Source organism: Pontibacter beigongshangensis, assembly GCF_014332515.1.
In the GTDB taxonomy this organism is placed as follows: Bacteria; Bacteroidota; Bacteroidia; order Cytophagales; family Hymenobacteraceae; genus Pontibacter; species Pontibacter beigongshangensis.
Map to the genome: position 1 here is coordinate 57,672 of NZ_VFSD01000009.1, position 57,671 is coordinate 115,342.

The 57,671-nt window shown below is 50.3% G+C and carries 42 protein-coding genes (2 of these 42 cut by a window edge); 26 read left to right on the forward strand and 16 right to left on the reverse strand.

The genetic code is table 11. The annotated features are described in order from the left end of the window. On the forward strand, positions 1-356 hold the 3' portion of the coding sequence (locus FJM74_RS09290) for a hypothetical protein (protein WP_187262322.1). 34 nt of this gene lie to the left of the window's left edge; the window shows 356 of its 390 coding nt (coding positions 35-390); the start codon falls outside the window, past its left edge; the stop codon is at positions 354-356. A 51-nt stretch (positions 357-407) separates the two neighbouring features. On the opposite strand, the gene FJM74_RS09295 is transcribed toward FJM74_RS09290, so the two are convergent. Continuing rightward, positions 408-794: a hypothetical protein gene (locus FJM74_RS09295; protein ID WP_187262323.1), complete on the reverse strand. Its 387-nt coding sequence runs from the start codon at positions 792-794 to the stop codon at positions 408-410. A gap of 673 nt (positions 795-1,467) precedes the next feature. Here FJM74_RS09295 and FJM74_RS09300 point away from each other — a divergent pair. Continuing rightward, positions 1,468-2,202 (forward strand): murein L,D-transpeptidase catalytic domain family protein, encoded by a 735-nt coding sequence (locus tag FJM74_RS09300; protein ID WP_241739033.1) that lies wholly within the window; start codon positions 1,468-1,470, stop codon positions 2,200-2,202. A gap of 138 nt (positions 2,203-2,340) precedes the next feature. On the opposite strand, the gene FJM74_RS09305 is transcribed toward FJM74_RS09300, so the two are convergent. Beyond that, positions 2,341-2,538, reverse strand: coding sequence for a hypothetical protein (locus tag FJM74_RS09305; RefSeq protein WP_187262325.1), 198 nt, complete (start codon positions 2,536-2,538; stop codon positions 2,341-2,343). A 137-nt stretch (positions 2,539-2,675) separates the two neighbouring features. On the opposite strand from FJM74_RS09305, the gene FJM74_RS09310 reads away from it, so the two are divergent. Together FJM74_RS09310 and FJM74_RS09315 are read left to right on the forward strand one after the other, a co-directional pair. After that, complete coding sequence (locus FJM74_RS09310; RefSeq protein ID WP_187262326.1) at positions 2,676-3,062, forward strand: M48 family metalloprotease; 387 nt, start codon at positions 2,676-2,678, stop codon at positions 3,060-3,062. 573 nt (positions 3,063-3,635) lie between these two features. Then, on the forward strand, positions 3,636-4,541 hold the full coding sequence (locus tag FJM74_RS09315) for a diacylglycerol/lipid kinase family protein (RefSeq protein WP_187262327.1): 906 nt from the start codon (positions 3,636-3,638) through the stop codon (positions 4,539-4,541). 1 nt (position 4,542) lies between these two features. Here the strand turns inward: FJM74_RS09315 and FJM74_RS09320 are convergent, their stop codons facing one another. After that, complete coding sequence (locus FJM74_RS09320; RefSeq protein ID WP_187262328.1) at positions 4,543-5,769, reverse strand: metallophosphoesterase; 1,227 nt, start codon at positions 5,767-5,769, stop codon at positions 4,543-4,545. Positions 5,770-5,793: 24 nt separating this feature from the next. Further along, a complete protein-coding gene (locus FJM74_RS09325) occupies positions 5,794-6,429 on the reverse strand; it encodes an LON peptidase substrate-binding domain-containing protein (protein WP_187262329.1) in 636 nt (211 codons plus the stop codon). A 283-nt stretch (positions 6,430-6,712) separates the two neighbouring features. Between FJM74_RS09325 and mtgA the strand changes: the two genes are divergently transcribed. After that, complete coding sequence (mtgA, locus tag FJM74_RS09330) at positions 6,713-7,465, forward strand: monofunctional biosynthetic peptidoglycan transglycosylase (RefSeq protein WP_187262330.1); 753 nt, start codon at positions 6,713-6,715, stop codon at positions 7,463-7,465. 69 nt (positions 7,466-7,534) lie between these two features. On the opposite strand, the gene FJM74_RS09335 is transcribed toward mtgA, so the two are convergent. Both FJM74_RS09335 and pgi read right to left on the reverse strand, forming a co-directional pair. Further along, positions 7,535-9,130: a hypothetical protein gene (locus FJM74_RS09335; RefSeq protein WP_187262331.1), complete on the reverse strand. Its 1,596-nt coding sequence runs from the start codon at positions 9,128-9,130 to the stop codon at positions 7,535-7,537. Positions 9,131-9,238: 108 nt separating this feature from the next. Continuing rightward, positions 9,239-10,891: a glucose-6-phosphate isomerase gene (pgi, locus tag FJM74_RS09340; RefSeq protein ID WP_187262332.1), complete on the reverse strand. Its 1,653-nt coding sequence runs from the start codon at positions 10,889-10,891 to the stop codon at positions 9,239-9,241. Between the two features lie 706 nt (positions 10,892-11,597). On the opposite strand from pgi, the gene FJM74_RS09345 reads away from it, so the two are divergent. The 4 genes from FJM74_RS09345 (at position 11,598) to FJM74_RS09360 (ending at position 16,743) form a co-directional block, all read left to right on the forward strand. Next, positions 11,598-12,347, forward strand: coding sequence for a beta-phosphoglucomutase family hydrolase (locus FJM74_RS09345; RefSeq protein WP_187262333.1), 750 nt, complete (start codon positions 11,598-11,600; stop codon positions 12,345-12,347). A gap of 11 nt (positions 12,348-12,358) precedes the next feature. Further along, positions 12,359-13,180, forward strand: coding sequence for a trehalose-phosphatase (gene otsB, locus FJM74_RS09350; protein WP_187262334.1), 822 nt, complete (start codon positions 12,359-12,361; stop codon positions 13,178-13,180). Between the two features lie 9 nt (positions 13,181-13,189). Beyond that, a complete protein-coding gene (locus tag FJM74_RS09355) occupies positions 13,190-15,595 on the forward strand; it encodes a glycoside hydrolase family 65 protein (protein ID WP_187262335.1) in 2,406 nt (801 codons plus the stop codon). A gap of 212 nt (positions 15,596-15,807) precedes the next feature. Beyond that, on the forward strand, positions 15,808-16,743 hold the full coding sequence (locus FJM74_RS09360) for a 1-phosphofructokinase family hexose kinase (protein ID WP_187262336.1): 936 nt from the start codon (positions 15,808-15,810) through the stop codon (positions 16,741-16,743). A gap of 310 nt (positions 16,744-17,053) precedes the next feature. Here FJM74_RS09360 and fbaA read toward each other — a convergent pair whose 3' ends face one another. From fbaA to FJM74_RS09375, 3 genes are all read right to left on the reverse strand, one after another. Then, positions 17,054-18,133 carry a class II fructose-bisphosphate aldolase gene (gene fbaA / locus FJM74_RS09365; RefSeq protein WP_187262337.1) on the reverse strand — a complete coding sequence of 360 codons (1,080 nt, stop codon included), beginning with the start codon at positions 18,131-18,133 and terminating at the stop codon, positions 17,054-17,056. A 542-nt stretch (positions 18,134-18,675) separates the two neighbouring features. Next, on the reverse strand, positions 18,676-20,085 hold the full coding sequence (locus tag FJM74_RS09370; protein WP_187262338.1) for an exonuclease domain-containing protein: 1,410 nt from the start codon (positions 20,083-20,085) through the stop codon (positions 18,676-18,678). Between the two features lie 440 nt (positions 20,086-20,525). Continuing rightward, complete coding sequence (locus FJM74_RS09375; RefSeq protein ID WP_187262339.1) at positions 20,526-21,656, reverse strand: AI-2E family transporter; 1,131 nt, start codon at positions 21,654-21,656, stop codon at positions 20,526-20,528. Between the two features lie 354 nt (positions 21,657-22,010). On the opposite strand from FJM74_RS09375, the gene FJM74_RS09380 reads away from it, so the two are divergent. From FJM74_RS09380 to rplT, 8 genes are all read left to right on the forward strand, one after another. Next, the gene (locus FJM74_RS09380) at positions 22,011-23,873 is read left to right on the forward strand and encodes a DNA topoisomerase IV subunit B (protein WP_187262340.1); all 1,863 of its coding nucleotides are present in this window, start codon (positions 22,011-22,013) and stop codon (positions 23,871-23,873) included. Next, positions 23,866-26,616, forward strand: coding sequence for a DNA gyrase/topoisomerase IV subunit A (locus tag FJM74_RS09385; protein ID WP_187262341.1), 2,751 nt, complete (start codon positions 23,866-23,868; stop codon positions 26,614-26,616). The genes FJM74_RS09380 and FJM74_RS09385 overlap by 8 nt, the downstream gene beginning before the upstream one ends. Before the next feature lie 73 nt (positions 26,617-26,689). After that, positions 26,690-27,481: a tetratricopeptide repeat protein gene (locus FJM74_RS09390; RefSeq protein ID WP_241739034.1), complete on the forward strand. Its 792-nt coding sequence runs from the start codon at positions 26,690-26,692 to the stop codon at positions 27,479-27,481. Between the two features lie 287 nt (positions 27,482-27,768). Next, entirely contained in the window at positions 27,769-28,872 is a 1,104-nt protein-coding gene (locus FJM74_RS09395) for a tetratricopeptide repeat protein (RefSeq protein ID WP_187262342.1), read from the forward strand. 6 nt (positions 28,873-28,878) lie between these two features. After that, positions 28,879-30,816: a threonine--tRNA ligase gene (gene thrS, locus FJM74_RS09400; protein ID WP_187262343.1), complete on the forward strand. Its 1,938-nt coding sequence runs from the start codon at positions 28,879-28,881 to the stop codon at positions 30,814-30,816. A 113-nt stretch (positions 30,817-30,929) separates the two neighbouring features. Next, positions 30,930-31,466, forward strand: coding sequence for a translation initiation factor IF-3 (infC, locus tag FJM74_RS09405; RefSeq protein ID WP_187262407.1), 537 nt, complete (start codon positions 30,930-30,932; stop codon positions 31,464-31,466). A 24-nt stretch (positions 31,467-31,490) separates the two neighbouring features. Beyond that, a complete protein-coding gene (rpmI, locus tag FJM74_RS09410) occupies positions 31,491-31,685 on the forward strand; it encodes a 50S ribosomal protein L35 (protein WP_187262344.1) in 195 nt (64 codons plus the stop codon). A 95-nt stretch (positions 31,686-31,780) separates the two neighbouring features. Continuing rightward, positions 31,781-32,125, forward strand: coding sequence for a 50S ribosomal protein L20 (rplT, locus tag FJM74_RS09415; protein WP_187262345.1), 345 nt, complete (start codon positions 31,781-31,783; stop codon positions 32,123-32,125). A 647-nt stretch (positions 32,126-32,772) separates the two neighbouring features. Here the strand turns inward: rplT and FJM74_RS09420 are convergent. Together FJM74_RS09420 and FJM74_RS09425 are read right to left on the reverse strand one after the other, a co-directional pair. Then, positions 32,773-33,549, reverse strand: coding sequence for a GAF domain-containing protein (locus tag FJM74_RS09420; RefSeq protein ID WP_187262346.1), 777 nt, complete (start codon positions 33,547-33,549; stop codon positions 32,773-32,775). Positions 33,550-33,759: 210 nt separating this feature from the next. After that, a complete protein-coding gene (locus tag FJM74_RS09425; protein WP_187262347.1) occupies positions 33,760-33,975 on the reverse strand; it encodes a response regulator transcription factor in 216 nt (71 codons plus the stop codon). A 554-nt stretch (positions 33,976-34,529) separates the two neighbouring features. Between FJM74_RS09425 and FJM74_RS09430 the strand changes: the two genes are divergently transcribed. Then, positions 34,530-35,546 carry an alpha/beta fold hydrolase gene (locus FJM74_RS09430; protein ID WP_187262348.1) on the forward strand — a complete coding sequence of 339 codons (1,017 nt, stop codon included), beginning with the start codon at positions 34,530-34,532 and terminating at the stop codon, positions 35,544-35,546. A 272-nt stretch (positions 35,547-35,818) separates the two neighbouring features. Here FJM74_RS09430 and FJM74_RS09435 read toward each other — a convergent pair whose 3' ends face one another. Then, positions 35,819-36,049 (reverse strand): hypothetical protein, encoded by a 231-nt coding sequence (locus tag FJM74_RS09435; protein ID WP_187262349.1) that lies wholly within the window; start codon positions 36,047-36,049, stop codon positions 35,819-35,821. Positions 36,050-36,300: 251 nt separating this feature from the next. Here FJM74_RS09435 and FJM74_RS09440 point away from each other — a divergent pair, with 251 nt between their 5' ends. The 4 genes from FJM74_RS09440 to FJM74_RS09455 all read left to right on the forward strand — a co-directional run bounded on the left by FJM74_RS09440 (position 36,301) and on the right by FJM74_RS09455 (position 39,575). Then, a complete protein-coding gene (locus FJM74_RS09440) occupies positions 36,301-36,675 on the forward strand; it encodes a hypothetical protein (RefSeq protein ID WP_187262350.1) in 375 nt (124 codons plus the stop codon). A gap of 263 nt (positions 36,676-36,938) precedes the next feature. Next, complete coding sequence (locus tag FJM74_RS09445) at positions 36,939-37,514, forward strand: helix-turn-helix domain-containing protein (RefSeq protein ID WP_187262351.1); 576 nt, start codon at positions 36,939-36,941, stop codon at positions 37,512-37,514. A 235-nt stretch (positions 37,515-37,749) separates the two neighbouring features. Then, on the forward strand, positions 37,750-38,733 hold the full coding sequence (locus tag FJM74_RS09450; protein ID WP_187262352.1) for an NAD-dependent epimerase/dehydratase family protein: 984 nt from the start codon (positions 37,750-37,752) through the stop codon (positions 38,731-38,733). Beyond that, complete coding sequence (locus FJM74_RS09455) at positions 38,730-39,575, forward strand: SDR family NAD(P)-dependent oxidoreductase (protein WP_187262353.1); 846 nt, start codon at positions 38,730-38,732, stop codon at positions 39,573-39,575. Before FJM74_RS09450 ends, FJM74_RS09455 begins: the two co-directional genes overlap by 4 nt. A gap of 336 nt (positions 39,576-39,911) precedes the next feature. Here FJM74_RS09455 and FJM74_RS09460 read toward each other — a convergent pair whose 3' ends face one another. Together FJM74_RS09460 and FJM74_RS09465 are read right to left on the reverse strand one after the other, a co-directional pair. After that, entirely contained in the window at positions 39,912-40,322 is a 411-nt protein-coding gene (locus FJM74_RS09460; RefSeq protein ID WP_187262354.1) for a response regulator, read from the reverse strand. A 3-nt stretch (positions 40,323-40,325) separates the two neighbouring features. Beyond that, entirely contained in the window at positions 40,326-43,676 is a 3,351-nt protein-coding gene (locus FJM74_RS09465; protein ID WP_187262355.1) for a PAS domain S-box protein, read from the reverse strand. 459 nt (positions 43,677-44,135) lie between these two features. On the opposite strand from FJM74_RS09465, the gene FJM74_RS09470 reads away from it, so the two are divergent. Both FJM74_RS09470 and FJM74_RS09475 read left to right on the forward strand, forming a co-directional pair. Next, positions 44,136-46,391 (forward strand): heavy metal translocating P-type ATPase, encoded by a 2,256-nt coding sequence (locus FJM74_RS09470; protein ID WP_241739037.1) that lies wholly within the window; start codon positions 44,136-44,138, stop codon positions 46,389-46,391. Between the two features lie 247 nt (positions 46,392-46,638). Continuing rightward, positions 46,639-46,851: a heavy-metal-associated domain-containing protein gene (locus FJM74_RS09475; RefSeq protein WP_187262356.1), complete on the forward strand. Its 213-nt coding sequence runs from the start codon at positions 46,639-46,641 to the stop codon at positions 46,849-46,851. Positions 46,852-47,038: 187 nt separating this feature from the next. Here FJM74_RS09475 and FJM74_RS09480 read toward each other — a convergent pair whose 3' ends face one another. Next, positions 47,039-48,064, reverse strand: coding sequence for a PorP/SprF family type IX secretion system membrane protein (locus FJM74_RS09480; RefSeq protein WP_187262357.1), 1,026 nt, complete (start codon positions 48,062-48,064; stop codon positions 47,039-47,041). Between the two features lie 9 nt (positions 48,065-48,073). Continuing rightward, positions 48,074-54,280, reverse strand: coding sequence for an Ig-like domain-containing protein (locus tag FJM74_RS09485; protein WP_187262358.1), 6,207 nt, complete (start codon positions 54,278-54,280; stop codon positions 48,074-48,076). 1,930 nt (positions 54,281-56,210) lie between these two features. Between FJM74_RS09485 and FJM74_RS09490 the strand changes: the two genes are divergently transcribed. Together FJM74_RS09490 and FJM74_RS09495 are read left to right on the forward strand one after the other, a co-directional pair. Further along, positions 56,211-57,602, forward strand: coding sequence for an undecaprenyl-phosphate glucose phosphotransferase (locus FJM74_RS09490; RefSeq protein WP_241739038.1), 1,392 nt, complete (start codon positions 56,211-56,213; stop codon positions 57,600-57,602). Next, positions 57,592-57,671, forward strand: the start of a protein-coding gene (locus FJM74_RS09495) for a WecB/TagA/CpsF family glycosyltransferase (protein ID WP_187262359.1). 742 nt of this gene lie beyond the right edge of the window; the window shows 80 of its 822 coding nt (coding positions 1-80); the start codon lies at positions 57,592-57,594; its stop codon lies off the right edge, out of view. The genes FJM74_RS09490 and FJM74_RS09495 overlap by 11 nt, the downstream gene beginning before the upstream one ends.

Below are 57,671 nucleotides of genomic sequence, written 5' to 3' on the forward strand. Positions count from 1 at the left end.
TTATTACTATTTCAGGATTTGGACAGCAGTTAAAAGTTACAGACGACAGGCTGGACAAGGCCGTATTAAGCGTAAATCTGGAGGGGTATGAAATGGCTTCTATCGAGATGAAGCAGGAGCTGAACTTAACACAGGAGCAGTACGCCCAAGTGGAGCAACTGAACAAAGAGCGCTATCAGCAGCTGATACAGGCGCAGATGGTTGAACGCCCGGAGGAAGTGCAGAAAATTTATTACAGGATCAAGACCTCTACCGACAATGCCCTGGCAGGAATTCTGTCAGAAGACCAGCTGCAGAATTACCTGGAGCTGGAAGGGCAGCAGCAAAAATCTTACATGACCGATATGGTAGAGTAAATACCTGTCGTGCCCTCTCTAACTAAAAGAACCCGCCCGGAGCGGGTTCTTTTAGTTAGAGAGGGGCCGGAGGTAGGTTATTTCGCTGACTCTGTTCAGGGCATTAAACCTTACCTCGGCTCTGTTAGCCTCCGACAGGTTGTTCTTCTGCTCGCACTGGCTGCCGCTTTCCAGGTAGTAGTAAAAAATGCGCTGGCCTCTGGCCATCAGCTGCTCACCGTCCGGCTTTCCTAGTATGTCAATAATTTCGGGCTCTTCTTTGCCATAGAGCTTGCGCCTTACCTGCTCAAAATCTACCTGCATGCCCTGCCTTACACTGGCACAGCCAGCCTTGTCAGATTTCCAGCTATCGCTGTCGAAACCCTCCATGCGGGCTGGCTCAGAGCAGGAAGCCAGTAGCAGGCTGCCTACTAGCGGTACCAAAAATCTTATGCTCATAGGTTGCTTTATAATTTCACAAAGTTGCGCCTTACGGGCTTGCTTTACAAGTTAATGTTGAAAAAATCCGGACCTGTAGTGGGTTTAACTGGCTTCATACCTTTTAGCCAGGGGGACTTCCGATAATTCGTGAAATCTAAACCCTGGTGTGCAGTATATCTGGTCCTTTAAGTGTGAGGCCGCCGGCAGCAGATGCAAAAAACGGGAAGATTTGTATAAATATCATAAGCTGACCTTTAAAATTACTGCCTGCCGAATTATTGTTGGCAGCCAGAAGAAACTCAGGACAGAACCAGGCTAGAGCTAGGTGAGTGTAGTTTGGTGGCACTGCCTGGCAGGAAAGGAGCTGTCAGAAAAGCTTCGCTCTATTTCAGCTGAAAACACAATAATGGAATAGGAGCCACTCGTTTAACAGGTGATCTCGCCTCCTGCAAAAAACCATAATTGATTTGTGTGGACTGGTGTAGGATTTGGCAAATCATTGTGTAGCTTTAGGTGTCGGAAATTGAACTTTTCAGCACGAAAGGGAACAATAACACTTGCCAAACCTGTTGTTTTTCTAAATGCGTAAATCACTTAGCATACTCCTATGATAAAAACAGCCTTAACTTCCTTAGCCTTATGCCTGTTTTCTGTTAATACACCTGTTGCCAGTAGTAATATGGCCAGCCTGATGCCAACCTTAGAGGTTAATGCTCCCCTGGCTTCGGCTTCGGCCGCCATAAGCTTTACAGAAAAACAAATGCTGTTTGATGATTATGTGCTGGGCGTGTACGAAGATGCAAAGCTTAAGAAAGCAGGCTTGTCGTTAGAGGTTTTTAAAAAGGCAATCATCGGCTACCAGAACTTTAAGCAGCACAACATGCTGGCCCCTGCCAAGTCTATTATCACGGTAATAGATTTCACCAAAACCAGCCGCGACAAGCGCCTCTGGATCATCGACCTGAAATCAAAGAAGGTGCTGTTCAACACGTTGGTGGCTCATGGCAGAAACTCCGGCGAGGACAAAGCCGTGGAGTTCTCTAATGAGTTCAACTCCTACAAAAGCAGCATGGGCTTCTATATTACTAACAAAACGTATTTCGGCAAGCATGGCCTGTCGCTGAGACTTACGGGCATGGACGAGAACTATAATTCCAACGCCATGGAGCGTGCCATTGTGATGCACGGCGCCGACTATGTAAGCGACTCTTTTATTAAGCAGTATGGCCGCCTGGGCCGCAGCCTTGGCTGCCCTGCCCTGCCAACTGCCGTTACCAAAGAAGTGGTAGAACTCATCAAAGACAATACCTGCCTGTATATTCATACAGCAGACAAAACCTATGCCTCCAACTATCTGGACCCAACAGTGGCCGTGGAGATGTATGCATTGGAGATGCCCGTACTGGAAATGCACGCCAGCAATTAAATTTATGGCCCGCACACAGGCCGGCAATATAGCAGAAACGCCCCTTCACGAAGCAGTGAAGGGGCGTTTGTGTTTTAGAACCTGTTGTACCTCCGGATTCAGATCAGAACGGGCCAATAAGTTTTTTTGAAAAAATAATCAAGTCTGATCTTTGGTGGTCTTAACAAGGCCAATGCCCGAGAAGAAGAAAATCAGTCCCACTAAAAAAGGAACCAGGGCGGTGTACCGGCCAATAAATCCTCCATCTCCTCCCATTACAAAGGCATAGGCCCCCCAAATGATGCCAATAATCCCCAGGATTGTGAGAATGGCACCGAATGCTCGTTTCATATTCATGATATATCACCTAATGTTTAGTACAAATTTTAAATATAGTTTTTTTACGGAATCCAGGTAAATAAGTCTGGTATCCTGGCCTCTGATTTTGAAGTTAGAAGTTTAGTGGCTGCAGGTTTTTTGCCATCGGGGCCTGTATGATTATTCCCAACATCCGGTTGCCCGCCAATCTGCACGCCCCGTTGCCGCAACTACAAGTGCCTGCTGCACGTTTCCTTATTGCCGGAGGCTCATATGCAGCAGCCTTCTCTCTAAAAATAGCAGGCGCCATGATCAGAAAGCTCATAAACAGACGGCTTGGCCGGGAAGACGAACCGGAGGCAGACAGGCTGGCGCTGCACCTGACGACGCAGGCCAGCTATGACCCGCGTGCCTCCTTGGAAGTAATGCGCATGCTGGAAAAGGTAAGCGGTTGGGAGCCGAAATATACACAGACACTCCCCGGCCCTGATAATAGAATTGCTGAGATCGAAAGGGCCATACAGCAGGAAAACGCGAGCGGCTTGACTGACAAAAAGAGGTAGCAGCAGCAGCGTCTCTGGAGGTCCTTTTTGATTGGAATAATTTAATTTAATATGCTGATGGGTTAATGTGCTGATTATTCAAATTGGAAATTTGAAGATGAGAGGATTTGGAAATGAAGGACCTGCGCAGGCTATCAGAAAAATCACGGTCCCTGTACACGCAGGCAAATGGGCGCATCGGTAGACAGGGGGGCAGGTGTCTGTTTATCATATATTCCGATTTACCGGGAGCATAGGAGACTTTGCCACTTTGGCCAAAATCCCCTTAATCCAGGTCTTACTAACAAATTATTTGAATGAATTTGCCCCTCCAGAGGCTTTGCTGCCGCTGCCTTTATAGGATCTTTTTCATGCCAGATGCAGCCTGTAGCCTGATGTAAATCTGCCCGATGGATGTAGTGCAAGCTGGCAACTCGCCTGCCTTTTACCGGCTTGCCGGAAACTATCCGGTTCATAAAAAACTTTTTGATGACCGAGGCCTTCTTGCAGTGCTATAACTCGTAAAAAGCTATGCTATCTGTTGATTTAAGGATCGATTAAACAAATTTGTAAAGGGCCGTAAGGCTTGAAAAAATGGACAAAGCGAAAGAAGAACGTTTCTATATATTTGTGATTAACCCGATTGCCGGCGATATTGAAAAAGAAGACCTGGAGGAGGATATAGCCTCGATATGCCATGAGCATCTCATCACCTACCAGATCATAAAAACTACGGGGCAGGACGATCAGCAGCAGATACGGGAGCAGCTGGAGAAAAGGAAGCCAGATGCCATTTTTGCCGTGGGAGGAGATGGCACTGTGAACCTGGTGGCTTCCCTGATTATCGGCAAGCAGATCCCGATGGGCATCATTCCGCTGGGCTCCGGCAATGGATTGTCCAAAGACCTCCACATTCCGCAAGACACAGAAGCGGCCCTGCAGCTCATTCATACCCACCAGGCAGTAGCCATCGATACGCTGGACCTTAACGGCTACCCATCCATACACCTAAGCGACCTTGGCTTTAACGCATTGGTTGTAAAACGATTTTGCGAAGGCGAAACCCGTGGCCCGGGCTCCTACGCCTGGATTGCACTGCAGGAGTACATGTCGTACGAGCCAAAGCAGTACCGCATCGAAACAGATGTGGAGAACTTTGAGGGGCCCGCCTTTATGGTGACCATTGCCAACGCCAACGCTTTTGGCAGCAACGCCAGCATTAACCCTACCGGTATTCTGAACGATGGCCGCTTTGAGATTTGCCTGATAGAGCCGTTCCCCAAGGCAGCAGGAATCGGCATCCTGTACAAACTCTATACCGACAGCATCGACAGTTCCGTGTTTACCCGCCGCATTAGCTGTAGGCAGGCCACCATCTATAATCTGCACGGAGAAGTGGTGCACGTAGATGGCGAGCCGGTGGAGCTGGGGGAGAAGATACAGGTGAGCATGCACAAGGAAAGCCTGCTGGTGCTACTGCCGCTGCCGGAGGCAGAATAAGCTACTCCACCAGTTGCTGCGGTGCCGGCTGCAGGATGCTTTGCAGCTCCTTCCGGAACACGACAGGGTTGTTTTCCTGCGCTTCTCCATTCGTCACAACACGTACCTCCATCCATACTTCGCCGCTTCTGTAGTAATTTAAAACTACCAGGCCAAGCTCCTCCAGCGAAAATGTGGCTTTGCCTCCTTTTTTCACAAAGGCAGTTTTGCTGCCCGAGCCGCTTACAATATAATGGTTTTGCCTTACCTCGAAATGCTGCAGGTTATGGTCGTGGCCCGCTGCGTAAATTATGTTGCTGTACCGATGGAAGATGCGGAGCAGCCGCCTGCGCAGGCGCTTGTACCTGCCATGCGACATGTCTTCGTAGGCACCAAACATTTTGCGGTAAAAAGGGTAGAGCGATCCGAAGATAGGCAACGGGATGTAGAAACGTCTGTGGGCAGCGGTAAGCGGAAAGATATGTTGCTTTAGCGTGAATTTGCCGCCATGTAGTGCATTGCTGTAAAGTGGGTGATGGGCTGCTATCAGTATGCGCTGGTGGCGGTTCTCCCGCAGTATCTTTTTCAGCTGCTGAAAGAACTCCTCTATGTTTTCCAGGCCGCAGCCATGTTTGGCCCCGATTGGTTTTTCGCCCCGTTGTACCCACCATTGCGTGTTAATGATCAGGAGCAGGAGCCCCTCAGCCAGTTGCATGGTAACAGGGCCCGGACAGCCCTGCCGCGGCAGGTAAGCAGCCTCATCCTGCAGGTAGTTTACAACATAGTTCTCCTGTCGCAGCATCTGGTTGTAGCCGCCTTTGCGCCCTTTGTTCCAGTCGTGGTTGCCACTCAGGAAAATACTTTTGCCCCGAAAATCCTTGAACGTTTCCAGCAGCGTGTTCAGCCGCAGCAGGGAGGTAGTGTGCAGCACGCTTCCTTCGGGTGGCAGCCCTACCGGGTACACTATATCCCCGAGCAGCAGGGCAGTTCCCCGCTGCCCTGCCTCCTGCTTCCATTGCTCCACCAGGTGCAGCACAGGGTCCGACCCATCAGTGGCCACTGCCCCCGGATCGCCTAGCAGGGCAACAGAGTGCAGCAGTTCGTCGGGAGGGGGGAGTGTGGACTTGCGCCAGCCTATATCTGCCAGTTTATAATAAGGCTTGCGGCGGTATTTACGTTCCTGCCAGTAGCTGAACCCCAGGTAAACAAGCGCAATAGTAGGGATGATGATTAAAAAATAGGTTAGCATAGCTGTTCTGTCTCCTGGCAGGGCCTAAAATGCTGGTGGTGTCAGGTGTTTAAAATGGCCGTTCATTTTTACCTTTTCCTTAAGCCGCTCTGTTTCGTGCACAACAGGCACAATGGCCCTTAAATGCTGCAGAATCATTTCCTGCCGGTCTGTTTCGCTCTGGCATTGCAACAGCAGGTACTCCTGTTCCAGCGAAAGACCCAGGTGGTGAGCCACGTCAAAAGACTTGAAATCCTGGGGCAGCGACATGAGCAGGCTGTTCAGGTGCAGAGCCTCGTACAACTGCCGGAGCAGCTTCTCTATCTCCACCCTGAAGAGCACGTCCCCGGCCAGGTCCGTCTCCAGTTGCTCCACTTCTCCGCCCGGGTACAGCCTGCCGGGTGCCTGTTTATCGAGCCGGATTACTCTGAAAACTCCTACTGCCTGGGTCTTAATATCCATCTCTCCGTTGTCGTACTTCTTTTCTATGCGCAGCACTTTCAGTTCTGTGCCATATTCGCCGATGCCATTCTGGAGAAAAGACGGAATTCCAAAGGTAGATTTATTGGCCACACTCTCCTGGATGAGTTGTTTGTAGCGGGGCTCAAAAATATGCAGGTTCAGCTTCTCCCCCGGAAACACAACAATGCCTAAGGGGAAGAGCGGGAGGTACTTGGTCATTTTGTTCTCTTTTAAAGATGAATGAGTAGCAGGTATAAGGGCGGCAGTCAGGAAAAACGGCCGTCAGCAACCGGATCTTCCGGGAAGCCTTTCCTGGGCCGGCTGTTAGCTACACGCTGCTCCTTTTACCGTTATTCCTTTTTTGAAACAGGCAAAGGCCTGCGTTGTTTGTTGATTACGGGTTAAAGCGGCTTGTGTTTGGTTCTGCTTTTTTGATGGAGCATAGATGCCTTAAAATACAGCAAAAACTTTACCTTTGCGACCTCTGTTGCAAGCAAAATACATGAAGAAGAAGCGTTCTGGCAGTAAAAAAGGATTCACTTTAAAAGAGTTGAAATGGCTGGTGCCAAAGCTGGTGCTGAGCCTGTTTCTGCTCAGTGTGGTATGGGTGCTGCTCTACCGCTGGGTGGCTCCCCCCGTTACGCTGCACATGGTGCAGCGACGGGCAGAGGCGGGGGCAGCCGCTAAGGAGAACCCGCAGATCAGCTACCGCTTTGTAAGCCTGGAGGAAATGTCGCCACAGTTGCCGCTGGCGGTGGTGGCCTCAGAAGACCAGCGGTTCCTGATGCACGCCGGCTTCGACTACGAAGCCATTCAGGCCGCCTTTAAACGGAACCAGAGCGGCGGGAATATACGGGGCGGGAGCACCATTAGTCAGCAGGTGGCCAAAAACGTGTTTTTGTGGCACGGCAGGAGCTACCTGCGCAAAGGCGTAGAAGCCTATTTCACGGTGCTGATTGAGGCGCTGTGGGGGAAGAAGCGGATTATGGAAGTGTACCTTAACATTGCAGAGATGGGAGATGGCGTTTTTGGGGTAGAGGCTGCCTCTCAGAAATATTTTAAGCGCCCGGCAAAAGAGCTTACGCGCCAACAGGCTGCACTGCTCGCAGCGGTGCTTCCCAACCCGATCCGCTACTCAGCCCAGCGGCCTTCCGGCTTTGTGCTGAAGCGGCGCAGCCGGATTGCACGGGCCATGGGGCGCCTGGGAGGCATCAACTATGTAAAAGCTATACTGCCAGATGAGGAACAGAAATAGAAATTTCTGTCTGCTGATCTGGTTCAGGAAAGGAATGGAGCAGGTCGCTTAAAGGCTTGCTGTGTCCTATTAATTGCCTTCCCTGTCGTAGGCATGCACGCTTACATCGCGGGTGGTTCGGTCCTTGGTTTCTGTGCCCGGCACAATCTTATTGCCACGTTTTGTGTCGAACACGGCAGTCGTTTTTTTCCAGCCCCTTACACTGGATCTGTCCACAATATTGTCTTCTCCCAGCCCACCAACTATTTCAAGCGGAATGGCTTTGTCTACATAGCCTTCCACTACAAACTCATCGTTCCCGGCAAGACCGTGCAGCCGGATTAGCCGGGTTTCTTTCGGCTGAAAGATCCGCTCATAAAGCAGCTGCTCCTGCAAGGTCTCCGACATGCGACGATAAACACGGACGTGTGTTTTGCCTTCCGGCAGGCGGTTTACAATAAACTGCTCTGCTTCATCAGTGCCTGGAATAGTTACTTCCTTTGCCAGCAGGCTATACATTTTTTCAGCAGCTTCAGGCAGGTGGTCCCGCCTTTTTTTTAAGTTAGCTGTTACCTCGGGGCCTATGGTTTTCCGGATAGGGGATGGCAGTTGGCGTACAGCCTCCGCTATTACCTCATCTGAGATCGCCTGCTGCATCTGTCTGGCAATAGCGAGCCATTCTTCTTTTGGCAGCTCATGTAGCAGCCGCTCATCCACAAACTGAGCATTTATCAGGAGGGCCTTTACGTCGCCGTACTTGCCGCTGAAGGTGTAAAATTTACGGACCATAATTTTGCTGGTGGCCAGAAAGGGAATAACACCGTCCTTCATTTTAAGCAGGACCTGGTCACGGTCTTTCGGGATGGGGTTAAATATAGTTTTATTCCCATGTTGGGTAACGGCCCAGTCCCATTGCCCTTTGTGCCGGTCCCAGTCGCCTAGCAGCAGGTCCAGCAGCCGGGCTTTGGCAAACGCGCGCTGGTCGAAATGATACAGGTTGGAAGTGTAACGGAGCCTTAAGGCTTCGTCTGAGTCCAGAAAGCCCTTTACGCCACGGGTGTTCTCAGGAATATCGGCGGCGGTCTTGAATTTTTCTTCCAGCATAAAAAGCCTCCCCTGTACCTGCTCGGAAAATTCGCCAAAGGTGGTATCGTTCTGGCTAACATAGAACAGCCTGGGGTTGGAGTGAAGTATACCTGCTGCTCTGGCCAGCGGAGGCACCAGCAGCATACCAAACGGGTTAGCGGCCGATGTCTGGTCCCTTACAATATTGGCCACAAAGGTAGACTGCCAGAAGGGAGAGAGCACATGCACCGGGTCTTTATCGATAGAGCGGAAAGCATAGGCACGCCCGGCGCTATCCTGCATGTGGAAGCTGGTGGTCTGGAAGCCACCGCCTTCTTTGATAATACGCAAGCCAGCTGCTACCTCCTGTCTGTTAAACACAGGCACTTTTACGGGCATGGTCCAGAGGTGGCGGTTATGGTTACCCCAGAAAAAACGGTGCAGGGCGTTGCGGTCGTAATGCCGGCCAGCTATCACCCATACACTGTCTTTTTCAGGATTTATAGTATTAGCGTTCTCTGCTGCTGTTGCCAGCGCATCTTTCTGAAAATAATCATTGTCTGCACAGCCCTGTAAGAATTGGGCACACAAGAGTATACTGGCTGCACGCAAAAAAATCATCTGTAAGGGGAGGGGTTAAATTTTACAATACGCAGAAGCGGCGAAAGGTTTTTGCCACCCCTCGTTAAAATTCAACTTTAGCCTATGCAGCAGCCAGAAACACAGAATTTAACTCCTATTTTCGTTATAAAACCGGATAAGCCCGTCTGTGGAGCTGTCGTGCTGCCCTGTGGATTTGCCCGTAAGCTCATCTTCTATGGCACCCGCCAGCTGCTTGCCCAGTTCCACGCCCCACTGGTCGAAGCTGTACACATTCCAGAGCACGCCCTGCACAAATACCTTCTGCTCATACATGGCTATCAGGCTGCCGAGGGTGTAGGGGGTAAGCTTTTTGAACATGATGGAGGTAGTGGGCTTGTTGCCCTCAAACACCTTGTGGGGTACCAGCGCCTCTACTTCTTCCGGGGTTTTGTCGCCTTTCTTCTGCAGCTCTTCCCTGGCTTCGGCGGCTGTCTTCCCTCTCATCAAGGCTTCGGTCTGGGCAAAAAAGTTGGAGAGCAGCATCACATGGTGGTTTCCCACCTGGTTCAGGCTTTGGGCCGGTGCAATAAAGTCGGATGGGATGAGCACGGTGCCCTGGTGTATCAGCTGGAAAAAAGAGTGCTGGCTGTTAGTGCCGGCTGCTCCCCAGATAACCGGCTGCGTATCGTAGTCTACAAAGTTGCCCTCGCGGTCGGCGCTCTTGCCGTTGCTTTCCATCAGGCCTTGCTGCAGGTACTCTGGCAGCAGGCGCAGGTACTGGTCATACGGCAGCACCGCATGCGACTGGGCCCCGAAGAAGTTGGTGTACCACAGCCCCAGGAGGCCCATTAGCACCGGTATGTTCTGGCGGAGCGGCGCAGTGCGGAAGTGCTTGTCCATGGACTCAGCCCCGCGCAGCAACTCTTCGAACTTGTCGTAGCCCAGTGCGCAGGCAATAGAGAGGCCAATAGCTGACCAGAGCGAGAAGCGGCCGCCCACCCAATCCCAGAAACGGAAGGTGTTTTCCGGGGCGATACCAAACTCCTCCACCGCCTTTGTGTTGGTAGAGAGGGCTACGAAATGTTTTTTGATATGCTCTTTGTCGGAGGCATGTTTCAGGAACCAGTCGCGGGCGGTGTGGGCGTTGGCTATGGTTTCTTTGGTCGTAAAGGTTTTGGAGGCAATAATAAAAAGAGTCTGCTCCGGGTCCAGTTTTTTCAGCACCTCCGCCGCATCCGTGCCGTCTACGTTCGATACAAAATCGATCGACATGCCGGGCTGCTGGTAAAATTTAAGCGCCTCGCACACCATTTTAGGTCCCAGATCGGAACCGCCAATGCCAATATTCACGATGTGGTTGATGGGCTTGCCGCTGTAGCCCAGCCACTGGCCGCTGTGCAGCTTTTCGCAAAACGCCTTCATTTGCCGCTGCACATCCCGCACCTCTGCCAGAATGTTCTCGCCGTCCAGGAGCAGCTCCTTATCCGTAAAGTTTCGCAGGGCTGTGTGCAGCACCGCTCTGCCTTCTGTGGCATTAATCGTGTCGCCCCTGAACATGCTTTCGATGGCATCCTGCATGCCCATTTCCTCTGCCAGTTCTGTGAGCAGGTCGAGGGTTTCTTCGGTTATGCGGTTTTTAGAGAGATCGTACAAGGTATCCTCAACCGTAAAAGAGAGTTTGTCGAATCGCTGCGGGTCCTGCTCAAACAGCTCGCGGAGGTGTCTGGATTTAATGGCGTCAAAATGCGACTGGAGCTTTTGCCAGGCCCTGGTAGTGGTAGGATTGCTATTTTTCATCATACAGATTTGGTATTTGGAGTATGTTTTTACAAAGTGAAGGTTCAGAAACAAAGCGAAGACGATAACATAAATAAACTAAACGAATTGAAAACGCTACGGTTATATAGTATATTTAAAATATGAGGTCCTAAGGGGCATCATTTCAGCATTAGCTGCGTAACAGGAGTGCTGCAGATGGTTGCTAAAGTATAAAAAGGTGCTAATTAATCATAGTGCAGCTGCTCATGTTTATATTTACCTGAGTAGAGAAACACGAAGAACCTTTTCCTGGAACAAGTTCTGGTTAGCAGGAGGTGGAGTGGCCATGAGTGCCGGCAGACGGATCAAGACCTAGCGGCAGGTGGTGCCGCAGCAAAACAAGCCCGGCGCTTATTTTCACGCTTTTGCAAAACCCGACCTGAAAGTTAATGCCTTTTGATAAGGACTTTTTAAGATAAATACCTTAATATAGCTTTTGCAGCGTATAGGATGAAGTAAAAGGCTAAACAGGTACTAGCTCCTGCTGTCTGAGAGACCGCTGTAGTTTTAGGAGCAGTATCTATTAGGAGTGAGCAGGTACTAGGTTGTTGCCACAGCCTGGGAGCAGCAGTAAAACTTCCGGAGGGGCCTTTTTATTTAAATAATTTGGGGAAGATTAGGCTGGCATGCTCTATAAATTTCCTGATCAGACCAGACGATTAAACTTAACTATAATTAAGACTAGCATATGAGCAACCTGAATACTCTTGTTAAAGAGAAAAACATTAAAGCCCTTATTCTGGACATGGACGGTGTGATAACCAAAACGGCCGTAGTACATGCCGAGGCCTGGAAGAAAATGACAGATAACTTTCTGAAAAAGCGGGGCGCACAAGACAATAAAGTGTACAAACCCTTTGATGTGGAAGAAGATTACCGCATGCATGTAGATGGCATGCCGCGCTATGATGGTGTGCGTAATTTCCTGGCATCGCGGGGCATTACCATACCGGAAGGAAACCAGAACGATGACGACGGCAAAGAAACCATTGTAGGACTTGGAAACCTGAAGAACCTTTACTTCCAGGAGCTGCTGAAGCAGAATGGCGTGGTGGTTTTCGACGATACGATAGCCTGGGTAAAGGCCCTGAAGGAAAAAGGGTATAAGACGGCCGTTATCTCCTCCAGCAAAAACTGCTTCGACATCATCCGCAGAGCCGGGCTCGAACGCCTCTTCGAAGTACGGGTCGATGGACTTGTATCGGCAGAGCTCAAACTGAAAGGAAAGCCGGAGCCAGACATCTTTCTGGAAGCGGCCAGAAGGCTGGGGGTAAAACCCGAAGAAGCCGCCATTTTTGAAGATGCCTGGGCTGGTGTGGCCGCCGGTAAAGCCGGTAACTTTGCGCTGGTGGTAGGCGTGGACCGTGGCAATAACAAGCAGCTGCTGGAAGAAAACGGGGCAGACATCGTGATCAATAAATTTCCAAAGCCTGAATAAGCTCCCAACCTATGAAAGCATCAGAAGAGAAAAATATACGCAGAAGGGAAGCCTCCGAGCTTCCAGCTGCCTTTGCAAAAATGGATGAGCTCCGTTCGAAACTGAAAGGGAAAAAGCCTGCCGTGTTTCTGGACTACGACGGCTGCCTGAGCCCCATTGTTAAAGACCCGGACAAAGCCATCCTGACCGACGAAATGCGGGCGGTGCTGCAGCAGCTGGCGGGTAAATGCCAGGTGGCGGTGGTAAGCGGGCGCGACCGGCAAAACGTAAAGAACCTGGTGCAGCTGGACTCGCTGTATTATGCCGGTTCCCATGGTTTTGATATTACCGGCCCCAACGGCATGCAGGCCGAGCCAGGCGATGCACACCAGGCGCTCATCGCGCTGGATAAGGCAGAAGAAGAGCTGAAAGAGCGCCTCATAGACGTTGAGGGCTCCCTGGTAGAACGAAAACGCTATGCCATTGCTGTGCACTACCGCAACGTGGAGGAGCCGCTGGTAGACATTGTGAAGAAAGCCGTTGACGATATCGTGAATGCGCATGAGGGACTGAAAAAGGGCTTCGGCAAAAAAGTGCTGGAGCTTAAACCGAACATAGACTGGCATAAGGGGAAAGCCGTGTTGTGGCTGATGAATGAGCTGGGGCTAGACCTGGAAAGTACCGTGCCGATTTACATAGGTGATGATATAACCGACGAAGACGCTTTTGCCTCTCTGCAGGGCATTGGTATCAGTGTGCTGGTTGGCGAGCACGACGATAAAACCGCAGCAGAATATAAACTGGAGGACGTAGAGGAAGTAAAGCGATTCCTTTCGGAGCTTTCTAACCTATAAACAACAGGCATGGCTGAATGGAAGATCATATACGACTCCTGGAAACCCGGGGAGCAACCTCTTCGTGAAGCACTATGCACCCTCGGGAACGGGTATTTTGCCACCCGTGGCGCTGCCGAAGAGAGCAATGCCGACCTCAATATAACCTACCCCGGCACTTACCTGGCCGGAGGCTTTAACCGGCTGGTGTCAAAAGTGTCCGGAAAGGACATAGAGAACGAGGACCTGGTAAACTGGCCCAACTGGCTGCCACTCACGTTCCGGCACAAAGGAGAGGAGCAATGGTTTAACCTGGAGCATGTGGAGCTAATCCACTTCAGGCAGGAACTGGATATGCGCCGTGGGCTGCTCATCCGGCAACTGCACTTCCGCGATGCCATCAGCCGCGAAACTCATATTACCTGCAGGCGCTTTGTAAGCATGGCCAACCCCCATGTGGCTGCCCTGGAGTGGGAGTTTATGGCTCAGAACTGGTCTGGCGAAATTGAAGTTAAATCGGCGCTGGACGGGCACGTGACCAATAGTGGGGTAGCCCGGTACCGGGCTCTGGCGAGCCAGCATCTGGAGCCACTGGCAACAGGGCAGCACGACGAGGAAACCATCTTTCTGCACACACAGACAACCCAATCACGGATACGTATGGCACAGGCTGCTCGTACCCGTGTTTTCATAGAGCCTCCTTCCTCTGATTTTCAAAGAGAAACCAACACCGCCGACAATGCATATGCCGAGCAGCTGCTGCGGCTAACCTGCCAGCAGCAGCACCCGCTCCGGATAGAGAAAGTGGTGATGCTGTATACTTCCCGAGATTTTGCAGTGTCAGAAGAACTGCTGGATGCCTGCACCAACATAGGTCGACTGGGCAGCTTTGCGCAGCTGCTGCAGGAGCATTGCCAAACCTGGCAGCACATGTGGGCGCGGTGCGATCTGGAACTGGCCAGCAACCATAATGCCCAGCGTATTCTGCGGCTGCATATCTTCCACCTGCTACAGACGGTATCTGGCAACACCGTAGGCCTGGATGTAGGCGTGCCTGCGCGTGGCTTGCACGGAGAGGCCTACCGGGGCCATATTTTCTGGGACGAGCTCTTTATATTTCCCTTCCTAAACCTGCGGCTGCCCGAGCTTACGCGCGAGTTGCTGATGTACCGTTACCGGCGTTTGCCGGAGGCCCGGTACGCGGCCCATCAGGCGGGATACCGGGGCGCCATGTTTCCGTGGCAGAGTGGCAGCAATGGCCGTGAAGAGAGCCAGGTTATCCATCTGAACCCGGAGTCAGGCAACTGGCTGCCGGACAACACATTTCTGCAGCGGCATATCAGCGCGGCAGTGGCCTACAACGTGTGGCAATACTACCAGACCACTACTGACCTGGAGTTTCTTAGTTTTTACGGGGCAGAAATGATTTTAGACATCGCTCAGTTCTGGTCTTCTATCGCCACCTTTAACACCGGGCTGGACCGTTACGAAATTTTGCACGTGGTGGGGCCTGATGAGTACCACACCGAATACCCTGATCTGGATGAGCCTGGGCTGCGCAACAATGCCTATACCAACGTAATGGCCGCCTGGGTAATAAGATGCGCGCTGGGCATTGCGAAAGTGCTGGATAATAAACGGCTGGATGAGCTGTATGAGAAGCTGCACATCTCGGAAGATGACCGGCAGCGCTGGCTGGACATCACCCATACAATGCATGTGCCCTTTATTGGCAGCAGCCGGATAATTGCCCAGTTTGAGGGCTACGATGCCCTGAAGGAGTTTGACTGGCCAACCTACCAGAAAAAGCACGGCGAGTCAATGCGCCTGGACCGGATACTGGAGGGCGAAGGCGATAATGTGAACCGGTACAAGGCCAGTAAGCAGGCCGATGTGATAATGCTGTTTTATCTCTTCTCGGCTGAGGAACTGCTCGGACTTTTTAATAGCCTTGGCTATACACTTACCGAGAAAGATATCGCAGATAATATCGACTATTATGAGCACCGCACCTCTCACGGCTCCACCCTCAGTAAAATTGTGCACTCATGGGTGCTAGCCCGGTCTGACCGCAAACGCTCCTGGTCCAATTTTCTGGAAGCCCTGATGAGCGATGTGAAGGATGTGCAGGGGGGCACCACGCAGGAAGGAATTCACCTGGGGGCCATGGCCGGCACAGTAGACCTGCTGCAGCGGGGTTACATCGGCCTCGATATCCGTGACGATGTGCTATGGCTAAACCCGGCGCTGCCGGCAGAGTTAAGCTATCTTAAGCTGCAGCTTCTCTACCGCAGCCATTGGCTGACGCTGCGGCTGACGCACCAGAAACTCATGATCAATGTGGAGAAGGGCTTTGCAAGGGAGGTGCAGATAGGTGTAAATGGAAAGGTCTACACCATGGTTACCGGCGACAAGCACGAATTCGAAATCGGATAAAAATGCGTGCGCCTGCAAATCCGTTTCGTAGCAGGAGTAAAAAACTGTTGCAGGGTTACGCCTGCTTTTATGGATTCACAGCCAGTATTTTGTCGGGTGCCTTGATTGGATAGCCTTCACATTTGAGGAACAGGAAGACCTTCGGGTGATTCATATTTTTATTTTAAAAGAGTTTGGCAGGATAGGTTAACGCATCCTTAAACCCATTTTACATGCAAAAAATAGTAACCATAACATTGAACCCTGCGCTGGATAAAAGCACTGTTGCTGACCGCGTAGTACAGGAAAAGAAAATACGCTGTGGTGTGCCCACCTATGAGCCCGGAGGAGGCGGTATAAATGTCTCCAGAGCTATCAAGAAACTGGGAGGCGAGTCTTGCGCCTGGTTTTTGTCGGGGGGGCCAGCTGGCGAGCGCCTGGAAGAGCTCCTCCACGAAGAGGGGGTAAACTTCTGGGCTGCCAAGGCCAGGAACTGGACCCGTGAGAACCTGATGGTGTATGAGAAGGCCACGGGAGAGCAGTATCGTTTCGGGATGCCGGGGCCGGAGGTGAGCGAACCGGAGTGGCGGCAGTTCATCGACAGGCTGGAGCAGTTGGAGGAACTGCCGGAGTTTGTGGTGGCCAGCGGTAGTCTGCCACCTGGCGTACCTGACGATTTTTATTACCAGCTTGCCTTGGTAGCGCACAAACGCGGCTTTAAACTAATTGTTGATACCTCAGGCAAGGCCCTTATGAAAGCCGCAGGCGAGGGGCTGTACCTGATCAAACCGAACCTGGGAGAGCTTGCTGAACTGGCGGGTAGGGAGCAGATTACGGCCATGGAGCAGGAGGATATTGCTAAAAAAGTACTGGCCGATGGCAAATGCGAAGTGCTGGTGGTGTCGCTGGGGCCAAGAGGTGCCATGCTGGCAACCAAAGAAGGCATACATTATGTGGCATCGCCTACGGTAAAGCAACTCAGCGCCGTAGGGGCCGGCGACAGTATGGTGGGCGGCATGGTGTTAAGTTTGCTGAAAGGGTGTAGCATGCTCGATGTGGTGCGCTACGGAGTGGCTGCCGGCACGGCCTGCACCATGACCCCAGGCTCAGAACTATGCCGCAAAGAAGACACGGAGCAGATCTTTAAATGGCTTCAGGATCATAGCTGAGACACCATGGAGAGCGCTATGATCAGATAGCAGCAGGAAAACCTCCGGAGGGGCTTTTTGATTAGGATAATTCGCTGGCAGGTTATTTATAGTCGATTTGAAGATGAGGTAGCCAGGTGCATCGATTCAGAAAAAATGCCAGTAGCCCCTGCCTTAGGCTCTCGCCCACAAGAGCCTTGACAGGAGGACAGAATGGGAGAGGCATGATGAACATATGGAAGTGACTAAACGCGATTTGGTATAATTACGCTATCAACAAAAAAGGTGAAGCTATTTGCTTCACCTTTTTTGTTGATAGCGTGTAGGTTATTTACACATTTCTATTATTGGCATTCAGATCTGTAAACGCTTCTTTCAGGCGCGTAATAAAGGTTTTTTCGCCTTCACGCAGCCATACGCGCGGGTCGTAGAATTTCTTGTTCGGAACGTCTTCGCCCTCGGGGTTGCCAATCTGTCTTTGCAGGTAGTCTTTTTTAGAAGTCATGTAATTTCTGATGCCCTCTGTAAATGCCCACTGCATGTCGGTATCGATGTTCATTTTAATGGCGCCATACTCAATCGCCTCCGTGATCTGGCGTTTTTCAGAACCGGAGCCGCCATGAAATACAAAATGTACTGGGTTCTCGCCTGTTCCGAATTTCTTCTGAATAAAGTCCTGAGAGTTTTTCAGGATGTCGGGGCGCAGTTCTACGTTGCCCGGCTTATACACCCCATGCACATTTCCGAAGGCGGCGGCTATCGTGAAGCGGCTGCTGATCTTGTTGAGCTCCTCGTAGGCATACGCTACTTCTTCCGGTTGTGTATAAAGCCTGGCGCTGTCAACGCCCGTATTGTCCACGCCATCTTCTTCGCCACCTGTTACGCCCAGCTCAATCTCTACGGTCATGCCAAGTTTATCCATGCGCCGGAGGTAGCTGGCGCAGGTCTCGATGTTTTCATGGATCTCTTCTTCCGAAAGGTCCAGCATGTGGGAGCTGAACAGCGGCTTGCCATGCTGCTCAAAATACTTTTCGCCAGCATCCAGCAGCCCATCAATCCAGGGAAGCAGTTTTTTTGCGGCGTGGTCGGTGTGCAGAATAACAGGCACGCCGTAAGCCTCGGCCATGATGTGCACGTGATGCGCGCCAGCAATAGCGCCGGCAATGGCAGATTTCTGGGCATCGTTGGCCAGGCCTTTGCCTGCATAAAACTGGGCGCCGCTATGTGAAAACTGAATGATTACGGGAGAGTTGACGGCTTTCGCTGTTTCCAGCACCGCATTCACTGAATTGGTGCCGATCACGTTTACAGCCGGCAGAGCAAAGTTGTTTTCGTTAGCGTACTTGAAGAGTTCTGTTACTTCATCGCCAAACAGTACACCTGGTCGGAATTTAGTAGTGGTTTCGCTCACTGTCGTTATTTTAGGAGTTATAGATTTAGGTTCAATACTAGCTTGAAGATAGTAATAAATAAAATATCTTCTTAAAATATTTTAGATTGTTTTTCCTGTATTTTTTACATTTTATAAACTGAAGAATGGGTGCTTAATGGTTTAAGCAATAAATTCAGGATTTTGTGCTGATAATACGGTCGGCATGGGCACTGGTTGAGATGAGTTGGGTGAAGTGCCGGCAGGCAGTGGGGGGACTGGACTTGCGAGGGGGTGCCGCTCAGAAACAGCTGCAACTCCAGCGGGCAATTTTAAGAAAGAAGCCCCAGCCAAACTGCCAACCATGGGCATAAAAATAGGAGCCTGCAAATAGCTGGTTGCTACAGCCTGCCTGGAATAGACAAAAGCAACAAAACCAAATGAGAAATTAGGCAGGCCGTAGCACAGGAATTTCCACGAGTATATTATCCGGAACGAACGGGCTTACCGGCACATCTCGGATTACATGCGCACCAACCCAGCTAAGTGGACTTAGGATGTTTTCGACCAGAAAGAATAGATCATCAGTCAAATACGATTACCTTGTCTTTGTGTTTGCTCCGGATATGGCCGCGGATAATCTGCTGAATGTCTTTATTGTCTTTGTAGCGGGTTACGGCTCCTTTAAAGTCTTCGAGGTTCTGGGCAGAGAAGGTCTCGTCTACGAACCCGAATCCGAGGTACATGCCATTGTCCACTACCACCACCGTTTTCTCATTGTCGTGGCGGCCTTTGCCAACGATCACGAAGCTGTTGTGCTCATAGGTAAACGACTCGATGGCCTCGTCTACACGCGCGTTATAAGATTCGGGACTCTCCTGACCTATGCAGGCGCCCTGGCACTGGTGCACCTGGAAATCGAAGCAGGCGCCGTTGGTCTTGTACAGGTCGCAGAGCTTTTGGCACAGGTTAAATTTGGCAACTTTATGAAACAGGAAACCTTTGGCCTTAAACGGGTTTGAGAGCGCGATAATGGGTGTCAGGTTCACATTTTCGGCCTTGTTTACGCTGCCAAAGGTCAGGCGTTTGTACCCGTTGCTATCCTCGTACATAAAGATGCCGGTGTTGAAGACGCTCCGTCGCTGCTGCCGGTTGTAGAAAGGCTTCATGCGCTTGATCTCTGCCGACTCAAAGAGCAGCGCCACCAGCTCGTTGCCCATCAGCTCAAAACTAATGTCGGCTATGCTGTTTTTAAAGTCCAGTGACTTCCGGCTCTTGTAGTCGATGTTAAAGTGTTGCACGATCCGTTTCCGGATGTTAATGCTCTTGCCTACGTAAATGACCTCTCCCTGCTCGTTGTGGAAATAGTAAACGCCTGGTGCCGTAGGAAGGGCATCTACCTGCTCTTTTTTAATGTTGGGCGGCAGCAGCGATGTTTTGATTTCTTTGGCCAACTCCTGCGATGGCTCCGCCGCATGCAGGGCGCCGTCTACTACCGGGCGGTTAATTTTCAGCAACTTGTCGAACAATTTGGCGGTGGCTTCGGCATCGCCGATGGCCCGGTGGCGCTGCTGCAACTCTATGTCCACGCTTTTGCAGAGCTTGCCCAGGCTGTAAGAAGGAAGACCCGGAATTAAGGAGCGGCTCAGGCGAACGGTGCAAAGCGTTTTGCGCTGAAAGGTGTAGCCCAGGTCGGCAAATTCTTTTTTCAGGAAGGAGTAATCGAAACGGACGTTGTGGGCCACAAAAATCTTCCCCTCCGTGAACTGTACAATCTCTTTGGCGACTTCATAAAACTTGGGCGCCTCCTGTACCATTTCATCCGTGATGCCGGTCAGGTTGGTTATAAAGTAAGGGATTGGCCGCTGCGGGTTAATCAGTGTGGTGTATTTGTCCACTATCTGCTGACCATCATGGATAAAGATGGCAATCTCTGTGATCTTATCCTGAAAGGGCTGGCCCCCTGTGGTTTCGATATCTACTATGGCGTACAAGGCGGTTCTCTTTTAAACGTGTGGCAGCAACCTGCGGTACGGCTGCTATCCTGTAAACCAAAACTATTAGTAATACGTTTCAAAAAGAAGTGCCGCGCTCTTATTTGCAAATTAAATTAGCAATTTAACCGGCCAGCCCTATTTCCTAACCGGAGAGCTGCCAGGTAATTCGGTTTTGAAAAACAAATTATTCTAATGATTATGCCCCTCCAGAGGCTTAGCTGCTCCTGCTGAAAAGGACACAAGATTCTTCTAAAGTTATGAGTTAAATAGTGTTCTGCTGGTGATTTCCAAATCTTCCAATCAACCATTTAACATTGTAGCCATTCAACAATCAACAGCCAACTACGAGCAACGCAATTATTCCAATCAAAAAGCCCCTCCAGAGGTTCTGCCGCTCCTGCTGCACCTCACCTAGCAACTCATGATTCTTAACTAAATTAGGGGTTTCTTTTTCCTCTGCCTTCGCCGTTCCACCTTTCGCTGAACCAGTTGCCGACCCTGCTTTTTTTCCGGGGCTTGTTTTCGTCTATATCTGCTAGCAGAAATCCGAATGGCGACAGCGGGGGGTAGGCATCGAAGAGCACCTTAAGCGTGGCGATAACCGGAATAGAAAGAATCATGCCTGCTGCTCCCCAGATCTCCCCTCCGATAAGCAAGGCCACAATGGCAGCAAACGGGTTAATGCTGACTTTGGAGCCGACAACAAGCGGTGTAATAAAATTGCCTTCCAGAAACTGCACAAAGACAAACACCGCCACCACCAGTACCGCATCGATGAGGTGGCCTGTGGTGGCCAGCGTGAAGAGGGCAGGCAGCAAGGCGCCAATCAGAATGCCTATGTAAGGAATAACGGTCAGGATGGAGGCGAAGATGCCGAAGAAAATGGCATACTTCACATCGAGCAGCAACAGGCCCGCCGAGTTGAGCAGGGCCACAATCATAATCACGATCATCAGCCCGGAAATGTAGCTCTGGATAACATGCTGAATGTTGGTGATGGTGTTGTTGAGGTTGCTGCGGCTGTCTTTGGCCACAAACTTAAACATGAACTGCTCTAGGTGGTCGCGGTAATAGAGGAGGCAGAAAACAAAGATCGGTACAATGGTAAAAGCGGCCAGGGCACCTGTTGTTGTAGAAATGGTGCTGCCCAGAAAGGCGGTGGAGAACTCGCGCAGGTTTCCGATGGCCTCTTTGATAAAGTCGCTCTTGTTGGCCGGGGCAATGTCGAAGTTTCGGTACAGGTAGTCCTGCACCCGCATGAGCAGCTTGTCGAAGTTCTGGCCAATGGTATCTAGTTCCGAGGTAAGACTCACCACCTGCATCGACAGGAACCAGATAACCAGCCCCAGAATGATGATGACCAGAATGATGCTAACCAGGATAGCCAACGGCCTTGGCACCTTCAGCTTTTCCATGTCGCGTGTCATGGGCAGCAGCAGCAGCGCAAACAGCAGGGCAAAAGCCATGGGCATCAGTACAGATTTGAACATCTGCAGCAACCAGATCAGCAGGATGATGCCCAGCATAACGAGGATATACTTAAAGTACCTCGGTAGTTTTATTTCCATTGACGTTATTTTCTATTACCTTCATTCCTGTATAAGCAGGAAATTTTTCTTAAAATTACTAAATTGCCCACTTCCCAGTATTATAAGATAGCGATATTGTTGTGCTAAACAGATTAGTTTTTCCTCTCTTTAAAATGCTGTACTCATGAACTACAGCAGCTATTTTGCTGTTATGATGATGTGCCTTTTCAATTCAAGCCTGAAATGAGTATTTTTAAACTAAATAAATTAGTAAATTAACCTATTCATTTAATCGCAATTATTTTTCAGAAGTGTGGGCCATGCTTCCTGAGAATCTTATTTTCCTGAATTTCTGATCGATTTTTATTAACCACATACACTTACGCTTACAACATGGCAGAGTTAGAACATAATTACAACGAAGACAGCATACGCTCTCTGGAACCCCGCGAGCACATCAGGCTGCGCCCTGGTATGTATATCGGGAAGCTGGGAGACGGCTCGTCTGCAGACGATGGTATTTATATTTTGGTGAAAGAGGTGATCGACAACTCCATCGATGAGCATGTGATGGGCTTCGGCAAAACCATCGAGATCAAGATCTCTGACCATAAAGTGCAGGTGCGTGACTATGGCCGCGGTATTCCGCTGGGCAAAGTGATCGATTGCGTGAGCAAGATCAACACCGGCGGTAAATACGATTCCAAGGCCTTTCAGAAATCTGTCGGGCTGAACGGGGTTGGTACCAAGGCCGTGAATGCCCTCTCCAGCTATTTCAGAATACAATCGGTGCGCGACGGCAAAATGAAGGCGGCAGAGTTTGAGCGGGGCGTGCTGACGCAGGACCTGGAGATGCAGGAAACTAGCCAGCGAAACGGCACCCTCACCGTTTTTACCCCGGACGATACCATCTTCAAGAACTTCCAGTTCAACCCCGACTACCTCGAGAACCAGATCTGGAACTACGTGTACCTGAACGCAGGGCTAACCGTTAATTTCAATGGGAAGAAGTTTTACTCAGAGAACGGACTCCTGGACCTCCTCAGCAATAAGGCCGACAAAGAAAGCCTGCGCTATGACATTATTCACCTGAAGGCCCCGGACATAGAGATGGCGCTGACGCATGGCAACGAATACGGAGAGGAGTACTATTCCTTCGTTAACGGGCAGTATACCACCATGGGGGGGACGCACCTTACCGCTTTCCGCACGGCGGTGGTAAAGACCGTGCGCGACTTTTATAAAAAAGATTACGACGCCTCCGATATACGCTCTTCTATTATAGCGGCCATTTCGCTGCGCGTGCAGGAACCGGTGTTTGAGTCGCAAACCAAGACCAAGCTTGGCTCTATCGACATGGGGCCTGATGGGCCAACCGTAAACGCCTTTATCACCGACTTTATAAAAGAGCACCTCGATAATTACCTGCGGAAGAATCCGGCTACGGCAGAGGCCTTAAAGAAACGAATTGAGCAAAGCGAGCGGGAGCGCAAGGACATGGCCGGCGTAAAGAAACTTGCCAACCAGCGCGCCAAGAAAGCCAACCTGCACAACCGCAAACTCCGCGACTGCCGCCTGCACTTCAACGAGGACAAAGGCGAGAAACCGCTGCTTTCCACGCTGTTCATCACGGAGGGCGACTCTGCAAGTGGTTCCATTACCAAATCCCGTAACGTAGACACCGAGGCCGTTTTCAGTTTGCGCGGAAAGCCACTGAACTGCTTTGGCCTGAAGAAGAAGGTGGTGTATGAGAACGAAGAGTTTAACCTGCTGCAGCACGCCCTCAACATTGAAGAAGGGCTGGAGGGGCTGCGCTACAACCGTGTGGTGATCGCCACCGATGCCGACGTGGACGGGATGCACATTCGGTTGCTGCTACTGACCTTTTTCCTGCAGTTTTTCCCGGATCTGGTCCGCAACGGGCACGTGTTTATCCTGGAGACACCGCTTTTCAGGGTCCGCAACAAAAAAGACACGATCTATTGCTACAACGAAACCGAGAAGCAGGAGGCGATACAAAAGCTGGGCAAAAAACCGGAGATCACTCGCTTTAAAGGGCTGGGAGAGATTTCTCCGGACGAGTTTGGCAAGTTTATAGGAGACAACATTAAGCTAAAACCGGTGATTCTGCAGAAAGACAGCACCATTCAGAAAATTCTGAGTTACTACATGGGCAAAAACACCCCGGAGCGCCAGAATTTTATTATTGAACACCTGAGGGTAGAGAAAGACATAGTAGAAGAAGTTTATGCATAACGACGAGTTGAATAACGAAGAAATAGAAAGAGAAGAGGAATTACAGGTAGAGTTTACGGATGGAGAGGAAGAAACCATTCATAACGTAACGCCTGTTTCGGGGCTCTACGAAAACTGGTTTCTCGAGTACGCTTCGTATGTGATCCTGGAGCGTGCCGTGCCCGCCATCGAAGATGGTCTGAAGCCGGTGCAGCGCCGCATCCTGCACGCCATGAAGGAGATGGACGATGGCCGCTTTAACAAAGTAGCTAACGTTATCGGCCAGACCATGCAGTACCACCCGCACGGCGACGCCTCCATTGGCGATGCCATGGTGGGCCTCGGCCAGAAAGACCTGCTCATAGAAACGCAGGGTAACTGGGGCGATGTGCGCACCGGCGACAGCGCAGCTGCCTCCCGCTATATTGAGGCACGCCTGTCTAAGTTCGCCCTCGATGTGGTGTTCAATCCGCAGACCACTACCTGGCAGCTGTCGTACGACGGCCGCAAGAATGAGCCGGTCACACTGCCGGTTAAGTTCCCGCTGCTGCTGGCGCAGGGTGTGGAAGGTATTGCCGTAGGTTTATCTACCAAGGTGATGCCGCACAACTTCAAGGAGCTGATTAAAGGTTCGATTGATGTGCTCAAAGGTCGCAAAACCCAGCTGCTGCCCGACTTCCTCACAGGTGGCCAGGTAGATGTGACGAACTACAACGGTGGCGCCAGAGGCGGAAAAATACGGGTGCGCGCCACGATTGAGAAAGTAGACAAGACCCTGCTCATCATACGCGATGTGCCTTACGGCATTACGACTACTGGCCTGATGGAGTCGATCGTAAAAGCAAGCGAGAACAACAAGATCAAAATAAAAAAGGTGGTCGACAACACGGCCGCCGAAGTAGAGATTCACGTGCAGCTGCCACCCGGCGTGTCTCCGGACCTGACCATAGATGCGCTCTACGCCTTCACCGACTGCGAAGTATCTATTTCGCCGAATACCTGCGTGATTATAGACGATAAGCCACATTTCATGAATGTGGATGACCTCTTGCGCATATCTACCTTTAAAACAGTAGACCTGCTGAAGCGGGAGCTGGAGATCCGCAAGGCTGAACTGGAGGATAAGTGGCACCACTCGTCGCTGGAGAAGATCTTTATCGAGAACCGCATCTACCGCGACATAGAGGAGTGCGAAACCTGGGAGGCAGTGCTGGAGGCCATAGATAAAGGCCTGGATCCGTTTAAACCCCTGCTGCGCCGCGAAGTAAGCCAGGACGACATTATTCGCCTGACAGAGATCAAAATAAAGCGCATCTCTAAATATGATTCCTTTAAAGCAGACGAGTACATCCGCAGGCTGGAAGAGGAGATGGCTGAGGTGGACGACAACCTGGCGAACCTGATCCGGTATGCGATCGCCTACTTTGAAGGCTTGCTGAAGAAGTATGGGCAAGGCAAAGACCGCCGTACGGTGGTGAAAACCTTTGATGTGATCAATGCGCAGAACGTAGCCATTGCCAACCAGAAGCTCTACATGAATGCCAAAGATGGCTTTATCGGCACCAGCCTCCGCAAAGACGATTTTGTGTGCGACTGCTCCGATATGGACGACATCATTGTGTTTCGCAAAGATGGCAAGTTTACAGTAACCAAGGTGGCCGAGAAGGCCTTTGTAGGCAAGGACATTATTCTGGCCGGTGTTTACAATAAGAATGATGAGCACATGGTCTATAACATGATCTATGTGGATGGCAAGTCAGGTGTTTCTTATGCCAAGCGCTTCTCCGTGAAATCAATTACCCGCGACAAGGAATACGACCTGACGAAAGGTGAGAAGAACTCGAAAGTGCATTACCTTACTGCCAATCCGAACTCCGAATCAGAAGTCGTGACGCTGACCCTGGCACCATCGGTAACAGCCCGCAACAAAGTATTCGACTTCGATTTTGCCGAGCTCATGATCAAGGGCAAAGGCTCCAACGGCAACATCGTAACCAAATACCCGGTGAAGAAGGTGGTGCAAAAGAGCCTGGGCGATTCTACCCTGGGCGGACGGGAGATTTTCTATGATGAAGTGATCGGCCGCTTGAACACTGAGGGCAGAGGCCGTTACTTAGGCTCCTTCAACACCGATGACACGATTCTGGTTATATACGAGGATGGCGCTTACGAAATGACCTCTTTTGATCTTGCCAACCACTATGCGGTAGAGAAAATAAAGGTGCTGCAGAAATACGAGCCGGAACTGGTAGTGTCGGCGATTTACTACGAGGGCGAAAACAAAACTTACTATGTCAAGCGCTTTAAGGTAGAAACCTCTACCATCGGCAAGCGGTTCATCTTTATATCCGAGAGCAAAGGCTCTCGTTTAGAAGCTGTCTCTACGCATCCGCAGCCGCTGGCAGAGATCAAATTCAAACGCGACCGCAAGAGCGATAAAGAAGCTGAAAAACTGTTGCTCAGCGAATTTATAGACGTGAAGGGCTGGAAAGCAATGGGTAACAAATTGAATTATTATAAAATAATTGAGATAGACGTACCCAGGCAGGAATACCAGCAGCAGGAAGAGAAAGGGGGCTCCAGGAAGCCAGGGGCATCCAAGCGAGGTGCTGCAGAGGTACCTGCAGAGCTGAAGGAACTGGCTGAAGAAGCCGCCAAAGCAAGTGGAAACCAACCTGTTAGCCTGGAAACCGTACATAATGAGGTAAATGATAAAAGTACAAAAATGACCTTAAAAGAAAAGAAACAGCTCAATTTGTTCTAAATAAAATCACAATGTTGTTTTTGTCTTTTTCATTGCCTATATTAACGAACGGTAATTAGCGTATTATTGACACATGAAAAGATTACTTACAACTATACTGATCATTCTCACACTGGCATGGGCGCTTCCTGGACTTCAGGCAGGCGCCGGTGCGGGTTCTGCTGACCACGAGCAACTGATGCAGCGGGCCGAGTTTCTGCTTAACAACTACAAAGAAACAGAGGCTCTGCGCATTTACGAAGAAGTGCTGGCCATGTCTGCAGATAATTACGAAGCTCTCTGCAAGGCCAGTTTGCTGCACAACCGCATCGGCGACAGGTACAATACAAACGATACCAGGCAGATAGAGCACTTCAACAAAGCCAGAACCTTTGCAGCACGTGCCTACAAGGTCGACCCTGCAGATGCTGAGTCTAATTACCTGATGGCGCTTTCGTTGAGCAACCTGGCCACTGTGCTCGGCCCGAAGCAAAGGCTGGAAATGACAAACCAGGTAAAGGCTTACCTCGATGCCGCGCTGGCCTCTCATGCAGAACATGCAGGTGCCTGGCACCTGATGGGACGGTGGCAGTTTAAAATGGCGAACCTGAACTTTGCTGAAATTGCAGCCTCTAAAGTGTTTTTTGGGGGTGTGGCAGAAAAAGCCACCAATCTGGATGCCATTAAATCACTGCAGAAGGCGATCATGCTCAAACCTCAGAATATCCGCTACTATTACGACCTAGCCACTATTTATCAGGAACTGAAAGATAGGGAGGCCTGTGTATCAGTTTTAAAAGAGGCTCTTACGGTTAACATGGAAACAAAAGAGGAATACGAATTGAGCAGGAGGTGTAAGATTATGCTGGAGGAACAATTCCGGTAACCCTCGCTGCTAAAAACAGAAGGAGCCTGTTTCTATGGCAGAAACAGGCTCCTTCTGTTTTTAGCTTACCGCCGGCATAAGTTGTTTTTTGCAGTAGGTAGCGTCCTGATTACTTTCAAATCGAACTTAAATAACTTTCGCCCCTAAGCCCAACCTGACTTAGGCGAGGAAGGAATAGCTCTTTCTGCCATAGGGAATTTCAAAAAGTTGAGATGTGGTCTATATTTAAGGAAAATATCTATAATTTAGCACGGCAATAACTGTTGCCGCAAATTTTATTTAAGTAAATGAGGGTAGGAGCTATTAGTTGGGCAGTGGGGGCATGGCTGGTTTTTTGCGGCACTTCCTGCAACCAACACGAGAGCCGTAAGGAGCAGATGGTGAACCTGGAGGTCGTGACAGACAATCCGGAGGCGCAACTCACTAACTTGTCTGCCGCCATAGAGCTCTCCACGAATGATGGCAGCCTGTACGCCAGAAGGGCGATTGTGCTGCTCCGCAAAGGGGAGCTGGAAGAAGCGCTGTCTGATGCGGAGATGGCTGTAAAGCTCTCTAAGAATACCCCGGCCTCCTTGTTTGTTAAAGCACAGGTGCTATATGCCTTGGGCAAGCCAGAGGAGGCGCTGCCGCTGGCACTCAGGGCAGAGCGGAATTCTTACCAGAGCGCTTCGTTGTATGTATTGCTAAGCGAACTGTACCTGCAGCGCAGGGATTTAAGACAGGCGCGGGAATATGTAAGAAGGGCCATAGAGCTATCTCCTGCGGATGAGTACGCCTTGTATTATAGCGGCCGGGTGCAGGAAGCGGCAACTGACACAGCGCTGGCCATCAGCAGCTATACCGCAGCATTGGAGCAGGCGCCTGATTTTATGGAGCCGCAACGGGAACTGGCAGGCATTTACATAGCCCGCAAAGACTATGGTACTGCCAGGCAGTTTGTGGAAGCCGCCAGAAAGCTCGCTCCCCAGGATGCGCGGCTATGGTATTACCAGGGGCGCCTGTACCAGGAGCAGCAAAAGCCCGACAGTGCCTTTGCGTATTTTGAGAAGGCGCTTGAGTTGAACGATTCGTTGCCGGGGGCTCATTTCCATTATGGGCTGGAGCGGTATAAAAGAGGAGATAATGAGGGGGCCATTTTTCACCTGGAGCGTGCCTCAGGAGCATACCGGAAAGATCCAAGGCACTTAACTGCCCTTGCCAGTGCCTATGAGCGGGTGGGCCTGTACAGGAATGCACTGGAACAGTACCGGCTACTACTGGCCCTGGACTCCAGGTACTCCTATGCTAACCAGAGCATTAGTCGCCTGAAATTTAAAATAGAGAGAAGAAGAACACCCACAGATACAGCAACTGTAGAAAAGCTTCAGAGATTGGACTTTAATATCAAATAACGATACATGATTAATATTACACTGCCAGATGGATCTGTGCGCCAGTTTGAACAGGGTGTAACGAGCCTGGAGATTGCACAGAGTATCAGCGAAGGGCTAGCCCGAAACGTGCTGGCCGCTAAAGTCAACGACACCGTCTGGGACCTGAACCGCCCCATAACCGAAGATGCCCGCGTGCAGTTGCTTACCTGGAACGATGATCTGGGGAAAAACACCTTCTGGCATTCTTCTGCCCACTTATTGGCAGAGGCGCTGGAAGCACTTTATCCGGGAATTAAGTTCGGAATAGGCCCACCTGTGGAAAACGGATTCTACTACGATGTGGACCTGGGAGAGCAACACTTCTCCCAGGACGACTTTGCCAAAGTTGAGCAGAAAATGCTGGAACTGGCGCGTGGAAAGAGCGAATTTACCCGGCAGGAAGTAACGAAGGCAGAGGCCATCGCTTACTTTGAGCAAAAGGGCGACCAGTACAAACTAGATCTGCTACAAGACCTGGAAGACGGCACCATTACCTTTTATACACAAGGCAGCTTTGTGGACCTGTGCCGTGGACCCCACATCCCGAACACCGGATTCATAAAGGCCGCCAAGCTCATGAACGTGGCAGGCGCTTACTGGCGTGGCGACGAAAAAGGCAAACAACTGACGCGTATTTATGGTGTTACCTTTCCGAAGCAAAAGGAGCTGACAGAGTACCTGGAGCGCCTTGAAGAAGCCAAAAAACGTGACCACCGGAAGCTCGGCAAGGAACTGGAGTTATTTACTTTCTCCGAGAAGGTAGGCATGGGGCTGCCGCTGTGGCTGCCAAAAGGAACCTTGCTGCGGGAGCGCCTGGAGCAGTTCTTGCGTAAGGCCCAGCAGCGGGCAGGATATCAGCCTGTGGTAACGCCGCACATTGGCAGCAAGGAGCTGTATGTTACGTCAGGACACTACGAGAAATACGGAGCAGACTCTTTCCAGCCGATCAGGACACCGAACGAAGGGGAGGAGTTCTTCCTGAAGCCGATGAACTGTCCGCATCACTGCGAGATCTACAAAACACGTCCGCGCTCCTACAAAGAGCTGCCGGTGCGCCTGGCTGAATTCGGAACCGTTTACCGTTACGAGCAAAGCGGTGAGCTGCACGGCCTTACCCGGGTGCGCGGCTTCACCCAGGACGACGCACACATTTTCTGCCGCCCCGATCAGGTAAAGGAAGAGTTCCTGAAAGTAATAGACCTGGTGCTCTATGTGTTTCAGGCACTTGGTTTTGAGAATTTTACTGCCCAGATCTCGCTGCGCGACCCTGCCAACAAGCAAAAATACATTGGAGCCGACGAGGCTTGGGAGAAAGCTGAAAACGCTATCATAGAGGCGGCTGCTGAGAAAGGCCTTACTACTGTAACCGAATTAGGGGAAGCTGCGTTTTACGGACCAAAGCTCGACTTTATGGTGAAGGATGCCTTAGGCCGTAAATGGCAGCTGGGAACTATCCAGGTAGATTATAACTTACCAGAAAGGTTCCAGCTAGAATATATTGGCGCTGATAACCAGAAACATAGACCGGTCATGATTCATCGGGCACCTTTTGGTTCGCTGGAGCGGTTTGTGGCCCTGCTGATCGAGCATTGCGGCGGTAATTTCCCGCTCTGGCTCAGCCCGGAGCAATATGCCATCCTGCCAATATCTGAGAAGTACCAGGAGTTTGCCCAGCAGGTGCAGGAGGCGCTGGAGCAGGAAGACATAAGGGGGTACGTCGATAACCGCGACGAGAAGATAGGCCGGAAAATACGTGATGCGGAAGTGCGCAAAGTGCCGTTTATGCTTATTGTGGGCGAGAAGGAACAGGAAAACCAAGCTGTTTCGGTTCGCAAACATGGCGAAGGCGACCTGGGCAGCATGACGATCGGAGAATTTATTGGAATGTTTAAGGCTAAAATAGCTGAGGCACTGAACAAATAGGGTAAATATTTTTTTTCCTGATATAATATTTACGATATTTGCAGCCTGATTACAAAAACTAAATCATTAAAGGAGGTAATACTATAGCTACTACTAGCAACAATAGGCGCTACATCCCACGCGGAAAGGTAGAAGAGCCGTACAAAGTCAATGATAAAATTACTGCCAGAGAGGTAAGGCTTGTTGGAGACAATGTAGAGCAGGGCGTTTACCCACTGCGTGTGGCCCAGCAAATGGCTAATGAGCAGAATCTGGATTTGGTGGAAATATCGCCAACGGCCACCCCACCGGTATGCCGTATAATCGACTACTCGAAATTTAAGTACGAGCAGAAGAAGAAAACGCGCGAGATGAAAGCAAAAGCGCAAAAAGTGGTGATCAAGGAGATTCGGTTTGGCCCGAACACGGATGAGCACGACTTTGAGTTTAAGCTGAAGCACGCCAAAGCCTTTCTCGAGAGTGGTTATAAGATAAAGTCGTATGTCCACTTTGTGGGCAGAACGATCGTGTTCAAGGAAAGAGGAGAAATTCTGCTTCTTAAGTTTGCTCAGGCCCTCGAAGACCTTGCAAAGGTTGAGCAGTTGCCAAAGCTCGAAGGAAAGCGTATGTTCCTCATCCTAGCTCCGAAAGTGGCGGCCCCCAAAAAATAATTCATTTCAATTAATTATATACACATGCCAAAAGTTAAAACAAAATCTGGTGCAAAGAAGCGTTTCTCTTTGACAGGTACTGGCAAAATTAAGCGTAAGCACGCTTACAAGAGCCACATCCTGACCAAGAAAACGACTAAGCAGAAGCGTAATTTAACTCATACCGGCCTTGTTAGCAGCGCTGACATGGACAGAGTTAAACTAATGCTTAAAATCTAATTCCCAGAATTAGGAGGTTAATTAAACAGTACGAACCCAGTGCCTGGTTTTTTGAAGATTACACCATAATCACCAGTCGCTAAAACTTTACAGAAATGCCAAGATCGGTAAATGTCGTTGCCGCACGACACAGAAGAAAAAAAATGATGAAACTGGCCAAAGGTTACTTTGGCCGTCGTAAAAACGTTTGGACAGTTGCGAAAAACGCAATTGAAAAAGGTTTAATTTACGCTTACCGCGACAGAAAAGCGAAGAAGAGAGACTTCAGAGCCCTTTGGATCCAGCGTATCAACGCAGGTGCACGGGAGCACGGTTTATCTTACTCAGCCCTGATGGGCGCCCTGAAAAAGGCAAATATAGACCTGAACCGCAAAGTACTTGCTGACCTGGCCATGAACCATCCGGAGGCTTTCAAGAGCATCGTTGAGAAAGTTAAGTAGTTTACGGACTTTACATAAACACAAAAAGCCTGGCGCAAGCCAGGCTTTTTGTGTTTATAGGGCGTTGCCATGTTGCATCGCGCACATGTTCTTAGCTTCAGCCCAGGTTCTATAGCCTAGCGACAATAGTGCCCAATTCAGGGTTGCCTGCCAGGTACCGGACCAGATTATTCAAATCAAAATGCCCCTCCGGAGCTCATTCCTGCTGTTGCCGCTAATGCCGACACAGAACCCTGTCAGGTCTGGGCAGTAGTTGCCGGCAAGTTTTAACTCTGCCCGGCATAGTTACCTGCAGGAAAAAAGCTTTGATAGTCTGTAGCCTGATAAAATTCTGAAGGGGATTCGTTTAAATGCCTGCGACAAAAGATCAGGAGGTGAAACTGCCGTGGAAGAGCGGTATCTGAGCTAGGCTTAAGTAATGCCATGCCGGCGTAGTTCGGATCCGCCGGAGCACAAAAAGCTTCCGGAGGCCTGCTTTTATTTAAATAATTCTAAAACCGCACCTTCCCTCACCCTTCATCATCCGTATCACGAAAATCCGATAGCCTGAAAATACGGTAGGAAGCTTCGGATATTAGAGGCTGGATCTTGCTAAAAAGCCAGCTACGTTTTCTGCCTGATTAATATTAGCTTCAAGGCATTGGTTATTATTCCTGTGACGGGGTTTTGGTCAGCATGAAAGGCTGTAATCCTGCCTCCAGTTCCTGCAAATGTGTCTTCAGCAGATGGATACTGTCTGAAATAGTTGAAATGTCTTTGGAGAGGATGGCTTTTTCTATCTGATCTGTCATTGACTTTACGCCACTGACAGATGTTTTCAGATCAGAAGCAAGGTCAAACGGACGCAAATGGCTAAGCGCACAGATGGCCTTCTGAAGCGCTGACTTTTCCTGCTCCAACTGATCTTTTCTTAATCTGAGTTCCAGGTGGGCAGTAACCTGCTCCGAGAGGGAAGCTAAGGCAAAACGCTGCTTTTCAGAGAGTTCACGCGGTTGTGTGTCTATTACACACAATGTCCCCAGCTTATGCCCATCTTTGTTTACCAGAGGAGAACCGGCATAAAACCTGATTTTAGGCTCGCCTACCACATATGGGTTCTGGAAGAAGCGGATATCAGACAGCGCATCCGGCACCTCCAGAACATCGTCCTGTTCAATGGCATACTGGCAGAAAGACACCGACTGGGGAGTTTCCTTAACATCCAGCCCTATTCCTGCTTTAAACCATTGGCGGTCAGTTGTTAGCAGGCTAATGAGAGATATAGGCGTTTCGCAGATGGTAGAGGCGAGGGCTACCAATATATTAAATTCCTGTTCAGCGGCTGTGTAGTATTTGTCATACGTATGAAGCGCCTGAAGCCGGTGCTCTTCATATACTTCTATTAGCGATGAAGAAGAGGGAATACTCGGGTTCAGGCTTATCATGTTCTTACAATTACATAGGATTATGGGTAATATAATAAAAAAAATCGGTTTCGGATAAAATCAAAAAAGAATAATTCCCTAAAATTGGTGAATGGCCGGTAAAGGAATGTTTAAGGATAATCTCAAATTCAGAGCCTCAGCCAAAGGCAAATGGTAATGCCAGGGCGCACTAGAACGGACAAGCATTATCGTTGGACAAAGCGGGCCAAGTTATTTAGATGCGAGCACGCCAGCCCGGAAGGCCCAGCTAATCAGCTCCATGGAGTTATTCATATTCATTTTGCGGAGCATATTGCGGCGATGTGTCTGGACGGTTAATTGCGTAATCTGCAACTCTTCGCTCATCATTTTACTGCTGTACCCTTTCGCAATGAGTCGCAGTATTTCCTGCTCGCGCTTGCTCAGCATTAGGTTTACTTTTTGCATAGTTAGTTAATAATGGTGCGGTATATAATCATTTGCATATTATTTTGTAAATATCTGATTATTCGATCTGAATAACAATACCTGAATATAGGTATTTGCAAAGAAAAATTAAGTTTTTTTCAAGTAATCGGAGGTGTTTACTGCGCTAATTAATTTAAATACTGGTGATTAACCTGATGCAGAAAGCCGGAAATTGACAAGGGGGTTAGGTTATGGCGAGGTGCAGAAAGAAAAAAAGGAGAGATTCCTTTTTCAAGGGAACTTCTCCTTAATTCTGAAAATATAATTTTCAACTTTTAGCCATTTGTATTTACGGGAGAGTTGATTTGAAGGTTGTTATTTTATCTAAAATATTAAAAAAAATTAAAAGCAGCCTCCTCTAGTCTGCAATTTTGGAACAGTGTGCTGCCTTAAAGTATCCCGGCACCATTATCTGGATGTACAGGCTCCAGGCACAAACTGGCAAAAACTACTAAGATGGCCTCCACCTAAGCAATAACTATGATGTGAGCTGGGAGCAGAAACAAAAAGACAAGTGCTGAGTAAAACGGTGTATGAATAAAAACTTAATCTGCAGACACTTTACTCTTTGCCTCCTGTTGGTTTTATGTGCTTCGGTTGCTATACAGGCGCAGCAGGGTACGGCCAGCTATAACGCAACCTTGGAGGGCTATGCGTACCCTTTTCCGGTTAAGAGGTTTGGGCTGGAACTGGAAGGTGGGCATTACAGCATGGCCTATATGGATGTAGCCCCAGCCAAAGCGGACTCCTCAGCTCATACGGTAGTGCTCTTTCATGGTAAAAACTTTATGGGGGCCTACTGGGAGCGAACAATCCGGTTCCTGTCGCAAAATGGTTACCGGGTGGTGGTGCCTGACCAGGTAGGATTCGGGAAATCAGACAAGCCATCTATACAGTACACCTTTCACCAGCTGGCGCAGAACACCAGGCAATTGCTCCAGGCAATCGGTGTGCATAAGGCTGTGGTGGTGGGGCACTCCATGGGAGGGATGCTAGCGGCCCGGTTTGCGCTCATGTACCCGGATTTTACGGCCAGGCTGGTACTCGAAAACCCGATCGGGCTGGAAGATTACAGGCCGTTTGTGCCGTTTAGAACGATGCAGGCGTTGTACCAGGAAGAGTTGCAACGCAGTGCCGAATCGATCAGGAAGTACCATGGCACCTACTACACATCCTGGCAGCCGGCTTACGAGGAGTGGGTGCGAATACCCGCAGCCCAGTTGGGCGGTGCCGATTACCCGAAAGTAGCCAAAGCGGCGGCCCTCACTTATAGTATGATTTATCAGCAGCCGGTTATTTACGAATTTGCTCAGATAAAAGTGCCCACCCTGCTGGTAATAGGGCAGGAAGACAGAACAATTGTAGGAAAAGGCTATATACAGGACCAGCAGACACTTAAGGCCCACGGACAGTACCCCGCCTTAGGAAAACAGGCGGCAGCCGCCATCCCTGGTGCTGAATTGGTGGAGTTTAAAAATGTGGGCCACATTCCTCACCTCGAAGCGCCCCAAAAATTTCATAAAGCGCTGTTGGAGTTCCTGGGCAGGTAACTAACAGGATGCAACCTATCTTTCCGGAAAACGAATCAGCATAGGCACTGCGAAGCAGAGAAGCAGCAGCAAGTCTGGAGGGCACGATTTGTTAGCATAATTCAGCCTGGCGGGTTTGCCCAACCCACCGGGACTGGCTATAGCTGCCCAAAAGACTATAAATTGCAGATGCAGGAACAAGTAACATAAGCGGGAAACAACAACAGGTCAGGCAGGCTTTAAGAAGAGGGTTGCTGCTGCCGGCCCACAATACATTGCAGAGGTGCAGTAGCTTAATGGTGATGATGGTGGTGGCCGTGCTCATTGGGTTTGCTCCGGTAGTTGGCAACGGTGCCAGCACTGAAAAACACAAACCAGCAAATGTATAGATACCCGAAACTCTCCACCTGCTTGTTGATTATGGCTAAGATCAGATGTGCCACGATAGTCATGACCAGACCGGTGGCAGCCACAAACTGGTAAGAGTTCATCTCTCTGGGATCGTAAATTTTTGAAAAATTCATGCAGGAATATTTTTATGTATATATGTATACCGGTAACAGAAAATAAGTACAAGTGGTGCCAATGGCAGGCAAATATAACGGTTTAGATCAGGGCTGCGTGCTGCGGACAGCCATTTTAAGTTTCCGGCTCAAGGCAGCAGGCTTCAGCAAAAAGGCAGATGGAGGCGGTCTGTGCCAGGCAGATGCGCAGGCGTGCAGGAACATGTGGTACAAGCGATCGTATACACTACCGTAACAAAAGCAATCTACCTATGGCAATAAGAGACGAAGATAAAAAAAGTACGCCCGGAAAACCAAAGAACGTGCACGATGACTTTAACGAGCGCGTCACCGTCGGCAATAGACCAGACCCCTCTGCCAAGCGAAATGTAGGCCGGGGAGGCGACCTGGAGCGGGCCGACCAGAAAGACAAACTCGAGAACATGCATATTGGCGGGAGTGAGGCCACCGGTTATGGTGCCAATGACCCTGACAGCAAAGAGTCGTATGTGCAGGGGCCTGGCTTCGAGTATGAAGGCAGCGACACCGCCATGGACGACAGCGTGAACGGAATAAGAAGCTCCGATCAGCCCCTTGACAGCAAAAAGCAGGAAAAGGACCAGGAGGGGGATGCCAGCAGAATTTAATTCTTTCCAGCCGATACTACAACACAGGCGGCGCTTCGATTTCCGGAGCGCCGCCTGTGCTGTTTCATCAAAATAAGGAAGATTTCCTGCACAAGGAGCAGCAGCAGCAGCAGAGCTCTCCGAAGGGCTAAATTCATTAGAATAATCTGCATGCTCTTTTACTAAGCCACCCTCCTCAACTGCCCCAAAGCTGGTAATGCTGGTCCCTCTTCTGAAATACCGCTGCATTGCGTAACTTTGTGCTACTTGCTAAACAGATTGACATGCCAGACTATAGCCTTTACATCCGAAATATGGTGTGCCCCCGGTGCATCAAAGTAATAACCGAAGAACTGCAACAGCTGGGCCAGCCGGTGCTGGAAGTGAGGTTAGGAGAAGCTAAGCTGGCAGCCGCCCCTACAGAAGAAGCGATGCAAAACATTCGACAGGCATTTCTGGACAATGGTTTTGAACTCCTGGAAGACAAGAAAGCAGAAACGGTGGAGGCTATAAAACTGGCCATTATAGACCTGGTGCAATCTGGCCGTATCGAGGAACTTAATACCAACATCTCGCAGTATCTGGAGGAGGAGGTAGGAAGAGACTATAACTACCTAAGCAGCCTGTTCTCAGCGGAAGAGCAGATTACGATTGCCCGATACGTGGTGCTCCAGAAGGTGGAGCGGGCAAAGGAGTTGCTGGCCTATAACGAGTTAAGCCTTAGCCAGATAGCCTTTCAGCTGGGGTATAGCAGCGTGGCCCATCTTTCTAACCAGTTTAAGCAGGTAACGGGTCTAACTCCCACCGATTTTAAGAAGAATTCCTCCCCTTCGCGCAAGCCACTGGACCAGGTCAAGTAAAGCCCTCCGGAGCCGGCACCCCAAAACCGACGGCATCGTAAGCACGCTAATAGGAATTTCTAGGCTGTGGGCTGATAAACGAGCGGCCCACCAGGTTGCCAACATTGTTCCTCTGAGGTGCGGGGCATGGCTGCAAATAACCCCAATGGTCTCTGGAGGTCCTTTTGCATTCCAATAATTTTTAATTGCCGCAAAGAACTTTTCTTTTTCGGGCAGGTTTTTTTTCCTTTTGCTTATGAGAGTTTTTGTAACGGGGGCTACCGGGTATGTGGGCGAACAGTTGGCGCTGGCGCTCGTGCATCGCGGATATGAGGTGGTGGCACTGGTCAGGTCGCCGGAAAAGGCTGCGGCCTTATCTGCGGCAGGCGTTACCCTCGTACTGGGCGACCTGGAAAACGTAGAAGCCATAGAAAAAGGAATGCAGCACTGCCAGGCCGTGTTTCACCTGGCGGCCTATGCCCGGCTCTGGCCCGAAGAAGAAACCATCTTCAGGAAAATAAATGTGGAGGGCACCCGTACTATAGCAGAGGCAGCGATAAAGACCAAGGTGCGTAAGCTCGTGTTTACGTCAACAGCCAGTGTGTATGGCCCGTCGCCAGCTGAGGGTGTGCCTGTTACTGAGGCCATGGGCAGAATCGTGCGCTACACCAATGCCTACGAAGCAACCAAAGCGGAGGCAGAAGCCCTGGTAAAAGCCTATGCCGGAAACGGCCTTGAGGTGGTGGTACTAAACCCTACGAGGGTGTTTGGCCCGGGCAGGGAAAGTGAAAGCAATGCGGTAAACAGGCTAATAAGTTTGTATCTGCAGGGGAAATGGCGATTTTTGCCAGGCGATGGCAGGAGCCTTGGCAACTACTGTTTTATGCAGGACATAGTGGAGGCCCACATAAATGCCCTTACGCTAGGCCGGAATGGCGAAAGCTATTTGCTTGGAGGGGAGGATGTATCCTACATAACTTTCTTCGAGACACTGGCCCGGGTCAGCCAACGATCTTATAGGCTCTATAAGATACCGGCAGGCTTGCTGCAGCTGCTGAGCCAGCTGCTGGTAGTCGGGGCCAGGATTACCCATTCAAAGCCTTTGCTCACTCCAAAGTGGCTGAAGAAGTATTTGTACAACTGGAGCGTATCAAGTCGGAAAGCCATTCAGGATCTAAACTACACCATTACCCCGCTGCCTGAGGGACTAAAAAAGACCATTGAATTTATTTCGGAATGATCGACGAAAAGAGATACACGTTAATAACTGGAGCCAGTGCAGGAATAGGGAAAGCGATAGCCCGGGAATGTGCCAAAAGAGGTCATAATCTTATACTCGTATCGCTTCCGGCCACCGGGCAGCAGGAGGTTGGAGCGCAGCTAAATCGGCAGTATAACATAGATGTGAAGACGGTGGAGCTAAACCTTGTACTTCCGCATGCGGTGCACGAGCTGTTTGACTGGTGCTGCCGGCAAAACCTTAAAATCGATGTGCTGATCAATAACGCGGGCATAGGCAATTACAGCGCCTTCGCCACTACAGATGCAGCCGATTACCTGAACATTATCCGTTTAAACTCCGAGGTGGTGGTTCTTGTCACAAACCTTTTCCTGCCGAAGCTCCGGGAGCACGCGGAGTCCTACATCATGAATGTGGGCAGCTTTGTTTCGTTTTTGCCTATACCCTACAAAAGCGTATATTCTGCCACCAAAAGCTTCGTCCTAACATTTTCAAAGGCGCTTCACAGTGAGCTGGACCAGTATGGGGTGCACGTAAGTTGCCTGTGCCCTGGCCCCACCAGTACCGAAACGGTCAAAAAGCGCAACCGCCTGTTGCTGCGCCAGAATTCTGATATGCTGACCCTGTCGCCGGAAGAGGTTGCCAAAACAGCCATCGACGGACTGTTTAACCGAAAAAGAGTGATCATCCCGGGCTGGAAAAACAAATTCATTCTTGCCATCGTCCCGCTTATTCCTTTCCGCCTGAGAAGTCATATTCTAAAGGCGATTTTTAAGAATGGCTTCGAAAAAGAAGAAGAAGCGCCGGCCAACACCAGAGCAGAAGAGAGAGCCTCGCCCTAAAGGTTACGAAGTACATCCAAGTAACTGTTGCAGGATCAGTTTGAGAAGAGACAGAAGTCTGTTTGTCGGAATTATTCTAATCAAAACAGCCCTCCGGAGACATTTCGGCCCCTGATACTGCTGATCCGGCCCGCATACGACAGATTTTACTTGCATGTACTTAGCGCTGCATAAGCAATTTTTATCGGGTTGCAGAGCAATTATTCCAATGAAAATGCCCCTCCGGAGCTTTTGCGCATTAACAACCCACGGTAAATGCTTTGTTTAGCACCAGGGTAAAACCAAAAAAGCCCTGCACCAGGAATGGTACAGGGCTTTTTAAATGATCAGGTGACATTAAGCCGTAATGAATTCTTCTTTTATAAAACCCAGAATTTCGGGAGAGAGCGGCTTCGAGAAAAAGTCTTTTACTTCTCTATAGCTTTTGGCAGAGATGATATCTTTCCTGTCGACGGCAGAAGACAGCATAAACAGGTTGCACTGGCGCGTTGCCTCCACCGGCAGTTTGCGGTACTCCTCTATAAACGACCAGCCATCCATGCCAGGCATGTTAATGTCCAGGAAAATAAGCTCCGGAAAGTTAGCGGGATCGGTTGCTGTTATCTTCTTTAAGAAATTCAAGGCGTCCTCAGCCCATTCAAAGCTGATTACCTCATCCGCAAAATTCTCATTCCGGATGATGCTCTCACACACAAAATTATTAACCTGATCATCATCTACCAAAACCACTTTTTTCAAAGTTCCCATTAATTATATATAGTTTTTTAAAAACACAATGAATGTTGTTCCTATGCCCGACCGGCTTTCTACCTCTACTCCGCCGCCAAGTAACTCTGCCTGCGTTTTTACAAGATGAAGCCCAATGCCTTTGCCTTCGGTATGAGGATGGAAACGTTTATACAAACCAAAAATCTTGTCTTTGTTCTTCTTTAAGTCGATTCCAAGTCCATTGTCTGTTATACTTAGGCAAATATAATTAGGAACTTTATAAGAACGTAGTTGTAACAGGAGTTTTCTGTCCGGAGCTTTGTACTTCATGGCATTCGTGATCAGGTTCAGCATAATGCTATGGATAAAGCTCCTGATGGTATAAACCTCCGGTGCCTCCCCAAAGTCTGCCTCCAGATCCATTTCTGCTGTAATCGCCTCTTCTGATAAAATGGCCAGCACCTGCTCCAACAGGCTGTCGAAGGCGATTTTTTCCTGCACCTTATTAATCTCGCTCCTGATGGTGAGGATATCGTTGAGGTCCCGGATCACGCTGTCCAGCGATTTGGCTGATTTAACCAGGTTGTCGATTACCACCAGGTTTCTGGCTGAGGCTGGGTCCTTTCTGTCATAAACCGAGGTCAGGCCCAGGATATTGGCGATTGGGGCACGCAGGTTATGAGATACAATGTAGGCGAACTGCTGCAGGTTCTGGTTCTGTTTAAGCAACTGCTCCGTCAGTTCGTTTCTTCTGGCTTCGGCAGTCTTATACTGCGTCATGTCTGAGGCGGACCCGTCGATACGGATCAGGTTGCCCTCTTCGTCCTGCAAGGGCGACAGGCGGAGCAGCATCCATTTCAGTTCCATGCTTCTGCTCGTTATGCGCACCTCGCAATGCTGCCGCAGCCCGGCTTTCAGGTTAGGCAGCACCTGGTCCTGAATGATTTCCTGGTCCTCCTGATGCACGAGGTTGAGCCATTTCTGATTATGCTTCAGCAGCTCGTTTTCGGTAAAGCCTGTCAATTCGAGGCATTGCGGGCTCACATAGGTCATTTGCAGGCCGGCGTTGGTCGAGAAAATCACTTCCGGAATGTTCTCCAGTGTAGACTGCAGCAGGTTCCTGGCCTCCGTTGCTTTGCGCTCTATTTCCTTTCGTTCGGTAATGTCCTGTATGGAGCCGGAGATCTTCACGGGCTCGTCCTGCTCGTTGTACACGAGCTCAGCTATTTCTACCACATGCCGCTCAGTGCCATCGTGCCGGATAATCCGGTGCTCCCCTGTCAGTATCGACTTTTGCCGGATGGCCTGGTTTAATTCATTTCGCATCCAGTCAATATCATCGGGATGTATCAGGTTGGCAAAATTCTGCAGCGACGGACTGAACAAAACTCTGTTGAGCCCGAAAATCGCATAAACGCCGTCGGAGCAGGAGAGGATACCCTTTTTTAGGTCGTATTCCCAATTGCCCAGATGCGCGAGCTGCTGCGCCCGTGCCAGTTGCTGCTCGCTTCGTTTTATGGTTTCAATAACCTGTTTCTGCTCCGAGATGTCCAGTATGCTGAAGGCGACTGCCAGGGTGCTGTTATCGGGTCCAACTATGGGCCTGAAGGCAATTTCGTGCCAGAAATCTCCTTGGCCGATCTCGTACGTAATGGTGTCGCCCTGCATGGCCCGCTGATGGTTCTCGATAATGCTTTCTTTGATCCCTTCATCCATCAGATCGATAATATTCTGCCCCGCTCTCAGCTCCATTAGCAAGTGCAGCTTCACCTGTTTGGCCGCCACCGTGTTAAAGGAAAGCACATGCCGGTCGGCGTCGAGCAGGTAAATGGCCTGCGGCGAGCTATTGAGCAGGGCACGCAGGTTTGCCTCGCTGTTAATGAGCTGTTCCTGTGCATCTCTTTGCTTTGTAATGTCAATCAGGGTGCCATTCCAGGTAATGATATCGTAAGTTTTCTGGCTCGGGAGTCCGTGCCCCCTGATCCATCTCCATTTCTTTTTCTCCGGAACCCAGATCCGGTACTCCACTTCCCAGGGAGTAAGGTGCTGGAACGAACTGAGCGTGACACGCCGCAGCCTATACCGGTCGTCGGGGTGCACCGCCTGAAAGAGCTTGCCGGCGTCTGCTATCATCTCGGCAGGGGCTAGACCATACAAATGCTGGATTCCCTCACTCAGAAAGGGAATGCTAAGTTGGTAGGCGGCATCCATCTGAAACTGAAACACAGCGCCTGGTATGCTGGAGCTTACCTCACGCATCTGCTGCTCACTTTTTTCGAGCTGCGATATGGCCTGCTGCCGGTCTTCCACATTAATGGCTACCACCAGCCTGGGGTGCAGCCCCTCCACTCTGGGCAAGGCATGCGACCTGGTTTCGGCAGTGAACAAAGAGCCGTCTTTGCGTCTATGGTAACCGCTCCCCAGGGTGGTGCCCCATCTGTCGGCTACCTGCAGTTCATCTTGTAAGGCTCCTGCTTCCTCTTCGGGCCTGATATCAAAAATGGTCCTGGTCAGAAACTCTTCTCTTGAATACCCATATTCTCTGATCGCAGCTTCATTCACCTCCATAAACCGGTGAGATTCCTGGTCGAACACCCACAAAGGTACTGGGTTGTAGTCGAACAGGTTTTTGTACTGACGCTTGTGTTCGGTAAGCGCCAGCTCCAGCTGTTGCCGCTCCTGTATCTCGTTGTTCAGTACCAGGTTGTCGCGCCGGAGGCGGTTAATCGTGACCATGATCATAGACCCGGCCCCGATGGCAGTGAACATGGCAAACAACAGCAGCAGGTTAAAGCTGCTGATCGTGTCGGTTATGCTGGCGACAGCCTTCTCAGAGTTTTCTCTGGTTGTTTCGCGGATACTGTGGTTTAGCTGGTGCAGCAGGCGCTGGTGTGTGCGCGATACCGGAGCCTGCGTATGCGCGCTGATCAACTCCGATTTGGTGTGCCTGCCCTGCTTGCTCATCTGCAGAATCTTGTCCAGGTGTGCGTTATAGGCGTTGCGCTCTTTTACAAACTCTTCCAGAATTATGAGTCGTCCATCGTTCTGCAGAAGTTTGCGCAGGTGCTCTATGGTGGTGGCGTTCCTTGCGTTACGCTCTCTGATGCGCTCTTCATACAGCGATTTAAGCTGCTGGTCAGGAGTAGCTATATAGCCCAGCGCAGAGGTGAAAACCGCATCCTCGTTTTCGTGCAGGTTGTTGATCAGTTCCAGCTTCAGCATGGCCTGCGACACGATCCTGTTATAGTTCACCTTTACCTGCCGCGCACCGAAAAACGACAACGCACTTACCGTAAGCAGCACGGCCAGCAGCAGAGAAAAGGCTATGGCTACATATTTTACCGTGCGGCTACTATGGTGCAGTATGTTGAACCTGTTTTTATTGAACTTCATAAAGAGAAAGACTCTGCATCTCCTTTAAGGTTAAAGTCGGGGCACGCTTAATTTATATATAAATTTAAGACCTTTTTTTAAGTTAGTGCTTTATCAAGAATGAATTTATTGCATTTTACATACCTGATATTTCAGGCACAGCCGGCAAGCAACTTCCCGGAACTTATCCATTCTTGAACTATTATCTGAAAATAACTGCTGAAAACTGCCCTAAACTGGGCTCTCCGGCAATCGGCCAATGCTTTCTGCTGATGGCTTACACCCAAGTTCTTTTTAACCCGACAGAAATGCTATTCAGGAAACCTGAACAACCTTCCGGGCAATTCATTTTATGAAGTTTGTTTTGGGGCAAGGAGAAATGGCGGCTGCTGCCTGGCTACACCTCGCTACTGAAAATCTGCAAATCATACCAGTAAAACTGTAACGAACTGTTGCCTCATGTATTTTAATTTTGTAACGATGATAATTAAAGACGAGATGGAAACCATAACAGATACAATATTTGAGAAAAAAACTTTCCCGGTAGAGGGGATGACCTGCGCCTCCTGCGCCTCGAGCATCGAGAGCATGTTGCGTGCTACCGAAGGGGTGCAGGAGGCTAACGTTAACTTTGCCGGCAAAACCGTGCAGGTGGCTTATGCCCCGGACCAGGTGAAGCCGGAGCAACTGAAGCAGACTGTAAATGAAATAGGCTTTGAGCTGCTGATAGAGCAGCAAATCGACGATGAACTGGAGCAGCGGCAGGAGGAGGCGCTGGCACGCCTGAAGCAAAAGACAATAGTGGCGGGTGTACTGGCCTTGCCGGTATTTGTGCTGGGCATGTTCTTCCATAATACCTTTAGCTGGGGCAACTGGGCCATGCTCCTGTTCACGACGCCGATAGTGCTCTGGTCGGGCAGGCAGTTTTATACGGGCGCCTGGAAGCAGGCAAAGCACCTGCGGGCCAATATGGACACGCTGGTAGCCCTGAGCACCGGCATTGCGTTTGCCTTCAGCTTATTTAACACCTTGTATCCGGCCTTTTTTACGGAGCGGGGACTTATGCCGCATGTATACTACGAGGCAGTGGCGGTGATCATAGCCTTTATCCTGATGGGCAAGTACCTGGAGGAGCGGGCCAAAGGAAGGAGTGCCGCCGCCATCAAAAAGCTGATGGGGCTGCAGCCAAAGGTAGTACGCATTATCAGAAATGAGGTAGAGCAGGAGGTGCCCATAGAACAGGTACAGACAGGCGACAGAGTGCTGCTGCTCCCCGGCGACCGGGTGCCGGTAGACGGCGAAGTGGTGGCAGGATCTTCGTATGTAGAAGAAAGCATGCTGAGCGGAGAGCCGCTGCCGGTGCAGAAGCAGCCAGGCGACAGCGTGTTTGCCGGCACCATCAACCAGAAGGGCAGCCTGCAGTTAGTGGCCCGCAAAACAGGCGGCGAAACCATGCTGGCGCACATTATCAGGATGGTGCAGGAAGCGCAGGGAAGCAAGGCCCCGGTACAGAAACTCGTGGATAAGATTGCCGGTATCTTTGTGCCGGTGGTCCTGGTAATAGCGCTGCTGACGCTGGTGGCGTGGCTGGTGCTGGGAGGGCAGGCTTATCTATCGGAGGCCTTGGTGTCGATGATCTCGGTGCTGGTAATCGCCTGCCCTTGCGCACTTGGCCTGGCTACGCCCACGGCCATTATGGTAGGAGTGGGGCGTGGGGCCGAAAACGGCATCCTGATTAAAGATGCCGAAAGCCTGGAGCGGGCACAGCACGTAAATGCAGTGCTCCTCGACAAGACCGGCACTATCACAGCCGGCAAACCTGCCGTTACGGATGTGGTCTGGTCGGGGCATGTTACAGAGCAGGCACGGCTGGAGCAGCTTTTCTTCTCGATGGAGGCACAGTCGGAGCATCCGGTTGCCCAGGCCATTTATGTGCACTACAAAGAACTTGGCCTGAAGGCGCAGCAGCCGGATAGTTTCAGCAGCCTTACCGGCCTGGGTGTGGAAGCAAGTTTTGACGGGCAGCAGTACCTGGCCGGCAACGAGAAACTGTTCCGACAAGAGGGAGTGGCGCTATCCGAAGAACTATTAAAAGCTGCTACTGCCCTGCAGCAGCAGGCGAGAACGGCTATCTACTTTGGTGACCGGCAGCAGGCCTTGGCCGTGTTTGCCGTCAGCGACCCGGTAAAAACATCGGCAGCAGCAGGAATAGCCGCATTAAAGAACGCTGGCGTAGAGGTGTTTATGCTCACCGGCGACAACCGGCAAACAGCCGAAGCAGTGGCAAAACAGGTGGGTATAGAACACTACCGGGCGGAGATGCTGCCAACTGATAAGGCAGACTTTGTGAAGGCGCTGCAGCAACAGGGCAAAACAGTGGCCATGGTCGGCGACGGCATAAACGATGCCCAGGCCCTGGCACTGGCTGATGTAAGTGTAGCCATGGGGCAGGGCACAGACGTAGCCATGGATGTGGCTGGCATTACGCTGATGCGCTCAGACCTGAACCAGGTGGCGGCCGCCATCAAACTGTCGCGGGCAACGGTCCGGACAATCAGACAGAACCTGTTCTGGGCCTTCTTCTATAATGTGATCTGTATACCGGTAGCGGCAGGTTTGCTGTTCCCTTTCACAGGTTTCCTGCTCAACCCCATGATCGCCGGTGCCGCCATGGCTTTAAGTTCGGTATCGGTAGTAGCCAACAGCCTCCGCCTGAAATCGGCAAAGGTGTTTTAGAAAACATGTGGAGCAGCAGCAGAACACTCCGGAGGGGCATTTTCATTAGAATAATTTAGTGTAATGTGCTAATGAGTAATGTGCTAAATGGTCACATCTCCAATTTGAAGATGTGGACAGGAATAGGAGCGGCAGCTTCCTTCGGCTCCGGAGGGCCATTTTGATTAGAATAATCGGTGCCGGAACTAAGAACGACGGCAACGCGGCTCATAAATTTCATTAAACCTTAAAACCAATTTTTTTTCGTATGACAACCTATAAATTCAAAACAACAATAAACTGCGGAAGCTGCGTGAAGGCAGTTACACCACATCTTCAGAAGCTGGAAGGAGTTGAAGAATGGAAAGTAGACACCGACAACCCGGATAAGGTACTGGAAGTGAAAACAAATTCACTTGATGCCGAAACCATTCAGAATACTGTGCAGAAGGCAGGGTTTAAAGCCGAGCAGCTTTCCTGATTCAATTAAGGCTTCTTACCGGGGAGCCTTAACTGCAGCAGCAGTTAGGGCTCCGGAGGGCCTTATTCAATAGAATAATTTGCTGTCAGCAGCAGAAAACTAAAAAGGCAGGCTTCTATAGCCTGCCTTTTTTTGATCAGGTCCCAAAAAATCATTGCCCGATCTCCTCCTTTATCCTTACTTCAACTTACCAGGCCCAGTTCGGGCAAAGCACTTTGGCGGTGTTGCGCAGTTTCAGGCCGAGCACTACCTCGTGGCTGCCAGCGTTAGTGCCTCTTAGCGGGGAGGTGCTGGCATCGTAGGAGTAAGCCAGATCCATCAGCGGACTGATGTTAATGCCTGCCATAGCGGCCACTGCCTCGTTGTGGCGGTAAGACACCCCCGCCCATAGCCGGTCGGCATACATGACCCTCATGTTGGCATCTACAGAGGCAGGGCTGGGCGTGGCCATCTTGACCATTACCGACGGAATAAGGGCAATGCCCGGGGCCACGTTCAGGCGGTAGCCAGCCGTGGTGTAATAGTGCTGCTGCAAGGCCCCCGACTGATCGGCACTGCTGTTGCTGGTAATGATGTACTCGCGCTGGCTGGGCAGCAGCTGCGCGCCGGAAACACCTATATAAAAGTTCTGGGAATAAAGCCAGAAGCCGATGTTGAGGTCGAACTTGGTTTCGTTGGCCCGCCCGTCGTTCAGAGCCGGGTCGTTCATGTTCACGGCCCTGATGCGGCTCGGGTCCAGGCTGTACTGTATAATGCCAGGCGCTATGCCCGCCGAAAAGCGGATGGTTCGGGTTATGGGCTGGTGATAGGCGTAGCTTGCGCTCAGGCTGCTGCGTTTCAGCACGCCGGTTTTGGTGGTCATGGCAGTGGCTCCTATCCCGTGGTGCGCCTTAACTCTCCGGTACACATTGGACCGCTTGGTAGTAGCTTCTTTGGGAGTATTCTTAAATTTCCGGCTGCCGTAGTTGGCGGTCAGGTCCTTGTTCAGCGGCATGTGCACGGTGGTATAATAGGTAACGGGGGCTCCTTCTAGCCCGCTCCACTGGTGCCTTGTCCCGAATTTCACATCGGTATAATCCTCAATGCCAGATATGGCCGGGTTAGCCAGGTAATTGTTCAGGTTGTATTGCGAGAACTGAGGCTTTTGCTGGGCCAGCACCTGACCTGCCGCCACTGTCAGCACAACTGCTAATGGAAATAAAAGTTTGTTCATGTAGGTAGGTTATTTTACTATGGTGACACTTCCTGCTAAAGGCTTCTCCTTGTCATCGAGGCGAATAATATAATAATAGGTGGCCAGCGGAAGCTCCTGCCCGTTAAAGCGCCCATCCCAGGGCGCTTTATAACCCTGCGAAGTAAACACCAGCGTGCCCCACTGGTTGAAAACCTGCACCTGGCAGTTGGCGTACTGGGTCAGGTGCGGAATTTCCCAGTTATCGTTTATGCCATCGCTGTTGGGGGTGAAGGTGTTAGGGATATCCACTGCAGGGAGCACCGTCACGGTTACTTCATCTGTCGATACACAGCCGCCATTTGTGGTTACCGTCACGGTATAGGTGGTGGTAACTTCCGGTGAGGCAATAGGTGAGGCCACCTTCGGGTTGTTCAGGCCAATGGCCGGCGACCAGGAGTAGGTATCGCCCCCGGAGGCGTGCAAGGTAGCATTTCTGCCCTTGATGAAAGTCACGTCAGGGCCCGCGTCTGCCGTGGGCGATGTTACCGTTACGGTTACCGCCTTTCGCTCACCGGCACAGGATAGGGCCACCTCCTGCACAAAATAGGTGGTAGTGGCCGTAAGCACAGGAGTAGTGAACGCAGCACCTATGTAAATCGGGCTTCCTCCGGATGCTGCCGTGAACCACTCCAGGTTTCCGCCAGATCCGCTAGCCTTCAGTTCGGCTCTGCTGTTATAGCAAATACCCACGTTTTCTGCCTTTGGTGCCTTAGGGAGCGGGTTGATGGTAATGGCCACTACATCGCTCACTAGTTTGTCGCAGGCTTCTGAAGACACCACTCTTCTGTACCATGTGTTACGGGTTAGCTCTCCCGGGCTGTAGCTCGGTTTTGTATTGTCACCTGTAGCTGTTGTGAATCCTTTGTCCGGGCCGGTGGTGCTGCTTTCCCACAGGTAACTAAAGCTGCCGCTGCCACCGGTAGGCACCGAGCCTGTCAGGGTAGTTGGCGTGGTTCCGTAGCAGATAGTCTGGCTGGAGCTGATGCGGTTATTGGCCATTACTGGTTTTACTGTGATTAGCACGGCCGTACTGGTGTCGGTAAAAGGGCCTGAGATAACCACTCTTCTGAACCAGGTGTCCTGCGTAAGCGCATCCGGAGCATAATCTCTGGCCCCGCTGGCACCTGCAGCCGTCACGAACCCAACGGTTGCGCCTTTGGTGCTGGCCTGCCACAGGAACAGGTAATCGCCCTCGCCGCCACCTGGAGTTGTGCCCGTTAGCGGAGCAGGCTTATTGCCATAGCAAATGGTCTGACCTGCCTGCACGATGTTGCTGTTCACATCTGGAATCACGGTGATCTTAAAAGCCGCAGAAATATCCTCGCAGCCGCCGGAGCGCACAATGCGGCGGAACCAGGTGGTCTGGGTGAGTGCCTGCGGCGCATAGTGGATATCGTTGCGGATGCCGTAAACCGGGCCGAAACCAGCGTCCGGGCCTTCGGTGCTGCTTTCCCAGGCATATGTATACTTGTTGCTGCCCCCGATCGGCTGAGAACCTGTTAACGGTGCTGGTTTCTGACCTGCATAGATGTTCTGCGCAAAGGCGATGGTGTTCCTGGAAATGACCGGCGAAACCGTTATCTGTACCACCTCAGAAAGGCGACTGCAGGCTCCGGAAGTTACCACACGGCGATACCAGGTGGTGGTGCTGAGCACTCCAGGCGCATAATCTCTGGCCGTGGCACCGGCTATGTCAGCAAACGGCCCGTTGTTGCCGCTGGTAGCGACCTGCCACTGAAAGGCAAATTCGCCGGTGCTGCCTTTCGGGTCGGAGCCAAGGAGCGGTTGGGGAGCAGTCTGGAAGCAGATCACCTGTGGCTCAGAGATCACGTTTTCGGTGATAGCCTCATTTACCACCACTCTTACGGCATCTGACACAGCAAAACACTGGCCTGAAGCTGCCCTGCGGCGGAACCAGGTAGTATTTTCCAGTTTTGGCGCCTGATAAGAAATTGCCGTGTTGGCACCTGCCGCATCCGTGAAGGTGATGCCATCGGTGCTGCTTTCCCAGAGGTAGGTAAAGGTGTTGTCGCCTCCGGTAGGTTTATCGCCAATCAATAGGCCAGGCGCTTCGCCGGCGCAAATCGTCTGTTCCGGCGTTATGATCATAAAGCCCGCAATGGCCGGTTGAACCATGATTTTTACAGGCGTGCTGATGTTGAGCGCACAGGGGCCGGAGCTTACTATTCTTCTGAAAAAGGTTGTGCTTTCGAGCGGTTTAGGTGCCGTGTAAGTAGCTAAGGTATTCTCACCTGCTGCCGGTCTGAAATCACTTTCTTCACCCGTGGTGCTGCTTTCCCACCGGAAAGAATATTCATTAGTGCCTCCTACAGGCGTCGTAGCTGTGAGCGGCTGGAAAGCATCTCCTATGCAGACAGTCTGCGACTGGCGAACTATGTTGTTGGTAAGAGCTGGCAGCACTTTTACGGCTTCGCTGGTACTGGCAGCACAAGGTCCGGCCGTTACCACCCTTCTGTACCACAGTATCTGATTGTAGAAAGAGGGGGTGTAGTTCGCACTGTGGTTCTGCCCAGGCGCTACCGTAAAGTTTTCACCGTCGGTACTTACTTCCCATTTATACATGTATTCACCATTGCCGCCTGAAGGCTGGCTTCCGATCAGGGTTATGGTCGAGGCATTAACAGCGCACACCACCGGATCGCCGGCAATACTGTTGGCCGTGATCGGCTTATCGATGGTGATTTTAACTATTTGCTCGCTTATTTTTTCCTGGCAGGTGCCTGAACGCACCATGCGGCGGAACCAGGTGGTTTGGGTAAGGGTGCCTGGGCTGTAGTGTTGCAGATTATGGATGCCTGCAGCAGGCTCAAAGCCATCTACTGTGCCAAGCACACTGCTCTCCCACAGATACTCGTACTCTCCTGATCCGCCGGCTGGTTTTTCACCTTTTAACTCCGGAGCGGTGCCGCCTTCGCAGATGCTGGTGTTTCCGCTGATGAGGATGTTGTTGGTGATGATGGGGGTAACCGTTACGAGCACAGGGGAGGAGTAGTCGGTACAGGCGCCTGAAATGACCACTCTTCTGAAATAAGTGCTGCGGGTAAGAGCATTTGGCGTATAAGTAGCCGCCGTAGCCTCGTTTATGACGGTATAGCCTGAGCCTGCTTCCAGGCTGCTCTCCCAACGGAAGGTATAGGTGCCGTTTCCTCCCTCAGGAACAGTGCCTGTAATGGTTGCTGGTGTCTGTCCTGCACAAATTGCTGGTACACCCTTCAATTCGTTAAGCGCCAGCTTAGGCAGCACTGTTACCTGCACCTGGGTACGTGGACCAACACAGCCCGCTATTGCACCTTCTGCCAGAAAGACACTGGTCGTTTCTACTGTTGGCGTAAATGTTTTGCCACTATGCAGCAAGGTGCCTTCCTGGCTGTACCAGTTGTAAACTTCTGCCGTACCGATGGCTGTCAGGGTTGCCTTGCCGGACCCGCACAGCGTGACAGGGTCTACTGACGGAGCCGGGGTTTGTGGCCTTACCACCACCGTTACTTCAAGGCGGCTACTGGAGCAACCGTTATTGGCGAGCGTCTCAACCAGGTATTTGGTGGTGGAGGTGAGGGGGCCGGTAGCGAAGGCGGTGCCAGTGTGCAGTTGCTGGCCGCTTTCATCATACCATAGGATGGTGCCTTCCGGATTCTCGGCAGTGAGTGTAGCGGAAGTTCCATAGCAGATAGTGGCTCCCACAACAGCAGGTGTACCTGGCAAAGACTTAACCGTTACCACAGCCTGATCGCTTGTAAAGCAGGTGCCGGTATAGTAAGTATAGGTAAGGGTATAGGTGCCTGTTTTAGATGGCGTAAAGGTGCCATCTTTGGAAATAAGTTCTGAACCGCTCCAGATGCCACCAGCCGGGCTCGCCTGCATGGCGAAGGACCCGCTATTGAGGCAAACCTCTCTGTCGTCTCCGGCATTGGCCACCAGTGCCTCCGTTACCGTCATGGTCATTTCATCGAAATTGGTGCAGCCACTGGCATCTGTATAAGTATATCGGAGCACAAATTCGCCTTTGCCGGCCGGTAAAAAATAACCATCTGTTACATGTGGGCCGCTCCAAGTGCCGCCTGCAGTTTGCCCCAGTAGTTTTATTGGCTCCGGATTATCGCATACGGTCTGGTTAGGGCCTGCCTCCACTTGCGGGAGTGGCTTTACCGTCACCGTTACAGTGGCGGTGTTGCTGCAGCCTGTCGCTTCATCTATACCGGTAACCGTGTAAGTTGTCGTTACTTTGGGACTTGCTGTAACTTCTGCGCCTGTGGTGGCACTCAGGCCGGTGGCTGGTTGCCACGAATAAGAGGCTGCGCCTGAGGCTGTGAGCGTGGCTGCTCCCTGGCCTAGGCAAATGTCTGCTGAAGAGCTGTTAACAGTAATAGTGGGTAATGGTTTTACCACCACCGTAAAGGTTGTGGTGCTGGTACAGCCGGTGGCGGAGTTGGTTCCAGTTACAGTGTAAGTCGTCGTTTTTGTAGGTTTTACAGTTACCTTGCTGCCGGTAGTGGCATTCAGGCCCGCTGCTGCCTGCCATTTGTAGGAGGAAGCTCCGGATGCAGTAAGGATAATTTCCTCACCGATACAAATTTCTGCTTTAGGGGCTGTGATCTTAACATCCGGCAGCGGGTTGATGGTAATACGTTGCTTGGCCGGGGCAGATGTTTCTCCACATTCATTCATGGCATAAGCCCAAATCTCATACACTACCGGTCCGCTTTCGGAGGCGGTCAGCGAAACGGTTGGGTACTGCGAACTGGTGCTGGTGTTATTGACAAAGCTGCCTTCCCCTGCTCCGGAAATTACTTTTACCTCCCATTTGTAGCCCGTAATAGTGCCGAAATTTGCCTGATAAACGGGCGTATGTTTCGTGTTATCAGCAGAGAAAGTAATGTTGGTGGTGCCGCAATAAGGCGCTGGTGCTTTGGGTAGTGTTACGACGGGTTTTCCGGCCACTGTAACAGGTATGCTTTTGGTGCTGTTGGGGGAGCAGCCATTGCTGGCCGTCAAAACCACATTATAAGTGCCAGGGGTATTAATAGAAAATTTGGGTTCCCTGGAGCTGGCAGTTGTGCCTCCTGTAAAACTCCAGCCGGTTGCGGCTGTGCCGTCGGCCTTCGTCACAGCCCAGGCATGGAGGATGTTTTCTCCTGCGGAAGTGTTAGTTACTGTAAAGGTGCCAGGGACACATTTATTTTCCGGCAGTTGCGTAAGCGAGAAATCTGCAGTAGGAGGGGTGGTAATTTTAATAACCTCTTCTTTTGTGCTGCCGGCGCAGGTAGAGTTGGCATCTTCGGGGCTAACGGCCAGTTTAACCACATACTCACCCGGTTCGGTAAAAACGACCACCGGCTTTTTTGCATTAACGTTTCCGCTTTGGATATACCAACCGGTGGCAGGCGCTATGGTCCACTCGGTTCTGTGGGTGGAGAGGTTCCGGGAGGCATCGTAACCGCTGTTTGAAACATCGCTGAGCGTGATGGGTTGGTTCACGCAGCCTGTTTTGGAGCCGAGGCCTATGTCGGCCACAGGTCCTTTGGAGATCCGGATACCGCTCCAGGTAGACTTGGAGGTAAGGCAGGGGTTTGAGGCCAGGGCCGTCAGGGTAAAGCCCCCCGGCTTGTCCTGCGACGACTCATTGAAGGTGTGCTCGATGTAAGGCTTTGCCAATAGCTCTGCATGCGATAGAGTGATGGTAGGCGTGCCATCGTCAAAAGTGAAGGTATAGACCGTAAATGGGGAGTTTCGCTCGAAGCTGTTCACATCGAAGCGGTATGTGGCCGGGGCGCAGTCGGTGCTGTTGCCGAGGTTAGAAAGGCCGATGCCGGGGTTACTGCCCACAAATACCTGCTCGGTTTTACGCTCCGTGCAGCCATTCTCACCAGTCACGGTCAGCACCAGGTCGTAGGTGCCGGCAGCGCGGTAAACATGGCTGGTTTTGTCAAAGTCTTTGCCAAAGGAATTGCTGCTGCCATCGCCCCAACTTAGGTGGTAGCTGGCATTGTTGGCTTTGGTTGCCGATGTGTTCTCCACAGCCAGCGTAAAGGTGGCAGTACTGATGTTGGGCGTACAGTAAGTAAAATTGTAATAAGGGTTTGTGAGGCTGGCATCCGGTACCTGCTCACAGTTTTGCTGTGCCGACACCTCTTTATTGCAAACAAGAATACAGAGGGTCAGGATTAGTGAAAGCATACCTGCTTTCTTGAAAGTTTTCATGGCCAGAAGCTGAAATAATAATATAATTTTTCCTAAGCAGGAGCATGTCCAGGAAAAGAGGAGGGAGCAGTGCTTTATCTTCTTCAATAAGGTGATGCAGGTGTTACACATAGCAGTGGAACTGTGCCTGCAGTATTAATAGCTTGCGGAACAGTCAGGAGTCAATTTCATTGACTGTTGAAGATCAGGTTGGTGCTGAAAAAGTAAAACCAGGAATAGTAAGTGTTCGTCATCATTATGGAAAATCCGTTACGTGGCGCCAAATCCTAAGTAAATGAGTGTCTGGCTGGTTTTATGGCAATTATTCCAATCAAAATGCCCCTCAGGAGGCTATTCCTGCTGCTACTGAGCCTGCTGCAAAACCTAGGTGCTGTACCAGTAACAGGCAGTTTTATTGCTATTACGGGCTTTGGAAAGTTTGATTTCAAGGCTATACAATCTTATATCTGTTAATAGGGATATGTATAGAATGATAAAAGAATTATTGTCTCAAATAGTTCAATGTTCACACTATAAATCCTGCCAATCAGCGGAAAAATTTACCTGCAGCTATTCCATCCAAACAAGCTCCCAGGCGTTTGCTGCTTATCAGGTAATCAGCTTCAAGCAAAGCAGGTAAGCAGGTACAGGTGAAGGAAATTTATAGCCGCTGTTTCGGAAACGCAGCAGCAAAGGCTCTGGAGGGGCTTTTTCATTGGAATAATTTGAGCGCATAAGTAAAAATCAGAACTGAACAGGAGGGGTTAAAGGCAGGTAGACTAAAAATAACTAAGCGGAGGTGAGGGAGCAGCCCACTAACCGAGGCATAACCTGCAAAGGCACGGTACAACGGGCGTATTTGAAATGTTAAATTTAAGTACTTGACAGCCAGCCTCTATAAAACCATAGCATGAACCATCCATTTTATGGAAAATGAACTGATATGTTGCAAAAATAGTAATATAGAAATATAGGAATTGCCAATATGAGAATTTAAACGCCCATCCAACCGTCCATAAAAATTGTAAGCGCCGGTATCGGGCTAAGTAAAATGTGAGCACCTTCAGCTCCTAAACCTCGTTTGCTGGCCACAAAACCGTTTTTTGGTACCACCTTGGTAATGTTCAACCAGGAAGTGAGCAGGACAGGTGCCAGGCACCGCCCCAATCTCCTGCAACATTGCTGAATAAAACCCCCTGGATAAGCAAGTTTCCCATTATGGGAGAGGCTGGGTGTACGCCAAAACTGATCCAAATTTTTCGATTGCTATTCCATAAAAAAAAATTGCCAACGTCTTTTTAGGATTTTTGTCTTAAGTCGCTACAAAGGATAACTGGCTGCTTTAGCGGGGAAAATACAGAGGTTCCAAAAAATGTCACTGCAAATACTCTCTGAGCAATAAGTCTGGCTTACTGCTTTTGATCTGGCAGACAGCTTCTATTGACCATAAATCCGTATTAAGTATATATATAGTATTGATAATAAGGGTTTTATCGTAAATGCACAATCCTTGAAAATATCATATAATGCATGCACCTGCTCCGTATTTATTTCAAAAAAATGTTTCGGGGTTGCCGGGTCGAAAATGTATTAAAGCAATATCACAGTGTGGATAAGTATATAAAATTATTATTATACTATCTGTCTTCACTAAATCCTAAAACTTAATAAAGTATAAAGCGTAATTATTGTTAACTCACCGGAAAAGCACCTGGGGAATCGGAACAAGGGAGTTTGTTCTAAATATGTTGACTCAATAATATATCGAGAGTTATATATTTAAATGCTGTAAAAAGGCTTTGATTTAATTTTGAGTAGGAACTACGATGATAGAGGAGATGAGGAAAAACAAGTTCTTAAAACAAAACTGGTGATCAGCCAAAGTAAAATAAATCCAACATGATTAAATAAGTACAATTAATAAGCCATGAATAAGTATCGACACTACTATAGCTTCAACAGGATATTGTTATTAGCAATTGACATAACCCTGATAGCATTTGCCTTTAAGATATCAAACCTCTTCCGTTACGGTGATCTCGAGTTGACCCGTCAGTATAGCATTTTCTTCGTTCTTTTTGCCCTGGTATGGTGGATCGTTTCCGGGTTCTCCAATTTTGTTTTCAGAATTGATGCCTGGATTCCCTGCGGAAAGAAATTCGCCAACCTGATGAATGCCTTTGTCCTGCACGCAATCATTCTGGCAGCCTGTATCGTTATTTTTAATCTGGAAGAGCTTTCTAGACTCTTGCTGCTCTACACCTACCTGTTAACTGCAGCCCTGATTGGTGCTAACCGTTTTGTGCTGCAGCTGATAAACAAGTACTTCACCAAATCCGACATGGCGTATTCGCGCTTTGTGGTAATAGGTACAGGCCCTGCCGCTTTGTCGCTTTACCACACCTTCAGCAACGACAATCCGGGCACTAAATTCATGGGCTTCTTCGACGATGCCCCCGATCAGAAAAACCCGCATAAGGATTTAGTTAAAGGCGGCGTGGCTGATGTAAAGGAGTTTTGCCTTCAGAACAGTGTAGACGAGATTTATTATGCCCAGCCGCTTAATAACAAGGAGGAGATAGACGACTTTGCTGAGTTTGCCGACAACAACTTCCTGTATTTCCGGATGGTTCCTGACTTCAGCGCAATTGTGCAGCGAGACGTGAACATGTACTTCTACCAGAACATCCCAATGATCAGCATCCGGAGAGAGCCTTTGGAACTGGTGGCCAACAGGGTCATGAAGCGTGCTTTCGATATCGCGTTCTCTTTATTCGTGATCCTGTTTATTTTCCCGATCCTGCTGCCAATAATTGCCATAGCCATCAAAATAGACTCTAAAGGCCCTGTGTTCTTTAAGCAACTGCGCCCCGGCAAGAAAAACAGGTTGTTTACCTGCTATAAATTCCGGACCATGAATGTGAACAACCAGACCGAGATGCAGGCTACCCAGCACGACCCGAGAGTGACCAGAGTAGGAAGGTTCCTGCGCAAGTCGAACCTGGATGAGGTGCCGCAGTTTTTTAATGTGCTGCTCGGCGATATGTCGGTTGTAGGGCCTCGTCCGAACCTGGTGTCTCAGTTGGACCATTACTCCAAGGTTATCAATAAATATCACATGCGTCATTTCGTGACCCCTGGTATTACAGGTTACGCGCAGGTGAGCGGGTTCCGTGGCGAGACCAAAGAGCTGAAACTGATGGAGAAGCGAGTAGAGTACGATGTGAAGTACATGGAAAACTGGAGCTTCATGATGGATATGAAAATTATCTTCCTGACAGTTTGGAACATGATAAAAGGAGAGAAAAATGCCTACTAAGTTACATGATTTGCCTGCGGTGAGCCAAAGTGGCCCGATAGGCGAAAAACGGAAACTATTGACTTCTTT

Bases quoted from the DNA above. Each gene is read 5' to 3' on its own strand.
- FJM74_RS09325 (WP_187262329.1), bottom strand. From the start codon at position 6,429: ATGACCAAGTACCTCCCGCTCTTCCCCTTAGGCATTGTTGTGTTTCCG.
- FJM74_RS09435 (WP_187262349.1), bottom strand. From the start codon at position 36,049: ATGAATTTTTCAAAAATTTACGATCCCAGAGAGATGAACTCTTACCAG.
- FJM74_RS09490 (WP_241739038.1), top strand. From the start codon at position 56,211: ATGAATAAGTATCGACACTACTATAGCTTCAACAGGATATTGTTATTA.
- FJM74_RS09475 (WP_187262356.1), top strand. From the start codon at position 46,639: ATGACAACCTATAAATTCAAAACAACAATAAACTGCGGAAGCTGCGTG.
- FJM74_RS09440 (WP_187262350.1), top strand. From the start codon at position 36,301: ATGGCAATAAGAGACGAAGATAAAAAAAGTACGCCCGGAAAACCAAAG.
- mtgA (WP_187262330.1), top strand. From the start codon at position 6,713: ATGAAGAAGAAGCGTTCTGGCAGTAAAAAAGGATTCACTTTAAAAGAG.
- FJM74_RS09450 (WP_187262352.1), top strand. From the start codon at position 37,750: ATGAGAGTTTTTGTAACGGGGGCTACCGGGTATGTGGGCGAACAGTTG.
- FJM74_RS09380 (WP_187262340.1), top strand. From the start codon at position 22,011: ATGGCAGAGTTAGAACATAATTACAACGAAGACAGCATACGCTCTCTG.
- FJM74_RS09385 (WP_187262341.1), top strand. From the start codon at position 23,866: ATGCATAACGACGAGTTGAATAACGAAGAAATAGAAAGAGAAGAGGAA.
- FJM74_RS09305 (WP_187262325.1), bottom strand. From the start codon at position 2,538: ATGAATATGAAACGAGCATTCGGTGCCATTCTCACAATCCTGGGGATT.
- FJM74_RS09470 (WP_241739037.1), top strand. From the start codon at position 44,136: ATGATAATTAAAGACGAGATGGAAACCATAACAGATACAATATTTGAG.
- FJM74_RS09465 (WP_187262355.1), bottom strand. From the start codon at position 43,676: ATGAAGTTCAATAAAAACAGGTTCAACATACTGCACCATAGTAGCCGC.
- FJM74_RS09390 (WP_241739034.1), top strand. From the start codon at position 26,690: ATGAAAAGATTACTTACAACTATACTGATCATTCTCACACTGGCATGG.
- FJM74_RS09295 (WP_187262323.1), bottom strand. From the start codon at position 794: ATGAGCATAAGATTTTTGGTACCGCTAGTAGGCAGCCTGCTACTGGCT.
- FJM74_RS09300 (WP_241739033.1), top strand. From the start codon at position 1,468: ATGCCAACCTTAGAGGTTAATGCTCCCCTGGCTTCGGCTTCGGCCGCC.
- FJM74_RS09455 (WP_187262353.1), top strand. From the start codon at position 38,730: ATGATCGACGAAAAGAGATACACGTTAATAACTGGAGCCAGTGCAGGA.
- FJM74_RS09460 (WP_187262354.1), bottom strand. From the start codon at position 40,322: ATGGGAACTTTGAAAAAAGTGGTTTTGGTAGATGATGATCAGGTTAAT.
- FJM74_RS09480 (WP_187262357.1), bottom strand. From the start codon at position 48,064: ATGAACAAACTTTTATTTCCATTAGCAGTTGTGCTGACAGTGGCGGCA.
- FJM74_RS09425 (WP_187262347.1), bottom strand. From the start codon at position 33,975: ATGCAAAAAGTAAACCTAATGCTGAGCAAGCGCGAGCAGGAAATACTG.
- FJM74_RS09375 (WP_187262339.1), bottom strand. From the start codon at position 21,656: ATGGAAATAAAACTACCGAGGTACTTTAAGTATATCCTCGTTATGCTG.
- rpmI (WP_187262344.1), top strand. From the start codon at position 31,491: ATGCCAAAAGTTAAAACAAAATCTGGTGCAAAGAAGCGTTTCTCTTTG.
- FJM74_RS09320 (WP_187262328.1), bottom strand. From the start codon at position 5,769: ATGCTAACCTATTTTTTAATCATCATCCCTACTATTGCGCTTGTTTAC.
- FJM74_RS09345 (WP_187262333.1), top strand. From the start codon at position 11,598: ATGAGCAACCTGAATACTCTTGTTAAAGAGAAAAACATTAAAGCCCTT.
- pgi (WP_187262332.1), bottom strand. From the start codon at position 10,891: ATGATGAAAAATAGCAATCCTACCACTACCAGGGCCTGGCAAAAGCTC.
- FJM74_RS09430 (WP_187262348.1), top strand. From the start codon at position 34,530: ATGAATAAAAACTTAATCTGCAGACACTTTACTCTTTGCCTCCTGTTG.
- FJM74_RS09315 (WP_187262327.1), top strand. From the start codon at position 3,636: ATGGACAAAGCGAAAGAAGAACGTTTCTATATATTTGTGATTAACCCG.
- FJM74_RS09485 (WP_187262358.1), bottom strand. From the start codon at position 54,280: ATGCTTTCACTAATCCTGACCCTCTGTATTCTTGTTTGCAATAAAGAG.
- FJM74_RS09420 (WP_187262346.1), bottom strand. From the start codon at position 33,549: ATGATAAGCCTGAACCCGAGTATTCCCTCTTCTTCATCGCTAATAGAA.
- FJM74_RS09310 (WP_187262326.1), top strand. From the start codon at position 2,676: ATGATTATTCCCAACATCCGGTTGCCCGCCAATCTGCACGCCCCGTTG.
- FJM74_RS09360 (WP_187262336.1), top strand. From the start codon at position 15,808: ATGCAAAAAATAGTAACCATAACATTGAACCCTGCGCTGGATAAAAGC.
- thrS (WP_187262343.1), top strand. From the start codon at position 28,879: ATGATTAATATTACACTGCCAGATGGATCTGTGCGCCAGTTTGAACAG.
- otsB (WP_187262334.1), top strand. From the start codon at position 12,359: ATGAAAGCATCAGAAGAGAAAAATATACGCAGAAGGGAAGCCTCCGAG.
- FJM74_RS09335 (WP_187262331.1), bottom strand. From the start codon at position 9,130: ATGATTTTTTTGCGTGCAGCCAGTATACTCTTGTGTGCCCAATTCTTA.
- FJM74_RS09355 (WP_187262335.1), top strand. From the start codon at position 13,190: ATGGCTGAATGGAAGATCATATACGACTCCTGGAAACCCGGGGAGCAA.
- FJM74_RS09395 (WP_187262342.1), top strand. From the start codon at position 27,769: ATGAGGGTAGGAGCTATTAGTTGGGCAGTGGGGGCATGGCTGGTTTTT.
- rplT (WP_187262345.1), top strand. From the start codon at position 31,781: ATGCCAAGATCGGTAAATGTCGTTGCCGCACGACACAGAAGAAAAAAA.
- FJM74_RS09445 (WP_187262351.1), top strand. From the start codon at position 36,939: ATGCCAGACTATAGCCTTTACATCCGAAATATGGTGTGCCCCCGGTGC.